This window comes from Micromonospora sp. NPDC048894 (assembly GCF_040649765.1).
Classification (GTDB): domain Bacteria; phylum Actinomycetota; class Actinomycetes; order Mycobacteriales; family Micromonosporaceae; genus Micromonospora; species Micromonospora antibiotica.
On the sequence record NZ_JBEZFY010000006.1, the window covers coordinates 202,468 to 259,859 of the forward strand.

The following is a 57,392-nucleotide window of genomic DNA, read 5'->3' on the forward strand; positions in this document are numbered from 1 at the left end:
GGCGCAGCGGGCCAGCACCGCCCGCAGGTCCGCCGACGCCCCGGACAGCGGCAACTCCCCCCGGTCGACGCGGCGCACCTCGCTGTCCTCGGCGTAGGTGGTGAACCGGGCGTCGACCTCGCGCAGCCAGTGGAACGTGTCGTCGGCCAACTCGCGCAGGGTGGCGGCGGGCAGGTCGTCGGCGAGGTCCAGGCTGATCGCCGTACCCATCACCTGCTCGACCCGGCGCAGGCCGGGCCGGGTCACCGGCGCGGTCATCAGCGCACCTGGTCGAGGGCGGCCTGCAACGACTGCCGGTAACCGTTGCTGGTGGCGGTCGCCTGGGAGACGGTGTCCAGGTTGGCGTCCTGCTGGCGTACCACGGTGCCGGAGGTGCCGCTGTAGGTGTCGTCGACCCGGTTGCTGCGCAGGTCGGACTGGCCGCCCTGGGGCAGTTCCAGGGCCACCGCGTTGACGATCTTCGTGCCGGTGACGGTGATCTGCACCTGCACGTTGCCGAACTCCGTGACGACCACCGGCCCGGTGACCTTGCGGGTGGTCGACTTCGGCGCGGCGGCGCTGGTCCTCGGGGCGGCCGGGGTGCTGCGTGGGCCGGCTCCGGTGCCGGTCCGGCCCGCCCCCGGGGTGCGGGCCGCGGTGGTGTCGGGTCGGCCGGTCGGTCGGGGTTTCGCGGCGGCCCGCTCCGGAGCCGCGCCGGGTGTGGCCGCAGTGGTGCCGCCCGGCGCACCGGCCGGCAGGTCCTGGGCGACCTGGCGGGCGTCCGGTGCGCCCTTGAGCACCACCAGGGCGGTGGTGCCGGCGGCAAGCCCGGTGATCGCGAGCAGCGCGCGACGCATGTCAGGTGCCTTCCTACAGCTCGAACGGGGCGAGGTGGATCTGCCGGCGGGGCACACCGGCCTGGCGGAGCACCCGCATCGACGACTCGACCAGCCCCTCCGGCCCGCACAGGTACACGTCGCGGCGGATCAGGTCGGGCACCAGCCGGCGCAGCCCGTCCGGGCTCATCACCTGGCGGGGGCCGGGGTCGTCCCGGGAGCCGATGACATACCAGACCGACGTCTGCCGGGCCTGGGCCAACCAGTCCAGCTCGTGGTGCAGCAGCACGTCGGCCGGGGTGCGGGCCCGGTAGATCAGGGCCGCGCCGGGTGGCAACTCCTCAAGCATCGCCCGCAGCGGTCCGATGCCGCTGCCACCGGCGATCAGCAGGGCCCGGTCCCGGGTCCGGTGCGCGGCGGTGAACGTGCCGGACGGGCCCTCCACCCAGACCCGGGTGCCGGGGTCGAGGTCGCGCAGGTCGGCGGTGTGCCCGCCGACCACCTTGACGGTCAGCCGCAGCCAGCGGCCGTTCGCGGCGGCGGAGAGCGAGAACGGGTGTGACTGCCACCAGCAGCCCCGGGTCAGGAACCGCCAGCGCAGGTACTGCCCGCCGAGCAGGTCGAGTTGCTGGAGCCGACGACCGGTCAGATAGAGCGACACCGTGTCGGGGCTCTCCGCCACCACGTCGGCCACCCGCAGCCGGTGCCGCAGGTTGAGCAGCAGCGGCGCGACCAGCCGGCCCCACACCAGGGCGGCGGCGACCAGCAGGTAGCCGGTGATCCAGCCGGTGCGTACCGGGCCGGGTGGGAAGAGCTGCGCACCGTTGCTGAACTGGTGGCCGAAACCGAGCAGCAGCGCCAGGTAGCTGGTCAGGTGCAGGTGGTACCAGAGTTCGTAGGGCACCGCCCGGCGGACCGCCCGGATGCCGGTGCAGCCGACCAGCACCAGGATGCCGGCCGCGACGAACGCGGACACCATGTCGTCGAAGTCACGCAGCAGCACCCCCACCTGGGCGGTGACCGGGTTGCCCTGGGTGCGCGCGTAGCCGACCACCAGCAGCGACAGGTGGGCCAGCACCGCCACCAGCAGCGTCGCGCCCAGGTCCCGGTGCACCCGGGACAGCCGCTCGCCGCCGACCCCGCGTTCCAGCACCCCGAGCCGGCTCATCATCAGCACCTGCACCAGCAGCAGGTAGCCGGCGACCAGGCCGGTGACCCGACCGGCGGCGGTGAGCACGTCGGCGGTGCCGGCCAGCGAACCGGCCGGGGTGTCGAGCCACCACGGCAGCACCGCGGCCACCAGGCCCACCCAGAACAGCCCGGACACCACCCGCCGACCGGCCGACCCCCGTCGTGGCAGGGCGGGCGGCGGGCGTACGGACGCAGCCGACCGGCCGCCGGACCGGGACGGGTCCCCGGTGCGACGGCCGGCGGCGTGCATGTCCTGATAGGTCACGCGTAGAGCTTCATCGGGGTGTACTTCTTCCTTGGGAAGATCTTGTCGACCTGGGCGGTGGTCAGCCCGAACCGGCCCTGCGCCACCGCACCGTAGACGTCGAACATGTTGTTGTACTCAGGTACGTCTCCCGAGTCCAGATCGCTCAATCCGTCCCACCTGCCGAGCAGCGAGCCGGCGAGCCGACGCCCGGACAGGATGGTGACCACCCCGCCGTGGCCGTGGTCGGTGCCGCCGCCGTTGGAGGCGACCCGACGGCCGAACTCGCTGGACACCATGATCGTGACGTCGGCGGCCCGGTCGCCCAGGTCGGTGAAGAACGCCGCCATCGCGCCGGCCAGTTCGCCGAGCCGACGGTGCAGCTGACCGCCGGGGCGGGTGCCCTGGTTCTCGTGGGTGTCGTAGCCGCCCATCCCGACCGTGGCGACCCGGACGTTCGCCCCGCCCTTGATCAGCTGGGCGAGCTGCTGGAAGGCGTACCCGACGCCCTGGTAGGTCACGCCCTCCGCCGGCTGGTACGGCTTGGCGGCGAGCTGCTGGGCGGTCGCCAACGCGCCCATCCCCTCGATCACCGCCTCCTCGACGGGGTGGTTGATCCCGGTGAACAGGCCCCGGATCGCCTTCTCGGTGGCCGCCCGGTAGCGGTCGTCGCCGTTGAGCCGCAGCGAGCCGACGCTGTTGAGCGACAACGCGCCGTTGGTGCCGACCAGCGAGCGGGGCAGCGTGCTGCCGATGCCGACGCTGCGGAACGCGGTGCCCTTGCCGAGGGCGTCGACGAGGCTGTCCAGCCAGCCCCGGCCGCCGGTCTCGCTGGGCAGACCACCCAGGTTGCAGGCGTCGGCGGCCTGGAAGTGGCTGCGCGACAACCGCTCGTCGGAGACCGCCGGGACGAAACCGAGCTGACCGGCCCTGAGCCACTTCTCCAACGGGGCGAACGCGCTGGTCAGCGTGAAGCCCCGGCCCAGGGCCAGCGAGTCGCCGCCGAGCAGCAGGTCGGGGCGGGCCTTGGCGAGCACCGGGTCGTCGGCGGGGGCGACCAGGCTGAGCCCGTCGAGCCCGCCGTAGAGGAAGACGTGGATCAGGGTGCCGGTCCTCGTCGCCGCGAACGAGGCGGAGGTGGTGACGAACTGGGCGGTGGCCAGCGTGGTGGCGGTGGCGGCGGCCCCGGCGACGAACGTCCGCCGGGTCACCCCGCGCCCGTCCTGCTGGGCCTCCTCCAGGTCCTCCAGCCGGCGGTAGCGGTCGGCCTCGGCGGCGTTCTCGGCGGCGACGACGTCGGCCTCGGCCCGCAGCAGCGCCTCGGTCGGGTCGTCGGCGAGGCGGCGCAGGTCGGGGCACTCGGGGTGCAGGGGGAACGCGGGCACGGTCTTCTCCCTCGGGTGCGTCACCGGCTTGTCCATCGTCTGCCTCACCGCAGGTGGTGCTGGGGGGACGCGAGGATCGCCCGCGCGACGGCGGCGATCGCCCCGTTGAACGTGGCGTCGACCCGTGCGGTGGCGGACACCCCGGCCACCCCGAGGATCAGGGTGCGCTCCCGCGCCGACAGCTTCTGGTGCACCAGCCGCAGGGCCAACGCGTCCACGTACGCCCCGGCGGTCGTCGGCGGCTTCGCCACCAGCTTCTCCGGCCGGGTGTACGTGAACTGGGTGCGACGGCCGGCGATCAGCTCCGCGGCCTCGTTCCAGCCGTTGACCATCGTGCCGGCCGACGTCCAGGCGACGTAGACGTCCGGGTAGCCGTCGGGGGTGGGTTGGCCCATCGGGTACTGGCCCAGCTCGCGCAGCTTGTCGTGGATCTGGCGCAGCCCCTGGGCGAAGGCGGTGCGTTTGCTGTCGCCCTGCCGGAAGCCCGGCCCGGCCTGCGGCCCGACGCCCAGCGTCCGGTACGTGGCGACCAGGTACTCCATCGGTCGGCGCACCTTCTGCCCGACCGCCGCCCAGAACTCCGACGAGCTGAACAGCGACATCAGCAGCGGCTTCACCGAGCCCCTGTTGACCGTGTAGATGTTGGCGAGCCGGTCCACCAGGGACTTCGGCGGGGTGTCCGAGACGAACCGGGTGGCCAGGCTGCGGGCCACGTACCTGGCGGTCGACGGGTGCAGCGCGAGGTACGTGAGGTACGCGTCGATGACCTGGTCGGCCTTCTTCGGGTCGGTCGAGTCGTTGGGGTGGCTGAAGCCGAGGATCTTCACCTTGCCCCGGTAGTGCCGCTCGGGACGGAAGACGTACCGCCCGTCGTCGACGCCCCGGCCGGTCTGCAGCAGGGCGGCCTGCCGGACGTCCTTCTCGGTGTAGCCGCCGTCGACCCCGACCGAGTACAGCTCCAGGTTCTCCCGGGCCAGGTTCTCGTTGACCGCGTCGGCCCGGGAGTCGTTCTGGTTGAGGTAGAGCAGCAACGCCGGGTGCCTGTTGGCCGCCACCAGCATGTCCGGATAGCTGCCCATGGCGTGCTTGCGGACCACGTCCCGATCGAACGAGTTCCGGTACGCCTCACCGCCGTCGAAGTCCGCCGCGACGTGCAGGAAGTCGTTCCAGAAGTCGACCATCACCTCGTACAGCTGCCGTTCCGACCAGATCTGCCGGGCCAGCGTCCCGTCGACCATCTCCCGCTCCGGCTGCGCGCCCCGCGCGTTGAGCTGTTCCCGCTGGTCGCGTAGCTGCTGGCTGGTCAGTTTGAGGGTGGGCAGCTCGGCGAGCTTCAGCTCGGCGGCGCTCGGCGCGATCTTCTCCGGGTCGAGCTGCTGGCGTACCCAGGCGTCGATGCCCATCCGCCTGATGTCGGCGAGCACCTTCGGGGTGGCCCCGAAGGTGGCCCGGCCGGCCAGGTGCCGCACCGGGTCCTTGGCCAGCACGGTCTGCACCGTCACCCGGGTCTGCGCCGCCGCGTCGGCCGGGCCGGAGAAGGTACGCCCCCCGCTGGGCGAGTTCTTCTTCAGCGCCGCACCGGCCCGGGAGCCCATGTAGCTCTCGTTCTGCTCGGTGTAGGTGCGTACCGTGCTGGGCTGCTGGCCGCTCGGGCGGGCCGGGGTGCCGTCGGTGGCGGTGACGCCGGTGGCGTCCCCGGCGGCGTCGTCGCCGAACAGGCCGCGCACCTGGGGGCTCATCGCCAGCGCCGCGCCGCCGGCCACCACGGCGGCGGTGCCGCCCAGCGCGACCAGTGCGCGCCGCCGGCCGACCCGGTCGCGGGCGTCGCCGTCGTCGTCCAGGTGCGGTAGTCCGGTGCCGGCCGGCTGGTGGAACGCCTGCCGACCCAACCCCTCGGGCCCCACCCACTGTGGTCCCCGGGACACCGGCGGGGGTCCGGCGGTCGGCTCGCCGTAGGGTGCGCCGGAACGCCTCTCGTCGGTGGCGTGCGGTCGGCGCGGTGGCACCTTCTGGTCGGCCATGTACCGGTCCCGTTTTCTTTCGATGCGTCGTACCACTGCGGCCAGGGGCGGGCAGGGGTGCGGCGGCGGCTGCCGGAGGAGTCGTTGCGGGGAAGGTAGCCAAGGGTTGCGGCGCCTTCAAGGCGGGTCGCGGCGGCCCCGGCGGGCACTTAAGCCGCAGCTCAGCACCCCGATCAGCCGGGCTGCCACACCCCGGTCGGCCGGCGGCGTCCCCAGCAGGGACGACGTGTCCGTCGGCAGCCCTGCCGTCACGACGCAGCGGTACGCGTCACCGCATCCGACGTTCACCGGCACAGCGAAACTTAAGCCACCGGTAAGCCTGGGCGAAGAGTCACCGCACGCCCCCGCAGCCCGGTTTCACCCGGCCCGCCCACCCTCAGGCCGGGCCGGGCCACCCGCAGCCTCGCCGCGCCCGTCCGCCAGCCGGGCCCGGTGTCGGCCGGTCTGTCGCGGTGCCGTCGACCGCTCTGCGTCGTTCGGTCGGCCGGGTGCGCCTTCGGTCGGCCTGTCCCCTTCGGCTGGTGGGTGGGACCGAAAGTAGCAGCAGCAGGAGGGCGTGACCCGCAGCCGGAGCGGGTAAGCCGCCGAACCGCTGACAAGCCGCCGAACCGCTGACAGCCGTGAGGGGAAGGCACCGCCATGCTCAGCAAAGAGGATCAGCGCAGATTCGAACAGATCACCCGGCAGCTCCGGGAGAGCGACCCGAAGTTCTTCGCGAGACTCGACCATCGGGTCCGGGCCCGGCGCGGACGCTGGCTGATGTTGCTGACCGTCATCCTGTGGGCGTCGCTGCCCGCGATGACCGTCGTGGCCGGACGGACGGCCGGTGCCGCGTGCGTCGTGCTCGTGGCAGCCAACACCGGCCTGATGTGGCATTTCCGGCACCGCTGGCGTTGACCCGCGTCATGGTCGACACCAGGGTGGCGATGGTGCGGGGTCGACGCGACGGGGACACCCCGACATCGCCCCACTGGTGTCGACCATGAACCGTCACGGGTCGGGGCGGACCACTGGTCAGGACGGGCCGAGGGCCTGGTAGGCCCGGCGCAGGCGTTCCAGCAGGCCGGGGCCGCCGATCGTCGCAGCGGGCGAGCCGAGTTGCCGCAGCAGCAGTTCCGGACCGGTGGCCAGGATGGGCGGCCGGTCCGGCAACGGCACCGGCGGCAGCCAGAACCGGTCCACCGCCTCGGTGAGCGGCGCGTCGGGCAGGTCGGCGAGCACCCGGGCCGCCCCCGCCACAGCGCTCGGTGGCCCGGATGCCACCCCTTCCACCACCGACGACCCGGGCCCCGACGTCCGATCGGGCGTACCGGCGTCCGGCCCACCGTCCGGTACGCGCGACACCGGAACACCGGCCGGCCCGCTCGCCGATCCGACCCCCTGCCGCCCGGCGGCAGGGTCGACGACGGCGGGCGGAGACGACCCGACCGCCCCGGCAGGCAGCGGCCGGCCGACCGCCTCGGCGCGCAGGGAGCGGAGCCGGCCCAGCAGGGCGTCGCGACTGCGGCCCCGCCAGTGCAACAGTTGGAACGGGTCGGCGTCGAACGCCTCGGCGAGCAGATAGAACGTCGCCGCGAGATGCTTGCACGGCACCGCGAAGTCGGGGCACCCGCAGCGTTGGGTCAGCTCCCCCACCGAGTCGGGGAACAACGGCGCACCGGCACCGGCGAACAGCTCCTCCAACTCGGCCGGTAGGTCACCGGCGAGCAGCCGGGCGCTGAAGAACGCCTGACCGGCCAGCTCGCGTTCGACCCGGGCCCAGAGCGCCTCCGGAAACGGCGGCAGGGTGATGACCACCGGGTAGGGCCGGGGGCGGGAACCCTGCACACTCGCCTCGACCCGCCCGGGTGACACGTCGAGCCGGAGCACCTGCCCCCGGCGGGCGTACGCCCGGCCCCGGGTGAGTCGAGTGCCGAGCGCGAACGACTCCAGCACCTCCAGGAACCGCCGGGACCACCAGGAGACCCCGATCGCCCCCCGGGTGCTGCGCGCCCGCAATCCGCCGTCGACCCGACGCGGCGGGCCGAAGTCGGCGAACGCGCCCCCCACCCCGGAGCCCTCCGCCGCCGGACCAGTCGGCCCCGACCCGACCGGGTCAGGATCAGCCGTGCCGGGGCCGTCGGCGGGGGGTCCGGCACGCCGGGGGGTCATTCGACCACCGCCCCGGCGTCCAGCGTGAACAGTTCCCGCAGCTGCCCGGTGGACAGCTCGGTGACCCACTGTTCGCCGCTGCCCACGACCGATGAGGCCAGGGCCCGCTTGTCGGCGATCATCGCGGCCACCTTCTCCTCGACGGTGCCGGCACACACGAACTTGCGGACCTGCACCCGTCGCCGTTGGCCGATCCGGAACGCCCGGTCGGTGGCCTGGTCCTCCACCGCCGGGTTCCACCACCGGTCGACGTGTACGACGTGGTTGGCGGCGGTCAGGGTGAGCCCGGTACCGCCGGCCTTGAGGGAGAGTACGAACAGGGCCGGTCCGTCCGGGGACTGGAAGCGGGTGACCAGGTCGTCCCGGTCGGCCTTGCCCACCCCGCCGTGCAGGTAGAGCACCTCGCGACCGAAGCGGGCCGACAGGTGGCCGCGCAACAGCGCGCCGAACTCGGCGTACTGGGTGAACAGCAGGGCTTTCTCGCCGGCCGCGAGCACCTCGTCGACGATCTCCTCCAACCGTTGCAGTTTGCCCGAGCGGGCGGCCAGCGGTGAACCGTCGCGCAGCAGTTGGGCGGGGTGGTTGCAGACCTGTTTGAGCCGGGTCATGGTGGCCAGCACCAGGCCCCGCCGTTCCATCCCGTCGCTGGACTCGATCTTCGCGAGCATCTCGTCGACGATCGCCCGGTAGAGCGACGCCTGCTCGGCGGTGAGGTTGCAGACCACCTCCATCTCCAGCTTCTCCGGCAGGTCGGAGATGATCGAGGAGTCGGTCTTGAGCCGGCGCAGCACGAACGGGCCGGTGATCCGGCGCAGCCGGGCCGCCGCGTCGGCGTCCCCGTGCCGCTCGATCGGCACCGCGTAGGACTGTCGGAAGCTGCTGGCCGGGCCGAGCAGGCCGGGGTTGGCGAACTGCATGATCGACCAGAGGTCGGCCAGCCGGTTCTCCACCGGCGTACCGGTGACGGCGACCCGGTGCCGGGCGGGCAGCGCCCGGACCGCCTCGGCCTGCCGGGTGGCGGCGTTCTTGATCGCCTGGGCCTCGTCGACAACCAGCCGGTGCCAGCCCACCGACGCCAACGCGACCGCGTCCCGGGCCGCCACCGAGTACGTGGTGAGCACCAGGTCGGCGGCGTGCACCGCAGCTTCGAACTCCGCTCCCCGGGCCCGGTCCGCGCCGTGGTGCACGTGCACCCGCAACCCGGGGGTGAACCGGGCCGCCTCCCGCTGCCAGTTGCCGACCAGCGACATCGGGCACACCAGCAGGGTCGGCCCGGCGTCCGGTCGGTCCCCGGCGAGCAGGGCGAGCAGCTGCACGGTTTTGCCCAACCCCATGTCGTCGGCGAGCACCCCGCCGAGCCCCAACGACTGGAGGAAGGCCAGCCAGGCCAACCCGCGCCGCTGGTAGGGCCGCAGGGTTCCCTGAAAGGTGGGCGGCGGGTCCAGCGGGACGAGCCGCCGTTCGGCCTGCCCGGCCAGCAGGTCACCGAGCGGCCCGTCGGCGGTCACCTGAAGCACCGGCAGCGCCTCCGGGTCGTCCGCCCCGGTCAGACCCATCTTGAGCAGGTCGGCGACGGTCAGCTCGCCGGGGGAACGCAGCAGCCGCAGGCCGGCGGCCAGCCGCTTCGGGTCCAGCTCCACCCACCGGCCCCGCAGCCGCACCAGCGGGGTCTTCATCGCGGCCAGGGCGGCCAACTCGTCGGCGTCGACCGTCTCGTCACCGAGCGCCACCTCCCATCGGTAGTCGACGAGCGCGTCCAGCCCGAGCCCCCCGGAGGTGGCGGCGACGGTGCCCGGGGCGGTCCGGCTGCTGGCCCGCAACCGGGTGCCGAGCCGCGCCGACGGCCGCCGCCACCACGACGGCAGCAGCACCCCGAAGCCGGCGGCGTGCAGCACCGGTGCGCCGTCACGCAGGAACCGGTGCGCACCCTCGACGTCCAACTCCAACTGCTCCGGGGTGGGGCTGCGCAACGCCTCGTCCAGCTCCGGCCAGAGCCGCCCGGCCCGGCCCAGCTCGGCCAGCAGGGTCTCCTGCGGGTCGTTCCACCGGCCGGCGAGCGCCGGCAACCGCTCCGGCGTCCGCCAGATGTCACCGGCGGCCACGTGCAGGCCCGGCTCGTCGGCGGCCTGGAGGCCGAACTCGATCCGCCACCGTCCACCCTGCCCGATGACGGTCGACGGGTCGGCCGGCACCACGGTCAGGGTTTCGACGATCTCGTCGTCGGCCGGCTCGACCAGCCGGAAACTGGCCCGGACCGGGCCGCCCACCGCGTCGCGCTGCCAGGCGTCCAGCTCGGTGCGGAGGGTGGCCAACGCGGTGGGCTCGGCGGTGAAACGCCGCTGCGGGCCGGTCAGGGCCGCCAGCCAACCGGCCGTCGCGCCGTCGCGCCGACCGCCCCGGACCAGGTCGGTGTCGGCCAGCACCCGGCGGGCGGCGGCATCCGTGAGCAGGTCCACCGCGTCGGCGACCAGACCTGCCGACCCGACCACGGCAATACCGGACCGCGCGCCCGCCACCGCGTCGGAACCGGACCAGGCCCCGGCCGGCACGTCGACACCGGGTCGGGCCGCCGTGGTGGTGCCGGAACCGGGCGACACCTCCCCGGGTTCGGACCGCAGGCCGGTCGGCCGGCGTGACCCGGAACGGGAGCGGGAAGTGGGCGTGGGGGTGTCGACGGCGGCCCGGGTGGCCGGCGGCAGGGCCAGGGCCAACGACCGGGCCCAGGCGGCGTCCGCGCCGGTGAGCAGGGGTCGCCACACCGCCCATCCGACCGCCGCTCCCGCCGACGGCACCGACCGGCCGCCCGCCCGCCGGCCCGCCGGTGACCGGGGCACCTCCCCCGGCGGGCGGTCGGCCACACCGGGCAGCAACCGGCCGCGGGCCACCAGGTCGGCGGCGAAGTCGGCAAGCTCCGCGAGGTGCCGCAGGCCCGCCCCGACCACGGCGTCGAGCCCGTCGAGGGTACGCAGCAGGGCGAACGCGTCGTCCGGGGCGTACCGGAGGGCGGGGGTCCGCCAGGCGGCGAGGGTGACCGGGCCGCGGACCGGTTCCCCGACGGTGGTCGGGACCAGCTCCGGGGAGTGCAGCGGCGCACCGGCCCGGGTGGGGAGGGTGAGCAGCACGGCGTCGGCCGGGCGGTCACCGAACAACGCGCCCAGGGCGGCCGGTTCGGCGGCGAAGGGGTGGGGGCGTTCGCGCGGGGCCCGGCCGGGGCGGCGCGGCACCTGCGTCGGGCGGGTGGAATCCTCCGCCCACACCGCCAGACCGGCCCCGACCAGCCACACCCCGTGGATGACCAGCACAGTTTCCCCCTCGTCGACGCCCGGGGGCCAGGATAGGCGGCGGCGCCCGGTTACCGTCGACGCCATGGTGGACCTGCTCGTCGTCGGTGGGCTGGGCGTCGACATCCGCACCCGGGTGCCCGCGCTGCCGCTGCCCCTCGCCGATTCCGTCACCGTTCCCGGGATCGAGCTGCGGGTCGGCAACACCGGGTCGGGGGTGGCGCTGGCCGCCGCAGCGCTCGGACTGGCGGTGACCGTGGTCGACGTGCTGGGGGTCGACCCGGCCGGCGACGTGGTCCGCGCCGCGCTGGCCCGCACCGGCATCCGGTCGGTGTTGGCCGACGATCCCGGGGGCACCCGCCGGTCGGTCAACCTGGTCGACCCGGCCGGCCGCCGGATGGCGCTCTACGACCCCCGACCGTGGCGTGGGGAGCCGCCGTTCCCGCGCGCCGAACTGGCCGCGCTGGCCGGCGGCGCGGCCCACGTCCACGTTTCGATCATGGACTGGGTCCGGGGCCGGTTGCCCACGCTGCGCGCCGCGCTGGCCCCGGGCGTGCTGCTCTCCACCGACCTGCACGACTGGGACGGCGACGACCCGTACCACCGGCCCTTCGCCGAGGCGGCGGACCTGGTCTTCGTCAGCGGCGTCCGGCTGGGCGACCGGGCCCCGGCGGTCGCCGCGGCGCTCGCCCCCCGGACGGTGGTGGTGACCCGGGGAGCGGACGGCGCGGACGTCCACCCGGGCGACCGGCCCCCGGTGCGGGTGCCGACGACGACACCGCCCGGTGCGGTGGTCGACACCAACGGGGCCGGCGACGCCTTCGCCGCCGGCCTGATCGCCGCCCGGCTGCGCGGGGCGGCGCTGCTGCCGGCCACCGGGTACGCCGCCAGGGTCGCTGCGGCTGCCTGCACCCACGACGGGATGGAGTATCCGACCGGGCTGTTCCCCGCCACGCCCGGCCCACGCCGGCCCGGCTGACGTCGTGCTCCGGCAGGGGGTCAGACCGCGCCGGTGCTGCCGTCGGTCAGCTCACGGAGGATGTCGGCGTGCCCGGCGTGCCGGGCCGTCTCCTCGATCATGTGCACCATGATCCAACGCAGCGACACCTCACCGAGCTGCGGCTGCGCGACCACATGGTCCAGGGGGAACCGGGCGGCCAACTCTCGGGACCGGGCACACGCCCGCTCGTAGCCGTCGGTGAGCTGGTCGAGGGTCTCCCCCGGCATCAGGGCGAAGCTGGCCGCCGCGTCCTCCTCGGAGGTGGGGAAGACGTCGCCGGGGGCCGGGGCGAGCAGGAACGGGAACCAGTTCCGCTCGACCAGGGTGAGGTGCCGCAGGATGCCGGCCAGGGTGGTCGCCGACGGCACCAGCCGACGGGACGCCTCGGCGTCGGTCAAGCCCCGTGCCTTGCGCAGCACGGTCGCACGGTGGAAGTCGAGGAACGCGTCGAGCACCGCCCGCTCGTCACCGGTGCGGGCCAGTACCGGAGCGAGCGTCGGGTCGATCTGGATCTCCGCCATCAGCGGACGATACCCGCACCCCGACCCTGCCGGCCGACCGGCGCGGCCCGGACCGTCGGAGCCGTCCCGCTGTCCCGGCAAACCCTGCGGCCCGGCGGCCGGCTTGGCAGGATGGGCGCATGTCTTCGACGGTACGGATTCCCCTGGCGGACGGCCCGGCTGACGGCGAGGCGGTCGACGTCGAGCTGGACAGCAACGACCGGCCCCCGCTGACCCATCACCACCTCGGCCCGCAGGGGCTGGCCGACGCCCACATCTACGAGCTGGAGTCGGCCGGCGACCAGTGGCGCTACCGCTGGCGCGGCCCGGTGCTCTGACCCCGCCCCGGTTGCCGGGAACCGACCTGCCCGCCGATCAGGCAACCATCCGGGCCGCCTGCCCGCCGATCACACAACCATCCGGGCCGCGTGCCCGCCGATCACACAACCATCCGGGCCGCGTGCCCGCCGATCAGGCGGCCATCCGGGCCAGGGTGCGTGAACGCAGGCCGTCCAGCACCGCCCGGGTGACCTGGGAGGTGCCTCGGGCCTGGTCGCACACCTCGGCGACGCGGCGGGCGGTGGCCTCGCGGCGGGAGTCCCGTTCGTCCCAGAGCCGGTCGACCTCCGCCAGCAGCGGACCCTCCACCTCACGTTCCACGCCGCGCAGCGCCGGCACGCCGAGCCGCTGGGCCAGGTCGAAGACCTTCCCCGCGTACGGCAGGGGCAGGAACGGGGTGCCGACCATCGCCGCGAAGATCAGGAAGTGCAGCCGCATGCCGACCGCCAGGTCAAAGTGCTTCATCAGGCCGAGCACCTGCCGGGGCGAGTAGTCACCGTGCAGGATGCGCCCCCGGTCGGCGGCGATCATGTGGGACAGCACCCCGTGCGAGTGCCGGATGTCGTCGCGTTCCATCGGTACGAACAGCACGTGCGCGTCGATCCGTTGCACCAGGAAGTCGCCGATCTGGGCGAGCAACCGGTGGTACCCGTCGACGTCGAGTCGTTCCGCGGCCCGCCCCGGCTCCCGGACGCTCAGCCCGACCAGCCGCTTGCCGGCGGGCACCCCCTCCTCGCGCAGCAGCCGGGCCGGAAAGTCCTCCGGCTCCAACAGGAACGCCGGGTCGGCGGTGACGGTGATCGGGTTGAGCAACCCGGCCTCCTCCAGCACCATCCGGGACTCCTGATCCCGGACGGTCACCTCGGTCGCCCCGGCCAGCGTCTCCCGGACCATGCCGGTGTCCACCCCGTCGCTGAGCGGCCCGACCCCCACCGCGTACGTCAGCAGGGGCAGCCCACGTTCCTGGGCGACCCGCACGACGCGCAGGTAGCGGCGGGCCTCCTTGTCGTACAGGATGCCGCCCCCGCCGAGGATGAGCAGGTCGAGCTGGGCCAGCACCTCGGCCGAGTCGACCCGGCTCACGCCCTCCCAGGGCACCGCCTCGACGTCGGGGTGGGCCAGCGCGGTGTGCGCCGGATTACGGGAGAACACGATGATCCGGGCGTTCGGCTCCTGTTCCCGCAGGTCAGCCAGCAGACCGGTGAGGATCGCCTCGTCACCGAGGTTCCGACCGCCGTACGAGCCGAGCACACCGATGGTCAATCCGGTGGGACCCCTCATCCGTCACTCCTCCCCAGAACCGTCCCGCCCGCATTCCCCCCCAACCCCAACCCATGCCCCAGCCGAGCCCCCGCCCCTCCCCCGTCCCCGCCCTCCCCCGTCCCCGCCCCGGTGATCAAGAGGTTTACGTCAACCCACCCGGGCGGAATGACGTAAACCTCTTGATCACCGAAAACAGCGGTGGGGGTGGGCGGGTGATCAAGAGGTTTGCGTCAGGTCGGGCCGGTGGGGTGACGCAAACTTCTTGATCACCGGGGCGCGGGAGGGGACGGGACGAGGGCGGGGACGGGGCGGGGACGGGGACGGGGACGGGACGAGGGCGGGGACGGGGGCGGGGACGGGGCGGGGACGGGGACGGGACGAGGGCGGGGACGAGGGCGGGGTGGGGCGGTACGTGGGGTGGGTGGGGTAATCGGGTTGCCTGGGGTGTGGGGTGCTCGCCAGGGTGGGGGGATGGCGGATGCGAGCGCGGGTGGGGGCAGGATCGGGTGGGATGAGCTGCCCGGGCATGTCCGGCAGGCGGTGGAACGGATCATCGGTGACCGGGTGGTCGAAGCGGTCTCCCAGCCCGGTGGATACTCCCCCGGCACGGCCGACCGGGTGCTGACGGCCGACGGGCGACGGGCGTTCGTCAAGGCGGTCAGCTCGGCGCAGAACCCGGACACCCCCCGGATGCACCGCGCCGAGGCCCGGCACACGGCCGCACTGCCCCGGTGCGCCCCGACGCCCCGGCTGCTCGGCTGTCACGACGACGGTGAGTGGGTGGCGCTCGTACTCACCGATGTCGACGGCCGGCACCCGCACACGCCGTGGCGGCCCGCGGACCTCGACCCGGTGCTGCGCGCGTTGGAGGCGCTGGCCGACACGCTCACCCCGAGCCCGGTGCCGGACGTGCCGACCGCCGCCGAGCGGCTGGCCCACGATTTCGCCGGCTGGCGGCGGATCGTCGCCGACCCGCCGCCCCGGCTCGACCCGTGGGTCGCCGCGCACCTGGTCGAGTTGTGCGCGGCGGCCGACCGGGGGCTGGCCGGGCTGACCGGAGACACCCTGTGCCACCTGGACGTGCGGGCCGACAACCTGTTGATCGACGCGGACGGTGCGGTCACCGTGGTGGACTGGCCGTGGGCCTGCCGGGGGCCCACCTGGTTGGACACGGCGCTGCTGCTGGTCAACGTGCGGCTGCACGGCGGGCACGACACCGAGGCGCTGCTGCGCCGGTTGCCACTCACCGCCGATGTCGACCCCGCCACCCTGACCGGCTTCTATGCCGGCCTGGCCGGTTTCTTCACCGACAGCGCCCGCCGCCCGCCACCGGCCGGCATCCCCACCGTCCGTGCCTTCCAACAGGCCCAGGCCACCGCCCTCGTCCCCTGGCTCCGCCACCGCCTCGAAACCCCCGGAGCAGTCCGGTGATCAAGAGGTTCACGTCAGCCTGCACCGCTTTTCTGACGAATACCTCTTGATCACCGCACCGGTGGTGGGGTGACCTCGGCGGGTCGGGGTCAGCGGAGCTGGTGGGCGAGGAAGGGGACGACCAGTTGGGGCAGGAGGGGGGTGGTGAGGATGTCGTGATGGGTGAGGCCGGGGAGTACCGCCAGGCGGGAGGTGGGGCGGCCGGTGCCGTCTGCGCCCGGGTGCCGGTGGCCACCGCCGAGCAGCCGGTAGAACTCGGCCATGTGGGTGACCGGGATCGAGTCGGCGTCGGCGAAGACCAGCAGGGTCGGTACGGCGAGGGCGGCCACCTCCGGCGACCAGTCGTACTCGTGGCGCAGCAGGGCACCGGACTTGGCCCACAGCTGCGGCCAGTCCTGGGGCCGGGGGGCGATCCGTTGGTAGAGCTGGTGCGGGGGCGTACCACGCATCTGCTCGCCCGCCCGTTCGTCCTGGCCGGCCATCATGGTCAGCACCTCGGGATACCAGCCCCGCCGCCGGCACGGGGTGGAGATGAGCACCAGCCGACGCACCAGTTCCGGGTGTTGGATCGCGGTACGCAGCGCCACCCCGCCACCGAGGGAGTAGCCGAGCACCTCCGCCCCGGGCAGGTCGAGGTGGCGTAGCAGCGCGGCGACGTCGTAGGCCATCGACTCGTACCGCAGGGGTCGGTCCACGTCGGCGGTCCGGCCGTGGCCCTGGAGATCCACCGCGATCACCCGGCGACGCTCGGCCAACGCCGGCAGGATCGGGGCGAACGTCTCCGTCGAGCCGTAACCACCGTGCAACAGCACCAGCGGCGGTCCGTCGCCGTGCTCCTCGTACCAGAGGCGCAACCCGTTGACGTCCGCGTAGCTCACCGGTGTCTCCCCGCCTCGGGCCCGGGGGCGTCGCCCGGGCCACCACGACGGCAGCGCCTCACGCCTCGGGCCGGGCGGGGGCAGCCTGCGGCTTCGCCGACAGGCCCCACAGCTCCACGATCCGGTCGTCGCGGAAGGTGAACATCTCCAGCATCGTCGCCGTCGAGCCGTCGGCGAGGCCGACCATCTCGGTCCGGGTCGCCACGCGCTCTCCGTCCGCGACCAGATCCTTCAGGGTCACCCTCAGGTCGGGATGCTGCGCCCACATCTGCTGCCAGGCCTGCTGCACGCGCCCCCGGCCGGTGGCCCGCAACGGATGGCTGTAGAAGGTGCCGGCGAAGATGGTCTCGATGGCCGCCACGTCCCGACGGTTGAACGCGTCGTACATGCGCTCGGCGATCCGGCGTCCCTGATCCACCAGGCGAGTATGCCCGATGTACGTCTCCACGGGAGGCCGGTCGGGACCGTCGCTGCGGTCAGCCGCCGGATCCCCGCTCTACGGGATCGCCACGGTGCCTGTGGTGCGGGGTGGGCGCGGCAGGTTTCGAACCTGCGACCCCTCGCTTGTAAGGCGAGTGCTCTCCCACTGAGCTACGCGCCCGGAACGCCCGTGCGGGCGGGCCGGTGGCTGGCAAGCTTACCTGCCGGCCGCCGGCCCGTCGCAACGGTGTGCCGATCGAGCGGTGTGCCGCCGCACCGACGGAACCGGTACGACGGCACGCGCGGTCGCCGCGGGAACGTCAGGCGGCGACCGTGTCGGCGAGCGCCTTGCGCCAGCTCTGCTGGTCACGCGCCTCACCCGGCATGTTCATCTCGGCGAACCGGACGATGCCCGCCTTGTCGATGACGAAGGTGCCCCGGTTGGCGATGCCGGCGAGGTCGTTGAAGACGCCGTACGCCTGGGCGACCGCCCCGTGCGGCCAGAAGTCGGCCAGCAGCGGGAACTGGTAGCCCTCCTTCTCGGCCCAGATCTTGTGGGCGTAGATCGAGTCGACGCTGACGGTGAGCACCTGCACGTCGTCGTTGACGTAGTCGTTGAGGTTGTCCCGCACCTCGCACAGCTCACCCTGGCAGATGCCGGTGAAGGCGAGCGGGTAGAAGACCAGCAGCACGGTGCGGTTGCCCCGGTAGTCCGAGAGCCGTACCTCCTGGTTGTTCTGGTCCTTCAACAGGAAGTCGGGCGCCTCGGCACCAACCTCGATCGGCATGCGAACTCCTTGGGTCGACTCTGAGGTGGGTCCAGCCTGCCACACCCGGCGCGGACGCCCCGGGTGCGGGATTGCTCAGTTGGGCCACGGCCCGGCCGGGGAGCCTACTTACGCCCCTTGGACCCCCGGCGCAGCACGAGCCGGGCGGCGCTCCAGTCCAGGCCGGCGTTGAGGGTCGAGGTCTGCTGGAGCCCGGCGGTCTGCGCCGACTCGGCGACCTCGCTCGGCTCGACGTGCCCGTCCCGGCCGGCCTTCGGGGTCAACAGCCACACGACTCCGGCGTCGGCCAACGGACCGAGGGCGTCGACGAGAAGCTCGAAGAGGTCACCGTCTCCGTCGCGGTACCAGACGAGCACCGCGTCGACCACCTCGTCGGTGTCCTCGTCGACCAGTTCTCCACAGCGGTCGGTCAGGGCGTCCCGGAGATCCTGGTCGACGTCCTCGTCGTACCCCATCTCCATGACGACCATGCCCGGTTCGATCCCGAACCGGTCCGCCAGGAGACGTACCCCGTCGGCGGCCTGACCAGCGGTCGCGCTCACTGTCGCGTGCCTCCTCATCTCGTCCCTGCCCAGCGGCGTCGCGGTGACGCCGTCAGGCAGAGTCCACACAGTTGTGGTCCGTCGCGCAAGTGGCGCACCGGGTGGAACGGAATTTACCGTGCCAGCAGCGTACGGGCACCCTGGGTAATGGCATCCTCGGAGACCAGCACCTGACGGGCAGCCGGACCTAATGGTACAAACGAGTCGACTGCGGCCACCCGCCGCGCCGCTCCCACAAATCCGGCGTCGACAAGCGTCGCGAGGATCCCCTCACCGACCCCGCCGGACCGCCGGGTCTCATCCACCACCAGCACCCGACCGGTCGCGGACGCCTCCCGGATCAGGTCCGCCACCGGCAGCGGTGCCAGCCACCGCAGGTCCACCACCCGGCAGCCGATCCCCTCGTCGGCCAGGGTCGACGCCGCCCGCAGCGACATCCGCACCCCGTTACCGAACGTGACGATGGTGACGTCCTCGGCCGAGCCGACGCCGTACACCCGGGCCCGGCCGATCGGCGCGTGACCGGCCGCCCAGTCGGCCGGCTCGGCGTAGGACCCCAGCCACTCGCCGTCACCCGGCTCGTACAGGTCCCGGGTGTGGTAGAGCGCGATCGGCTCCAGGAACACCGAGACGGTGCCGTCCACCACGGCGGCGGCCAGGCAGGTCCGCAGCAGCGGACCGGCGTCGTCCGGCCGCGCCGGCACCGCGACCACCAGACCAGGCACGTCCCGCAGTACGGCCACCGAGTTGTCGTTGTGGAAGTGCCCGCCGAACCCCTCCTGGTAGGCCAGCCCCGGCACCCGAACCACCATCGGGTTGCGGAACGCCCCCTGCGAGAAGAACTGCAACGTGGCCGCCTCGCCCCGCAGCTGGTCCTCGGCGTTGTGCAGGTACGCCAGGTACTGGATCTCCGGCACCGGCAGCATCCCGGCCAGCCCGGCGCCCAGCCCCAACCCCAGCACCGACGTCTCGTCCAGCAGGGTGTCGAAGACCCGGGCCGCCCCGAACCGCTCCCGCAGCCCCTTGGTGACCCCGTACACCCCGCCCTTGGCCGCGACGTCCTCCCCGAAGACCGCCAACTGCGGGTGGCTGAGCATCCCGTCGGCGAGCGCGGCGTTGATGCTCTGCGCCAGGGTCAGCGGGCCGGCCAACTCCGGGGGCTTGCCACCGAACGCCGCCACCCGGTCGGCCGCATCCGGCCCGGCCGCCCGCTGCGCCGCCTGCGCCACCGTCGTGGCGACCCGCTTGGGCCGGCGGGGCGACAGCGGGGCCACCACGTCGACCGGGGCAGCCAGCTTCGGCTCGTCGAGCACCTCCTCGGCGGTCCGCCGCACCTGCCAGCCCCGCTCGTCGTAGCGGGCCAGCAGTTCCTCGCCGGTGGCCACCCCCGCCTCGACGAGCAGCCGGGCGGTGGCCAGCACCGGATCGCGCGCCTCGTCGGCGGCGATCTCGGCGGTGCTGCGGTACGCCCGCTCGGCGTCCGCCCCGGCGTGCCCCAGCAGCCGTACCGTCCGCAGGTGCAGCACCGCCGGCCGCCGGTGCCGCCGCACCCAGCCGGCGGCCTCGGCGGCCACCGCGTGCACGGCCACCGGGTCGGTGCCGTCGGCGGTGAAGTAGCGCACCCCGGGCCGGGCCCGCAGGACCCGCTCCACCCAGCCGTCCGGCGACCGGACGCTGATGCCCAGGCCGTTGTCCTCGCAGACGAAGAGCACCGGGATCCGCAGGCCGGTGTGGTCGTACCAGCCGGCGGTGTTGAACGCGGCGGTGGCGCTGGCGTGGTTGACCGAGGCGTCGCCGAACGAACAGACCACGATGGCGTCGCGGGGCCACGGCGAGCGCGGCGGACCGGCCGGGTCGTCGCGCCGGCCGGCGGTGTCGATCCGGCGCAGCCGTTCCAGGGCCAGGCCCAGGCCGACCGCCCGGGGCAGGTGCGAGGCGATGGTGGAGGTCGTCGGCACCACCGCCAGGTCGGCCCGGCCGAAGACCTTGTGCCGGCCCCCGGCGATCGGGTCGAGGGTCGAGGCGACCATCCCGCGCAGCACGTCCCGGGCCGCCCCGGCGTACGCCTCCTGCCACCCGTCGTCCCCGCCCGGTCCCGGGTCGACCGCCGTTGCCGGGGACGTCCCGGTCACCGGGAGCCCGGGGCCGGCCGGACCGGGACCGGCGGAGACGGGACCCACGGCGGCGGAGACGGCATCGGCGGCGGTGGGACTGCCCGGGGCGGGGTCCGGGGCGGCGGTCACCGGGGCGGCGGCGGGGGCGGCGGGCTCGGCGGGGGTGCCCTCCGGGGCGGCGGGCCGCTGCCAGGGCACCGGCTCGGTGGTGCCGTCGCTGCCCACCCGGTAGGCCACCGGGCCGACCGGGGCGGGCTGGCCGACCGGGCCGGCGTCACCGTCGAGGGGGTCGGTCGTGCCCACCGGCGCGGGGCGTTCGTCCCCGGCGTCGGCCGCTGGACCGGCTGCCGGCGACGATCCGGCGGGGCCGCTCCCGGCGGCCGACGACGCACCTGTGCGGTCCGGTGCCCCGACCGGGTGGAGGGATTCCGGCTCACCGGCCCCCGGGGCGGTGCCGTCGTCGGGGTCACCGCCGGCGGGCGGGGAACCGATCGCCGCCACGCCGTCCCCGCCGGTGCGGTCGACGGCCGGACCGTCGCCGTCCGGGAAGCCGACAGCCACGGCGTCGCCGCCCGGGAAGCTGCCGGCCGGGCCGTCGCCATCCGGGAAGCTGCCGGCCGGACCTTCGCCGCCCGGGGAGCCGACAGCCACGGCGTCACCGTCCGGGAAGCTGCCGGCCGAGGCGTCGCCGCCCGGGAAGCTGCCGGCCGCCTGGGCAGCGCGCAGACAGTAGAAGGCGCCCGAGCGGTAGTGCAGCAGGGCCGGGTCGGTGGGGCGCAGCGCCGCGGCCACCGCCGCGTTGGCCTCGTGCCCGGCGGAGCCGATCGTGTAGAAGCCCTCGTCGAAGCTGCGCAGCCAGCGGCCGGCCAGGTCGAGCTGACGGCTGGTCACCTGCGCGTCGAAGAGGGCGAGCAACTGCCGGCCGGTCAGCGCGGCGGCCGGCCGTAGCGGTTGCCCGGGGTCACGCCGCCGCTCGGGCTCGGGTAACGCGCCCAGGGTCTCCCGGAACCGGTCGTCGAGATCTTGCGGGGTGGTCACGCGATCAGCATTACCGACGGAGGCCACGGTCGCCCACTCAGACACGACCCGACCGGGGTGAGTCAGTCCACCGCGCACCGCTGCGGGCAGTCCCCGTCGGACACCTTCTCCACCAGTTCCCGCAGCGTGGACAGCTCCTCGACGGTCAATCCGACGAGCAGCCGGGAACCCGACAGCGCCTCGCGCACCCGTTCCCGCACCCGGCGGCCCTCGTCGGTGACCAGCAGTGTCTTCTGCCGCCGGTCGATCGGGTCGACCCGGCGGGTGACCAGCCCGGCCTGTTCCAGCCGGTCGACCAGGGCGGTCACGTTGGACCGGTCGCACGCCAACCGGACGGCGAGGTCACGCGCCGGCGACGGCCGGTCCGGGTCCAATTCGCACAGTGCGGCCGCCGCCGGGGTGAGTCCCAGCGCACCGAGAGCGGCCTCCTGGTCGTGCCGGATCGCGTCGGCGACGTGCAGGAACCGGCGTACCGTCTCGCCCGTCAACCCGGCGCGGTCGCCCCGGTCGGCCTGCGTGCGGCCGGCCTCCTGCGTCATCCCCCGACTGTACGGCCGCGCCTACCGCCCACCGCACCACCGGGCCGATCGACACCGCTGCCCGCCGGATGCCGACGTCGGGCTGCGCCGCCCGACCAACGGCCGCCCGACACGCCGCCCGGGGCGGTCGCCGGCCGCTGTTCGGCTGGCGGAGACGACGACGGTCTCCAGTCGTCACCTGACGGTCACCGTGGGTCGCGACGCTGCCGGGGTCAGGTACGCACCACATCCCGGGAGGTTCCCATGGCACTGTCCCGCCGTACCGTCCTGCTCTCCGGCGCGGCGCTCGGCGCGGCCGGCGCGACCGCCGGTCTGCCGACGTCCGCCGACGCCGCCGACGGGCGTCCCGCCCGCCCGGTGGGCACCGCCCGCCACCGACCGTTGATCTGGCCGTTCACCCTCGGGGTGGCCTCCGGCGACCCGGACCACGAGGGGGTGGTGCTGTGGACCCGGCTGGCCCCGCAGCCGCTGGCCGAGGACGGGTTGGGCGGCATGCCCGACCGGACGGTCGAGGTGCAGTGGGAGGTGGCCGCCGACGAGCTGTTCCGGCACGTCGTCCAGCGGGGTACGGCGATCGCCCGGCCCGAGTCGGCGCACAGCGTGCACGTCGAGCTGACCGGGCTGCTGCCGGGGCGGGAGTACTTCTACCGGTTCCGGGCCGAGGGGCACCTCTCCCCCACCGCCCGGACCCGCACCGCGCCCGACCCGGCGTCCCTGCCCGCCGCGCTGGCGATGGGTTTCGTCTCCTGCTCCCACTACGAGCAGGGGTACTTCACCGCCTACCGGCGGCTGGCCGAGAGCGCGCCGGAGCTGATCCTGCACCTCGGCGACTACCAGTACGAGTACGCCCGGGAGTACGGCCCGGACCGGCCGCGCGGGCACGAGGGGCCGGAGACCCGGACACTGGCCGGCTACCGGCAGCGGCACGCCCAGTACAAGACCGACCCGGATCTGCAGACGGCGCACGCGGTGGCCCCCTGGGCGGTGGTCTTCGACGACCACGAGGTGGAGAACAACTGGGCCGGCGCGGTGCCGGAGGAGCCGGACCCGAACTTCCTGGCCCGGCGGGCCGCCGCCTTCCAGGCGTACCACGAGAACATGCCGCTGCGGCGGTCCTCGGTGCCGCGCGGTCCGGACATCGCGCTGCACCGGCGGTTGCGCTGGGGGCGGCTGGCCACCTTCCACCTGCTCGACACGCGGCAGTTCCGGGACGACCAGGCGTGCGGGGACGGCTACCGGGACTGCCCGGCGGCGGCCGACCCGGGCCGCACCATCACCGGGACGGCACAGGAGCAGTGGCTGCTGGACGGGTTCCGCCGCTCCGACACCCGCTGGGACCTCCTCGCCCAGCAGGTGTTCTTCGCCGCCCGGGACCGCGACCCCGGGCCGACCCGGCTGACCAGCATGGACGCCTGGGACGGCTACCTGGCCTCCCGGGACCGGATCACCCGGGGCTGGGTGACCGCCGGGGTACGCAACCCGGTGGTGCTCACCGGGGACGTGCACGCGCACTGGGCGGCCGACCTGAAGCTGGACTACACCGACCCGGGCGCGCGGACGGTCGGCACCGAGCTGGTCTGCTCCTCGGTCACCTCGGGCGGGGACGGCTTCGACTCGGCCAGCGGCTCGCACCCCTGGTTGCGCACCAATCCCCACCTGCGGTTCCAGAACGACCTGCGCGGTTTCGTCCGGACCACGATCACCCCGGCGCAGCTCAGTGCGGACTTCATGGTGCTGCCGTACGTGAGCCGGGCGGGCGCCCCGGCGTACCCACGGGCGTCGTTCGTGGTCGAGGACCGGGTGCCCGGCCTGCACCAGACGGGCGACCGGCCGCCGACGACGGCCCGCGCGCTGCCGCCGGGCGTGGACCGGGACCGGTACACCGTCGAGACGGAGACCGGGCTGCGCTGAGCCGCCCCGGGGCGGCGGCCGGGACGTGCCGGGGGCCGGTGCGGCCGGGCGACGGGACTCGGCGCCCGGGTGGCCGGCGGCGAGGGCGGGCGGGGCGGGGTCAGCCGGGGAGGAAGGAGAAACGGAGCTGGCGCGACGGGTTGTCACCGTTGGGGTCGACCAGGCAGACCGACTGCCAGGTGCCGAGCTGGAGTCGCCCGCCGAGCACCGGCAGGGTCGCGTACGGCGGCACGAAGGCGGGCAGCACGTGGTCGCGGCCGTGGCCGGGCGAGCCGTGCCGGTGCCGCCAGCGGTCGTCGGTGGGCAGCAGGTCGTCGAGGGCCCGCAGCAGGTCGTCGTCGGAGCCGGCGCCGGTCTCGATGATCGCCACCCCGGCGGTGGCGTGCGGCACGAAGACGTGCAGCAGGCCGTCGCCCTGCCCGGCGACGAATCGCTCGGCCTCGGCCGTGACGTCGACGACGGTGGGTCGGGAACCGGTCCGGACGGTGATCACCTCGCTGCGCATACGGCGCATTCTGCCGCATCCGACCCGTTACCGCCGCCGTCCCCGGCCGCCGGGGCCGGGCCCCCGGTGGGCCGACCCCGGCGGGGCGACGGCGGCCGGCCCCGACGCGGCCGACCGGGCAAAGTTACCGGTGGGTACCTGTGTTCAGCGTCGCGTCTGGGGGAGCTAGAGGTGACGACGGGTGCCACCAGAGGGCAGGATGGCGCTAGAGACCTATCCCACACACAACCGAGGGAACGCCTGTGGCTACGGAACGCAAGCGCCCGGTGATCACCGCTGGTCTGCCGAGCCAGCTTCCGGACATCGACCCCGAAGAAACCAGCGAGTGGGTCGAGTCGCTCGACGGTGTCATCGACGAGCGCGGAACCAAACGCGCCCGGTACGTCATGCTGAGCCTGCTGGAGCGGGCCCGCGAGCGGCAGGTCGGGGTGCCGTCCCTGACCACCACCGACTACATCAACACCATCACCCCGGAGCAGGAACCCTGGTTCCCGGGTGACGAGCACATCGAGCGGCGGATCCGGGCGTACGTCCGGTGGAACGCGGCGATGCTGGTGCACCGGGCGCAGCGGCCGGAGATCGGCGTCGGTGGGCACATCTCCACCTTCGCCAGCTCCGCCTCCCTCTACGAGGTGGGCTTCAACCACTTCTTCAAGGGCAAGAACCACCCGGGCGGCGGCGACCACATCTTCTACCAGGGGCACGCCTCCCCCGGCATGTACGGGCGGGCGTTCCTGGAGGGTCGGCTCTCGGAGGACCAGCTCGACGGGTTCCGGCAGGAGCTGTCCCACCCGGGCGGCGGACTGCCGTCCTACCCGCACCCTCGGCTGATGCCCGACTTCTGGGAGTTCCCCACGGTCTCCATGGGTCTGGGCCCGCTGAACGCGATCTACCAGGCCCGGTTCAACCGCTACCTGCAGCACCGGGGCATCAAGGACACCTCCCAGCAGCACGTCTGGGCCTTCCTCGGCGACGGCGAGATGGACGAGGTCGAGTCGCTCGGCGCGATCGGCGTGGCCGCCCGCGAGGAGCTGGACAACCTCACCTTCGTGATCAACTGCAACCTTCAGCGGCTGGACGGCCCGGTCCGGGGCAACGGCAAGGTGATGCAGGAGCTGGAGGCGTTCTTCCGGGGCGCCGGGTGGAACGTGATCAAGGTGGTCTGGGGCCGGGAGTGGGACCCGCTGCTCGCCGCGGACACCGACGGCGCGCTGGTCAACCTGATGAACACCACCCCCGACGGCGACTACCAGACCTACAAGGCGGAGTCCGGGGCGTACGTGCGGGAGCACTTCTTCGGCCGGGACCAGCGGACCCGCAAGATGGTCGAGCACCTGTCCGACGACGAGATCTGGAACCTCAAGCGGGGCGGGCACGACTACCGCAAGCTCTACGCGGCATACAAGGCGGCCACCGAGCACACCGGGCAGCCGACCGTCATCCTGGCCAAGACCATCAAGGGCTGGACGCTGGGCTCGCACTTCGAGGGCCGCAACGCCACGCACCAGATGAAGAAGCTGACGCTTGACGACCTCAAGCTGTTCCGCGACCGGCTCTACCTGGACATCCCGGACAAGGCGCTGGAGGACAACCCCTACCTGCCGCCGTACTACACCCCGGGTGAGTCCTCGGACGAGATGGCCTACCTGCGGGAGCGGCGCGAGCAGCTCGGCGGTTACCTGCCGTCCCGGCGGACCAGCCACAAGAAGCTGGCGATCCCGGGGCCGGAGCGGTTCGCCGACGTCAAGCGCGGCTCGGGCAAGCAGAAGGTGGCCACCACGATGGCCTTCGTCCGCCTGCTCAAGGACATCATGAAGGACAAGGAGTTCGGCAAGCGCTGGGTGCCGATCATCCCGGACGAGGCGCGTACCTTCGGCCTCGACTCGATCTTCCCGACCGCGAAGATCTACTCCCCGCACGGCCAGCGGTACACCTCGGTCGACCGGGACCTGTTCCTGTCCTACAAGGAGTCGACGACCGGGCAGATCCTGCACGAGGGGATCAACGAGGCCGGTTCGGTCGCCTCGTTCACCGCCGCCGGCACCGCGTACGCCACCCACGACGAGCCGATGATCCCGATGTACATCTTCTACTCGATGTTCGGGTTCCAGCGCACCGGTGACGGCTTCTGGGCGGCGGCCGACCAGATGGCCCGGGGCTTCGTCCTCGGCGCGACCGCCGGGCGGACCACGCTCAACGGTGAGGGCCTCCAGCACGAGGACGGCCACTCGCTGCTGCTGGCCGCGACCAACCCGGCGGTGGTCGCCTACGACGCGGCGTTCGGGTTCGAGCTGGCGCACATCGTGGAGCGCGGCCTGCACCGGATGTACGGCGAGGACCAGGAGAACATCTTCTACTACCTCACCGTCTACAACGAGCCGATCCACCAGCCGGTCGAGCCGTCCGAGCTGGACGTCGAGGGGCTGCTCAAGGGCATCTACCGCTATGCGCCGGCCCCGCAGGTCGACGGGCCGCGGGCCAGCATCCTGGCCTCCGGCACCGGCATGCAGTGGGCGCTCAAGGCGCAGCAGCTGCTCGCCCAGGACTGGGGGGTGGCCGCCGACGTCTGGTCGGTGACCTCGTGGTCGGAGCTGCGCCGCGACGCGGTGCTCTGTGAGGAGCACAACCTGCTCAACCCGGGCGCGGAGCAGCGGGTGCCGTACATCCAGGAGAAGCTGGCCGAGGCCGACGGGCCGAAGGTCGCGGTCAGCGACTGGATGCGCGCGGTACCGGACCTGATCGCCCGCTGGGTACCTGGTGACTACACCTCGCTCGGCACCGACGGCTTCGGCATGTCGGACACCCGGCACGCGCTGCGTCGGCACTTCCACGTCGACGCCGAGTCGGTTGCGGTGGCGACGCTGCGGCAGCTCGCCCTGCGCGGGACGATCCCGGCCGGTGTCCCGGCCGAGGCGGCCAAGAAGTACGCGATCGACGACGTCAACGCCGCCCCGGTCGGTGAGACCGGCGGCGACAGCTAGTTCCCGGGTACGACGAAGGGCCCGGCGCCTCGCGCCGGGCCCTTCTCGTGTCCTCCGCCCGCTCCGCCCCTGCGTGATCGAGCGTGATCTTGACCGGATCCGCAGGTGGTGCCGACGGGGTGTCGGGTCAGCCGACGACGGCCAGGTCGGTCAGCCGGGCCAACGAGTCCTCCAGGTCGGCGCCGACCCGACGCAGCCCGAGGCGCAGCAGGGCGCCCTTGACCGGGCCGGCCGGCCAGCGGACCACGATCAGTCGGACGATCGTGCCGCCCTCCTCCTCGTCGGCGGTGAGCTGCACGTAGATCTCGGTGCGTGCCTCGGCTCGGGCACCGGCCCCCCGGGCGCGTTCCCGCCAGCCGATCAGGTTGGGCTCCTGGTAGGCGATCACCTCGGCCTCGTGCGCCGAGCCGCGCCCGGCCTGGACGAGTTGTCGACGGCCGAAGCCCTCCCCCGAGAGGACCTCGGCGGCCCGGACCCCGGCCAGCCAGGCGGGCAACTGCTCGGCCCGCTGGACGACTTCCCAGACCGCTTCCACCGGCGCCGTCACGTGCGCACTGCGTTCGACGAGGATCATTCTGTTTCTTCCCCCACTGAGGACATCCGCGATATTCCGCACTCTATGCGCTAAATCGGACTTACTGGGACGTGTTCGGAAAAAGACACGCCGGAAGCCCTTGCGCCCGCATTGCCCCGCACCTATGGCGCTCCCGGGCTTCGCGCCCTAGAGTGCGAACACGTTTCGCGTTCTGGGAGGGTGGATGACGACCGCACCGATCCCCGGTTTCCCCGCCGGCTTCCGTTGGGGGGTGTCCACCTCCGCGTACCAGATCGAGGGAGGCGCCACCGCCGACGGCCGGGGAGCGTCCATCTGGGACACCTTCGCGCACACCCCCGGCCGGATCATCGACGGCAGCACCGGCGACGTGGCCTGCGACCACTACCACCGGCACCGGGAGGACGTCGCGCTGCTGGCCGGGCTCGGGGTGTCGGCGTACCGGTTCTCGATCGCCTGGCCCCGGGTCCGCCCCGGCGGCGCCGGCCCGGTCAACGCCGCCGGCCTGGACTTCTACGACCGGCTCGTCGACGACCTGCTGGCCGCCGGCATCGACCCGGTCGCCACCCTGTTCCACTGGGACCTGCCGCAGCCGCTCCAGGACGCCGGCGGCTGGCTGAACCGGGACACCGCCGCCCACTTCGCCGAGTACGCCGACGTGACCGCCGAACGCCTCGGCGACCGGGTGAAACTCTGGATCACCCTCAACGAGCCGTTCATCCACCTGAGCCTCGGCCACGGCACCGGCGAACACGCCCCCGGCCAGACCCTGCTCTTCGACTCCTTCCCCGCCGCCCACCACCAACTGCTCGGGCACGGGCTGGCGGTGACCGCGCTGCGCGCCCACAGCACCGCCCCGGTGGCCATCGCCAACAACTACTCGCCTGTCGTCCGCCACGGCGACACCGACGCCGACCACGCCGCCGCGGCGGCGTACGACGCCCTGCACAACCACCTGTTCACCGACCCGCTGCTGGGCCGGGGCTACCCCGACGGCTTCGACCCGGGCGTGGTACGCGACGGCGACCTGGCGGTGATCGCCGCGCCGCTGGACGTGCTGGGGGTCAACTACTACAACCCCACCGGGGTACGCGCCCCCGAGGAGGGCTCGCCGCTGCCGTTCGAGCTGGTCCCGCTGGAGGGCTACCCGCGTACCGCGTTCGACTGGCCGGTGGTCCCGGACGGGCTGCGTACCCTGCTCGTCGGCCTGCGCGACCGGTACGGCGACGCGCTGCCGCCGATCCAGGTCACCGAGGGCGGCTGCGCCTACGACGACGTCCCGGACGCCGACGGTCAGGTGCCCGACCCGGACCGGATCGCCTACCTCGACGGGCACCTGCGCGCCGTCCTCGCCGCCATCGACGAGGGTGTCGACGTGACCGGGTACTTCGTCTGGTCGCTGCTGGACAACTGGGAGTGGGCGGAGGGCTTCACCAAGCGCTTCGGTCTGGTGCACGTCGACTTCGCCACCGGCACCCGGACCCCGAAGTCCTCGTACGCCTGGTACCGGTCCCAGGTCGGCCGGGGGTGACCACCGTCGACCCGACGCCGGCCTCGCTGCCGGCGGCGCTCGCCGACCCGGTCGTCCCGGTCCGGCGCAACTGGATCGCGTTGATCTTCGCGGCCAACCTCGGGGTGTGGATGGCCTTCTTCACCCCCATCCAGGTGCTGCTGCCCCAGCAGGTGGAACGGATCTCGCCGGACCACAAGGAGGCGATGCTGGCCGTCGTCACCGGGCTGGGCGCGCTCGCGGCGGTGCTGGCCAACCCGCTCGCCGGGGCGCTGTCGGACCGCACCTGCCTACGCATCGGCGGGCGGGAGTTCGGCCGCCGGCACGTCTGGACCGCCGGCGGCGCGGTGCTCGGCGCGCTGGCGCTGGTGCTGCTGGCCCGGCAGCAGACCATCGCCGGGGTGGCGCTGGGCTGGGTCGCCGCCCAGGTCTGCTTCAACGCGATGCTGGCCAGCCTCACCGCCGGCATCCCCGACCGGGTGCCGGTGGTGCAGCGCGGCGGGGTCTCCGGGTGGGTGGGCATCCCGCAGGCGCTCGGCCTGGTGCTCGGCGCGGTGCTGGTCACCGCCCTGGTCAGCGGCACCGTCCCCGGCTACACGGCGATGGCGTTGGCGGTGCTGCTGCTGTCGCTGCCGTTCGCGTTCCTCACCCCCGACGACCCGCTGCCCCGGGAACACCGCCCACCGCTGCGGCTGCGCGCGCTGGTCGCCTCGATGTGGATCGACCCACGCCGGCACCCCGACTTCGCCTGGGCCTGGATCACCCGGTTCCTGGTGCAGATCGGCAACGCCCTGGGCACCCTCTACCTGCTGTACTTCCTCACCGACGGGGTGCGCTACCCCGATCCCGAGGGCGGGCTGCTGGTGCTGATCCTGCTCTACACCCTGGGCATGATGCTCACCGCCGTGGTCTCCGGGATGCTGTCCGACCGCTCCGGCCGGCGCAAGGTCTACGTGATCGTCTCCGGGGTGGTGATGGCGGTGGCCGCGCTGCTGCTGGCGGTCGCGCCGACCTGGTCGATGGCGCTGGTCGCGGCCGTGCTGCTCGGTGCCGGCTACGGCGTCTACCTCTCGGTCGACGCGGCGCTGATCACCGAGGTGCTACCGCGCGCCACCGACCGGGCCAAGGACCTCGGCGTGATCAACATCGCGAACTCGGCACCCCAGGTGCTCGGCCCGGCGCTGTCCGCCCCGATCGTGGTCCACCTGGGCGGCTACCCCACGCTCTACGCCGTGACCGCCGTGGTCACCCTGCTCGGCAGCGCCCTGGTCCTCAAGATCCGGGGCGTGCGCTGACCCCCGGCGGCGACCCGGCCGGTCCGGGCCGGGTCGCCGCCGCCCGCAGGTCGGGAACGCCCGTCGGCGGCCGGCCCGGCAACGGCGTCCGGCCCCCTGGGGAAACCGGGTCGCGGCCGGCCGTAGGCTGGACGGCGTGACGGTACGTGTGCGCTTCGCCCCTTCCCCGACCGGTATGTTCCACGTCGGCGGCGCCCGCTCGGCGCTGCAGAACTGGATCTACGCCAAGCAGCAGGGCGGGGTGTTCGTGCTGCGCGTCGAGGACACCGACGCCGCCCGCAACAGGCCCGAGTGGACCGAGGGCATCCTGTCCGCGCTGGACTGGATCGGCATCGCCCGCGACACCTACGAGGGCCCCTACTTCCAGTCCGCGTACGCCGGTGAGCACCGGGCCGCCGCCCAGCGGCTGCACGACGCCGGGCGGGCCTACTACTGCGACTGCACCCGGGAGGCCGTGCAGGCGCGTACCGGCTCGCAGTACCAGGGCTACGACGGCTTCTGCCGGGACCGGGGCCTGCCGCCGGGCGAGGGGCGGGCGTTGCGCTTCCGGACCCCCGACGAGGGCACGACCGTGGTGGTCGACCTGATCCGGGGCGAGCCGACGTTCGAGAACAAGCTGATCGAGGACTTCGTCATCGCCCGCGGCGACGGCTCCCCGGTGTTCCTGCTCGCCAACGTCGTGGACGACATGACGATGGGGATCACCCACGTGATCCGGGCCGAGGAGCACCTGCCGAACACCCCGAAGCAGCAGCTGCTCTGGGACGCGCTGGGCGTCAAGCCGCCGATCTGGGCGCACGTGCCGGTGGTGGTCAACGAGAAGCGGCAGAAGCTGTCCAAGCGGCGCGACAAGGTGGCCCTGGAGGCGTACCGGGACGAGGGTTATCTCGCCGCCGCGATGCGCAACTACCTGATGCTGCTCGGCTGGGCGCCGTCGGGCGACCGGGAGATCGTGCCCTGGTCGGTGATCGAGGAGGAGTTCCGGTTGACCGAGGTCAACCCCTCCCCTGCCTTCTTCGACGAGAAGAAGCTGCGCGCGTTCAACGGCGAGTACATCCGGGCGCTGCCGGTCGACGAGTTCGTGGTCGCCTGCCAGCCCTGGCTGACCGGCACCGGCACCATCGCGCCGCCGCCGTGGCAGCCGGCGGAGTTCGACGCCGGCGCCTTCGCGGCGGTGGCCCCGCTGGCGCAGACCCGGATCGCGGTGCTCAGCGAGATCGTGCCGAACGTCGACTTCCTCTTCCTCGCCGAGCCGCTGATCGACGAGGCGGCCTGGGCCAAGGCGATGAAGGAGGGTGCGGCCGAGCTGCTCGACGCGGCCGTCGCCGGCTACACGGAGCTGGCGTCCTGGGACGCGGCGTCGCTGAAGTCGACGTTGGAGGCGGTCGGCGCGGAGCGTGGCCTCAAGCTGGGTAAGGCGCAGGCCCCGGTCCGGGTGGCGGTCACCGGCCGCACCGTCGGGCTGCCGCTGTTCGAGTCGCTGGAGGTGCTCGGTCGGGAACGCACCCTGACCCGGCTGCGCGCCGCCCGACTCCGCCTGGTCTGACCACCACGGCACCCGTCAGGGCCCGCCGTTTCCCGGCGGGCCCTCGCCGCACCCGGTCAGGGGCGGGCCGATCGGTCAGCGGCGGGGCCGGTCAGGGGCGGGCGGAGCGGCGTCGGCGCAGGAACAGGCCGGCGGCGAGCACGGCCAGCAGCACCAGGCCGCCGGCCGCCCAGAGCCAGCCCCGACCGGTGTCGTCGGTGCCGGCAGCGGCGACCGGGGTGGTCGACGGGGAGGCGGGGGCGGGGCTGCTGCTCGGCGTCGGGGTGGTGCCGGCCGTCGGGGTGACCGACGGGGGTGCGGCGGCGGTGCCGGTGGTGAGGGTGAACCGCACCTCCCCCTTGACCGGGTGCCCGTCGTTGGAGGGCAGTTGGTATCCGACGATGTAGAGACCGGCCGCCCCGGGGGAGAACGGCACGCTGACCCGGCTGCCGGAGAAGGCCGGTGCGCCACCGGCGGCCGGGACGTTGTCCGGTCCGACCACTGTGATCTTCGTCCGTTCGGGGTCCAGTTTGGCCAGAAAGCGCAGCTCGACCTTGGCCGGCGCGGTGGCCACCTTGGCACCGTTGACGGGATTGCTCCCGGTAAGCGAGTTATGCGCGAACGCCGGCGTCGCCGGCAGCAACGCCACGCCGAGCGCCACGCCGACGAGCACTGGCACCGCCCGCGTCAACCGTGGGACCCTGCCCCCCATGAAGCCCTCCGCAAAGGTACGATCCGCCCGCTGATCACGCGGCTTCCCATTGGTCGTTCCAGGATCACAGATAGTTCCACATATTGTTCCCAGAGCTGCATCCGCGCGATGTTCCATGAAGTCTATGAGGTGGGCCGGTGTCGTCCGGTCGATCACCGACGTCGACCGACCCGCACGTGACCCGCAGCACAGCCATCCATCGAACGGGGCGAGGAGGCGGCTATGGTCGACAGGGTGAGGCGGCTACTCTCAGTGGTCACCACGGTCGTGACGGCGGCGGTGCTGGCCACCGGCGTGTCCGCGCAGCCGGCCGGGGCACACCGGGCGGCGCCGAAGACGCCACCCGCCGGGGTGGACATCACCGGCGTCGGGTTGACCGAGCCGTTGCGCCTGCGCACCGACACCGCTGCGACCCAGGTGGTCGCGGTCATCGACCAGGTCAGCTGGTTCGGCCGCACCGGCGAGGCCAAGGGGCCCAAGCCGGCCGACCTCGGTCCGAAGTACACCATCGTGGTGCTCGCCGGAGACGTCCCCAAGCAGACGTACGACCTCTATCCGCTGGCCAAGGGCGGCCCCCGGGCCTTCCGGCCGGCCAAGCAGCCCGACGCGCGCAAGACCACCGCCGGGTGGTTCCTGGGCCGGCTCAACATGTCCGAGACGCTGCGCGCCGCCGGGGTGCCGCTGGAGCGGCGACCCGACACGGTCACCGGTGGCGTCGGTGGCGGCGAGCGGACGCTCCCGGAGGAGGCCCTGAACCCGGGCCGGGGTTTCGACGACGCGATCGACGAACTCCAGCGGCTGCTGCTGCTCAACGTCGGCGTGATGCTGGTGATCACCGTCGGCCTGGCGGGCATCGCCCTGCTGGTCCGCCGCCGCACCCGCTGATCCACACCGCCGACCTCCGCACCCTCGGGGGTCGGCGGTTGCGTGCCCGCTCGGCACGGCGGTCGGCGAGACGCCCCTCGGCACCGACGGTCGGCGAGACACCCGCTCAGCGTGGCGACCGGCGGCGACGCAGGTCGCGCCGGACGCCGCGTCAACACCAGCGGCGGCAGTCAGCACCAGCGTTGTGGCGGGCGGTCAACGGCAGCGGCGAGCGGTCAGCACCAGCGTTGTGGCGGGCGTTGGAGACGCTGCGGACGCCGGCCCGGCCGCACCGGCCCGTGCCGGTGGGCACCGGCCCATCCGGCCAGGTCGCTGCGGCAGTGCCGGGTCGGCGCGTCGGGCTGACCCGGCGGACCGGGTTCCACCGCCGCCGGTCGGGACACCGGCGCGTCGGCCGGCTCGGTGCCCCGCTGGCGGGGCAGCGCCACCTCGTCGTCGGCCCGCTCAGCCACCCGACAGACCTGTTCCGTCGCCAGCCGGCGGTGCGGTCGGGCCGCCCCCGGCTGGTCGTGGTGGCCCGGCCGGCAGGGCTCGCCCTGGGCGCAGCCGTGTTCGGCCTCCCCGTGCGCCATCCCGGTCTCCTCACGTTCGCGTCGCGCGCCGCGACGACACCCCGGCGCGGCAGTGCCACCGTACTGGCCGGCACCGACGCGTCGTGCAGCGCGTACCCCGGTGTCAGGACTTGGGTCGACGCGGGAAGATCGTCTCCCAGACCGGGAACGCGACCAGCCAGATCAGCAGCCCGACGGTGAGGTTACGGATCCAGTCCGACAGCTCCCGGGTGCGCTCGTCGTCACCGACGATCACGATCGCGGTGACGAGCAGGGCACACGCGACGGCCCAACCGAGCAGCGCCTTCCCCCACTCCCGCCACTCGTACCGGGTCCGCGCCCAGCCGTACCGGGGCGGCTTCACCGGCGGCGGGCCGCCCGCGAACCGGTGGGCGAAGCGCTGGTCCGCCCAGCGGATCAGGGAGTGCCCGAACGCCACCGAGAAGCCGAGGTAGATGGCGGCCAGCCCGTGGGTGGCGTCCGCGGTGGCGCCCCGGCGCAGGTCCACCGCCGCCGCCACCAGCAGCACCAGGTCGACCAGCGGGACGCAGACCAGCAGCGCCGCCCCGAGTCGGGGTCGACGCAGCGGGTACCGGGCGATCAGCCCGGCGACGAGCAGCACCCAGAATCCGATCTCGCAGCCGATGATGATCGCCAGCAGCATGCACACCTCCCCGTTCGGTTCCAGCGTGCCGGGGCGGTCCGGCACCCACCTCACCGGCGGGGACGAGTTGCGGGTCCATCGTTCGACGGACCGGCGGCCCGGCGTACCTCCTTCGACGGACGGCCGGGCGCGCGGTGTCCTGCCCAGGTCGGAGGGGACCGGGCCGGAGGTGTGATGGGATCGGGAGCATGCGGATGCCGGGCTGGGCCGGCTCCGGCCGGCCGGGACGCGACCTGGCCCTGGCCGGGGCCTCCCTGATCGGCGGCCTGGCGGTGTGGGGTGCCGGCCTGCAACCCCAGTTCCCCTGGGCGCCGGACGTGCCGAGGGCGTGTTTCCTGCTGCCGCTGCTGGCGGTGAGCGTGGCCGTCGGGCTGCGCCGGGTGGCGACCCGGACCGGTCTGGCGGTGGGCACCGGGGCGGTGCTGGCCGACGCCGCGCTCGGCGTCTCGGTCGGCAGCACCGTGATCTACACCCAGGTGTTGTACGACACGTGCGTGTACGGCCCGCCCCCGTTGCGGCGCTGGCTGCTGCGGGTCACCGTCGGGCTCAGTGTCGGCAGCACCGCCCTCGGCCTGCTGGTCTGGGGTTTTCGGGGTGCCGCCGTCGGGGTGCCGTTCGCGCTGCTCGGGGTCCTGCCGGTGGTCACCGGGGTCAGCGTGCGGCAGTACCGGGACCAGGCGTCGGCCGAACGGGCCCGCGCCGAGCAGACCGCCCGGCTGGTCGAGCTGGACCGGCGGCAGGCGGTGCTGGCCGAGCGGGCCCGGATGGCCCGCGAGCTGCACGACGTGGTGGCCAACCACCTCAGCGCGGTGGCCCTGCACGCCACCGCCGTGCTCGCCGCGCCCGGGCTGGACCGGCCCCGGGTCGACGCAGCGCTGCGGGTGATCCGGGAGAGCAGCGTGCAGGGGATGGCCGAGATGCGGCAGGTCATCGGGTTTCTGCGGGAGCCGTCCGTCGATGCGGCGCAGGAGGCCACCCGGGTCCGCCTGGACGAGTTGGACCAGCTGCTGGACCGGATGGCTGCGGCCGGTCTGCGGGTCCGGACGACGGTCGAGGGTCGGTCCCGGGAGCTGCCGGTCGGGGTCGACCTGGCGGCGTACCGGATCGTGCAGGAGTCGTTGACCAATGCGCTGCGCCACGGCAGGGGCACGGCGGAGCTGACCGTGGCGTACCGGCCGACGGAGGTGGTGGTGACGGTGGAGAACCCGGTCGGTTCCGGCGGGGCCGGTGCCTCGGCGGCGGTCGGTGCGGGGCTGCCGGGTGGCGGCGCGGGGCTGATCGGGATGCGGGAGCGGGCCACCCTGCTCGACGGGCAGTTCACCGGTGGCCTGCGGGACGGGTGTTGGCGGGTCCGGGCGGCGTTGCCCACCGGGGCGTCGGGGTGACCGCCCCGGTGCGGGTCGTGCTGGCCGACGACCAGGCGGCGGTGCGGGCCGGTCTGGTGTTGATCCTGGCCGGTGCGCCGGAGATCGAGGTGGTGGGCGAGGCGGCCGACGGGGAGGCGGCGGTCCGGCTCTGCCGGGAGCTGCGCCCCGACGTGGCGGTGCTCGACGTCCGGATGCCCCGGTTGGACGGGGTGTCGGCGACCCGGGAGATCGTCGCCGCCGGCACCGCCGAGGTGCTGGTCCTGACCACCTTCGACCTCGACGAGTACGTCTTCGGCGCGCTGCGGGCCGGGGCGGCCGGTTTCCTGCTCAAGGACACCGACGCGGCCGGGCTGGTGGCGGCGGTGCGTACGGTCGCCCGGGGTGAGGGGGTGATCGCCCCGACCCTGACCCGGCGTCTGATCGCGGCCTTCGCGGCGACCGCGCCGGGCGTCGGTGGGGCGCAGCGGGCTGCCGTGGCCGCGTTGACCCCCCGGGAGCGGGACGTGCTGGCCTGTCTGGGTGTCGGCCTGTCCAACCAGCAGATCGCCGACCGGCTGGCGGTGGCGGAGAGCACCGCCAAGACCCATGTCAGCCGGATCCTGGCGAAGTTGGCGCTGCGCAGCCGGGTGCAGGCGGCGATCCTGGCCCAGGAGTTGGCCCTGCCGGTGCCGCCGCCGTGACCCGGGCGGCCCAGTCGACCTCCCCGACGACGTGGCACCCGGTCCGTCAGCGAGGGGCACGCAGGGAGCTTCACATGCATTGATGCAAATCTATTGACTGCTCTCCCGGGCGGTCATATGGTGCGTTACCAGGGGCTTGCCGGCCAGCACCTGCCGTCCGACGCCGCGCCCGGCCGGAGATCAGCCGGATCGGAGGAATGGCCATGATCGCTTCCAGGCGGTCCGTCCTGACGGCGGGCGGCATCCTCGCCGCCACCACCGTCGCCGCCCTCGGTATGACCACGATCGCCCGTGGCACGCCCGCCACCGCCACCCCGGCCGGCGGGTGCACCGCCACGGTCCGGGTCGACTCCCGCTGGGGCAGCGGCGAGAGTGGCGGCCAGATCGTCACCTTCACCGTCGCGAACACCTCGTCGACGACCGCCAACCGGTGGACGGTCACCTGGCCGCTCGCCGACGGCCAGCGGATCGTGTCGTCCTGGAACACCTCGATCGCCGCGACGGGCGGCACCGCGACCGCGACCAACGCTCCGTACAACGGGGTGCTGCCGTCGGGCGCGTCGACCACCTTCGGTGTCCAGCTCGCCGGCCCCACCACCGCACCCACGCCGAGCTGCACCAACGACGCCGTCCCGCCGACCACCACCAGCCCGCCGACCGGGGCCGACGTCACCGTCCGCGAGGTCGACAACCAGCGCACCGTCACCCTGTACGTCGGGCAGACGCTGGGCGTGACCCTGGCGGCCGACTACCTGCCGGTCACCACCACCGGCAGCGCGCTGACCCCCGTGTCGACCAGCGGCGGCTTCCCGACCGGGCAGCCCCTCGTGGCGACGTTGCGGGCCGTGACCCCGGGCACCGCCGAGTTGACCACCCGTACCGACCACGCCTGCCAGCACGCCACCCCGCCGTGCACCCTGCCGAGCGTGCTGTGGCGGGTGCAGGTCGCGGTCATCGAGCTGCCGCCGACCGACGCCGGGCGGACCGTCGTCGTCTCCGCGCCCGACAACCAGCGTGACCTCACGCTGCGCGTCGGTGACACGCTCGTGGTGAGCCTGGCCAGCAACTACCTGCCCCCGACGCTCTCCCCCGCCGGGGTCGTCGTGCCCGCCGAGGTGACCGGCGGCTACCCGAGCGGCCAGCCGCTCATCGCCCGCTACGTGGCGACCGCCCCCGGCCGGGTCGACGTCTCCACCATCACCGACAACCTCTGCCGGCACCAGCCGACCCCCTGCCCGTCCCCCCAGGTGCGCTGGGTGGTGCACCTGACCGTCACCAGCTGAACTCGGCACCGCCGACCTGCACCCCGACCCGCCGGTGGCCCGCCCCCGGCGGGTCGCCCCGGAGCCGGCGTCGAGTCCCTGCTCAGGGCATGTCACGCTGGAGCGGTGAGCGAGCCGGACGGGATGGAACTGACGGCCACCCTGCGCCGGATCGAACGGGCGGCGGGGGCGCTGGCCACGGCCAGCGTGGCCCGGATGGACGAGAGTCTGCCCTGGTTCCGTGAGCTGCCGGCCGAGCAGCGCTCCTGGGTGATGCTGGTGGCGCAGGCCGGGGCCCGGTCCCTGGTCGAGTGGCTGGGTTCCGGCGGTGGCACCACCGACAGCACCCAGGAGGTGTCCGACGAGGTCTTCGCCACCGCGCCGCTGGCCCTGGCCCGGTCGATCAGCCTCCAGCAGACGGTCGCGCTGATCAAGGTGACCATCGACGTGGTCGAGGAGCAGGTGTCGCACCTGGCCGCGCCCGGCGAGGAGCAGCAGCTACGCGAGGCGGTGCTGCGGTTCTCCCGGGAGATCGCCTTCGCCGCCGCCCGGGTGTACGCCCGCGCCGCCGAGTCCCGGGGCTCCTGGGACGCCCGGTTGCAGGCGCTGCTGGTCGACGCCCTGCTGCGCGGGGACTCCCCCGACGTGCTGGCCAGCCGGGCCGCCGCACTGGGCTGGGCGGACGCCCCACCGGTGGCGGTGGCCGTCGGGCGGTCCCCCGGCGGGGAGGTGTCCGCCGTGCTGCACACCGTCTACCGGTACGCCCGCCGGATCGGGGTGGAGGTGATCGGCGGTGTGCACGGCGACCGGCTGGTGATCGTGCTCGGTGGCGCGGCCGACCCGATGGCCGCCACCGAGAAGCTGCTCCCCGGGTTCGGTGACGGGCCGGTGGTGGTCGGTCCCGCCGTACCCAGTCTGGACGAGGCGACGGACTCGGCACGGGCCGCGTTGGCCGGCTACCGGGCGGCGCCGGCCTGGCCGACCGCGCCCCGGCCGGTGCCGGCGGCGGACCTGCTGCCCGAACGGGCCCTCGCCGGTGACGCCGAGGCCCGCCGCCGGCTGCGCCACGACGTGTACGCCGCCCTGGTGCGTGCCGGCGGCGAACTGCTGGAGACGTTGGACGCCTTCTTCGCCGCCGGTGGGACGCTGGAGAGCGCGGCCCGTGCCCTGTTCGTCCACCCCAACACCGTGCGTTACCGACTGCGTCGGATCGCCGAGGTGACCGGATTCTCGCCCCTGACCCCCCGGGACGCGTTCGCCCTCCAGGTCGCGCTGACGGTGGGCCGGCTGGATCCGATCGCGCCGGCCGGGATACCCGGACCGAGCCAGAAATGACCCCGGGTAGCCTGAGCAGCACCGCTGAACGACGATCACCACCGATGTTTGTAGGAAACCTCCAAGACTTCTAGTGCGGTTTGGTGTCAGCCCGCACAGCGCTTACCCGGGGGTATCGGGAAGAGTCATAGACGTGCTCGCCGTCCTCTCTCCCGGCCAGGGTTCCCAGAAGCCCGGCTTCCTGACGCCCTGGCTCGCCCTGCGTGGCGTCGAGTCACGGCTGCGTTGGTGGTCGGTGCCGGCCGGGGTCGACCTGGTCCGGCTCGGCACCGAGGCGGACGCCGACGAGATCCGCGACACCGCCCGCACCCAGCCGCTGCTGGTGGCCTCGGCCCTGCTGGCCGCCGAGCAGCTGCCGCTGCACGACGTGGACCTGGTCGCCGGGCACAGCGTCGGCGAGCTGGCCGCCGCCGCACTGGCCGGGGTGTTCTCCGCCGAGACGGCGATCACCCTCGCCGGGGTGCGCGGCCGGGAGATGGCCGCCGCCTGTTCCCTGGAATCGACCGGGATGGCCGCCGTCCTCGGCGGCGACCCCGACGAGGTGCTCGCCGCCCTGGCCACCCACGGGCTGCACCCGGCCAACCGCAACGGCGGTGGCCAGGTGGTGGCCGCCGGCACGCTCGACGCCCTGGACAAGCTCGCCGCCGAGCCCCCCGCGAAGGCCCGGATCATCCGGCTCCAGGTCGCCGGGGCGTTCCACACCCCCTACATGGCCCCCGCCGAGCAGGCGCTGGCCGTCGTCGCCGCCGGGATCACGCCGTCGGCCCCGGTCCGGATCCTGCTCTCCGACCTCGACGGCACTGCCGTCCCGCACGGCCGGGAACTGGTCCACCGGCTGGTCCGGCAGGTCACCGCGCCGGTGCGCTGGGACCTGTGCATGCGGACGCTGGCCGACCTGGGGGTCACCGGCGTGCTCGAACTCCCCCCGGCCGGCACCCTCGCCGGGCTGGTCAAGCGGGAGCTCAAGGCCACCGGCGCACCGGAGATCGTCACCCTGAACACCCCCGCCGACCTGCCCGCCGCCCGGGACCTGATCGCCCGGCACAGCGGTCCGCCCGGTCGCCGGCCGACGTCGCGCTCCCGGGTCGTCGTCGCCCCCGCCGTGGGCACCTTCGCCCCGGTGGAGGGTCTCACCGAGGGCGCCGAACTGAGCACCGGCCAGGTGCTCGGGCAGATCACCACCCGGCAGGGGCCGGTCGAGGTGACCGCCCACGACAGCGGCCCGCTCACCGAGTGGCTCGCCCACCAGGACGACCCGGTCGCGCCGGGCCGCCCCATCGCCCGCATCGGAGGCCAGGCATGAGCGGCAGTCGGATCGTCGCCCTCGGGCACTACCAGCCTTCCCGGGTGGTGACCAACAACGACATCGCCCAGTTCGTCGACACCAACGACGAGTGGATCCGGGACCGGGTCGGCATCGCCAGCCGGCGCATCGCCGACGGCGAGACGGTGGCCGACATGGCCACCGCCGCCGCCGACAAGGCGCTTGCCAACTCGGGTCTCACCGCCGCCGACATCGACCTGGTGGTCGTCGCCACCTGCACCTCGATCGACCGCAGCCCCAACGTGGCCTGCCGGGTCGCCGCCAAGCTGGGCATCACCGCCCCGGGCGCGTTCGACCTCAACACCGCCTGCTCCGGCTTCGCCTACGCGTTGGGCACCGTCGACCACGCCATCCGGGCCGGCGCGTCGCGCAACGCGCTGGTCATCGGCGCGGAGAAGCTCTCCGACTTCACCGACTGGACGGACCGCTCCACCTGCATCATCTTCGCCGACGGCGCGGGTGCCGCGGTGGTCACCGCCACCACCGGCGACGAGCCGGCCGGGATCGGCCCGGTGGTGTGGGGCTCCGCACCGGACAAGAGCGACGCGGTACGCATCGAGGGCTGGCGGCCGTACATCGCGCAGGAGGGGCAGTCGGTGTTCCGCTGGGCCACCACCGCGCTGGCCCCGCTGGCCCTGCAGGCGTGCGAGAAGGCCGGCGTCGACCCGTCCGAGCTGGCCGCGTTCGTGCCGCACCAGGCCAACTCGCGGATCATCGACGGCATCGCCAAGCGGCTGAACATCCCGCAGGCGATCATCGCCAAGGACATCGTCGAGTCCGGCAACACCTCGGCGGCGAGCGTGCCGCTGGCCCTGTCCAAGCTGGTCGAGCGCCGGGAGGTGCCCTCGGGCGCACCGGTGCTGCTGTTCGGCTTCGGCGGCGGTCTGACCTACGCCGGTCAGGTCGTCCGCTGCCCCTGAAGACCCGCCGTGGTCGGCGACCGCGGCGCACCGCCATCCGGCGGAGAACAAACCCCGATGAGAGGAACCCACCGCAATGACCCGTGACGAGATCACCTCCGGCCTCGCCGAGATCCTCGAAGAGGTTGCCGGGGTGAACCCGGACGACGTGGCCGAGGGGAAGTCCTTCACCGACGACCTCGACGTCGACTCGCTGTCGATGGTGGAGGTCGTGGTCGCCGCCGAGGAGAAGTTCGGCGTCAAGATCCCGGACAACGAGGTGCAGAACCTGAAGACCGTCGGGGACGCCGTCAGCTTCATCGAGGCGCAGTCCTGAGATGAGTCGCATCGACGTCGTCGTCACCGGGCTCGGCGCGACCACCCCGCTGGGCGGGGACGTCGCGTCGACCTGGGACGCCATGCTCGCCGGCCGCTCCGGGGTGGGTCCGCTCACCCAGGAGTGGGCCGGCCAGCTCCCGGTCCGGATCGCCGCCCAACTCGCGGTGGAACCGACCGAGGTGCTGGACCGGGTCAAGCTGCGCCGGTTGGACCGCTCCGAGGCGATCGCGCTCATCGCGGCGCAGCAGGCCTGGGCGGACTCCGGGCTCGCCGACTCCGGGCTCGACCCGGAGCGGTTGGGGGCCAGCGTCGGCTCGGGCATCGGGGGCGCCCTGACCCTGCTCGCGCAGGACGACATCCTGGAGGCGTCCGGCCCGCGCCGGGTCTCCCCGCACACCATCCCGATGCTGATGCCCAACGGTCCCGCCGCCTGGGTGGGGTTGGAGCTGGGCGCGCAGGCCGGGGTGCACTCGGTGGCGAGCGCCTGCGCGACCGGCGCGGAGGCGATCGCACTCGGCCTGGACATGATCAGGTCCGGTCGGGCCGACGTGGTGGTGGCCGGCGGCACCGAGGCGGTCATCCACCCACTGCCGATCGCCGGGTTCAGCTCCATGCGGGCCATGTCGACCCGTAACGACGAGCCGGAGCAGGCCTCCCGGCCGTGGGACAAGAGCCGCGACGGCTTCGTCCTCGGCGAGGGCGCCGGCATCCTGGTGTTGGAGCGCGCCGACCACGCCGCCGCCCGGGGCGCGCACGTCTACGCCCGGCTCGCCGGTGCGGGCATCACCTCCGACGGGTACGACATCGTCCAGCCGCACCCCGAGGGGGCCGGCGCGATCCGGGCCATCGCCAAGGCGATCGCCGACGCGGACGTGGCCAAGGCCGACATCGTGCACGTCAACGCGCACGCCACCTCGACGCCGGTGGGCGACCTGGCCGAGATCAAGGCGCTGCACCGGGCGCTCGGTGACCATCCGGTGCTGACCGCCACCAAGTCGATGACCGGGCACCTGCTCGGCGCGGCCGGCGCGTTGGAGTCGATCGCCACCATCCTGACCATCCGCGACGGCGTCATCCCGCCGACGATCAACCTGGACGACCCGGACGACGGCCTCGACATGGACGTCGCCGCGAACAAGGTCCGCCACCTGGACGTGCCGGCGGCGCTGAACAACTCGTTCGGCTTCGGCGGCCACAACGTCGCCCTGGTCTTCACCCGCCCCTGACGGCAGCAGCAGTCCGACGGCCCGGCCCCCTCGGGGTGCCGGGCCGTCGGCGTCCAGCGTGGTCGGACGGCGAGCGGTGGGGCGGATCTGCGGCAACCGCACAGTGATCATGGGCTTGGTCGCCGCAAACGGTCAGCAGGGCCAGCCATCCGTCGGCTAGCATCCGTCGGCCACCGCAACCGACGGCGGCAACTCCAACGGGGAAACGGGACGATGATCCGACGTACGACCGCACTTGCCGCGCTCACCCTCACCCTCACCGCCGGCTGCGCCGGTGACACCACGGAGCGGGCGACGACGCCCGCGCCGTCGACCAGCCCGACCGCCTCGCCGGTCGCCGCCGGTCCACCGTGGTACGACGACGTCGCCCCGGCCGCCGCCGCCACCACGGTCGGCCCGAAAGGCAGCGCCTGCACGCTGTCGATGACCTTCTCGGTGCCGGCGAAGTGGAAGGTCAAGGCGGTGAAGGGCGGGGCCGATCTCAAGCTCGGCCCGGCCGTGCCGCTGTGCGAGATCGACGCGAAGCCGGCCGGGAACATCGGTTTCCTGCGGGTCTGGCAGATCACCGGGGCCGCACCGCTGAACCCGCAGGTCACCGTGGACAAGTACCTCGCCGCGTTCAACAGCCCGAAGGAGCAGCAGTACCGGCGGACCAAGGCCGGCCCGCTGGACGCCTTCGAGGCCACCTGGACCGAGGACGGCGAACCCAACCGGGCGATCCTGGTGTCCACCCTGTACGGCACGCTGATGATCACCCTCGACGGCCTGGACACCGAGGAGTTCGAGGAGATGCTGCCGGCGTACCAGCTGGCGAAGTCGAGCGCCGACCTGCCGAAGTGACCGCGCCGTGCGTCCGGCCCGCCCGAGGGTGGGCCGGACGCACGGGCCGACCGGTCCGCCCCCTCGCGGCCGGACGCACAGGTGGCCGGTCAGCGGGGTGCCGGCACCGCCTCCCGGGCCAGGGTGACCGCGCCGAGCAGCGCCGCGTCGTCGGCGAACCGGGACAGCACCACGTCGGGGCGGTTCGGGAGCACCTCGGCCAGCCGGTCGACGAGCAGCCCCCGGATCAGCGCGCTGCCGGCCACCCCGCCGACCAGCACCACCCGCTGTGGATCGAGCAGCAGGCAGCAGGTGACCAGGTGCCGGGCCAGCTCGTCGACCCGGGCGGTGAGCGCGTCACGGGCCACGCCGGGCACTTCGGCGGCGGCGGCCAGCCCGGCCGCGTGCCCGGCCACCCCCAGCTCGTCGGCCAACCGGTCCAGCGCCCGGCCGGAGAAGTCCAGCTCCAGCATGGTGCCCGGCCAGGGGCCGCCGGCCACCGCGTACCCGATCTCGCCGGCCGCCCCCCGATGCCCGGCGAGGACCCGGCCGCCGACGGTGACCGCCGCCGCCACGCCGGTGCCGATCCCCACCACCAGCCCGGGGTCGGCGTCACGCAGCGCGCCGAGGCGCAGCTCGGCCAGGGCGGCGGCGTTCAGGTCGTTGTCCACCGCCACCCGGGCCACCCCGAGGGCGGCGGACACCGCGTCGGCCAGTCGCAACCGCTCCCAACCGGGCACGTTCGGGGCCAGGTCGATGCCGTCGGGGCGGACCACCCCCGGTGAGGCCACCCCGGCCGCCACCAGCGGCCCGCCGACCTCGGCGACCAGCGTGGCCGCCAACTCCAGCGCCCGGTCCAACGCCTGCGGGGCACCCCGCTCGGCGTGGGTGGCGATCCGCCGGTGGGCCAGCAGCCGACCGGTGCCGTCGGCCACCCCGACGGCCATCTTGGTGCCGCCGAAGTCGATGCCGAGCAGCCGCTCGTCGGTGCGGGTGCCGGCGGCGGCCCGGCCGGCCAGTCGCATGCTCACCTGGTCCACCGCCCGGTCACCACCGTCGACCGCGGTCGCGCCGGTGCCCCGCCGGACAGCCGGGCCGGACCGGAGCCGGATCGTCGGATCGACGCGCTCACCGGCCGGCCACCTCGGCGGCGACCGTGTCCAGCGCCTCGTCGGCGCGGGCCAGCCGGTCCCGGGTCGCGGCGAGCCGGTCGGCGACGGCGTCGAACGCGACCCGCAGGGTGCCGACCTGGGCGCGGACGGCGGCGGCACCCGGCCCGTCCACCTGCACCCGGTCCAGCACCAGGTCGGGCTGGACGGCGGCGGCGATCAGGTCGGCGACGGCGTCGTCGGTCAGCCCGGCGGTCAGCCCGGCGGCGGCGGCCCGGACCCCCTCGGCGGTCCAGGTGTCCGGCGCACCGGCCCGGACCAGCCGGCCGACGACCGAGTGGGCGGCCCGGAACGGCACCCCGTGCCGGGTCAACGCGTCGGCCGCCGCGGTGGTGGTGGCCCCGGACGCGACGATCTCCTCCCGGGTCGGCGGGTACAGCGGCTCCAGTTCGGCGAGGAAGCCGCCGACCAGGGCGAAGAACCGGTCCGCCCGGTCGTTGCTGTCCCAGAGCCGGACCTGCACGTCGGTGGTGGCGTTGTTGGAGTCCTCCCACCAGGCCGCCCCGACGTTGTTGAGCACCGACGCGGCGTCGGCGGCGCTCGCGCCGGCCATCGACACCAGGTGCTCCAGCACCACCGGGTTGCGTTTCTGCGGCATGATGCTGCTGCCCTGGGTGAAGTCGCCGGGGGTGGCCACCCACTGCCAGGTCAGCCAATCCATCAGGGTACGGGCCAGCCGGGCGCCGGTGGCCAGGGCCTGGGCGTTGAGGGTGCCCACCCGCACCAGGTGGTCGGCCCCGGCGACCGCCTCGTAGGAGTTGGTCACCAGCCCGTCGAAGCCGAGCAGCTCGGCCACCCGGGCCGGGGCGATGTCCAGGTCGGTGCCGGCGAACGCGCAGGACCCCAGCGGCGAGACGTTGAGCTGGTCGATCACGTCGGCGTACGCGGTGGCCTCACCGGCCAGCGCCTCGGCGTAACCGGCCAGCGCGTGCCCGATGGTGGTGGGCTGGGCGGGCCGGCGGTGGGTGTAACCGGTGATCACCACGTCGGCGTACCGGTCGGCGACCTCCAGGGCGGTCCGGCCGGTGGCCAGCACCCGGTCCAGCACGTCGAGGAGCTGGCCGCGCAGCAGCATCCGGAACACCCCGGCGTCGAGGTCGTTGCGGCTGCGGGCCATCTGCACGTCCAGTTCGGACGCCGGCACGCCGCACGCCTGCGCGAGCGTGGACTCCAGCAGGTAGTAGGTGTCCTCGAAGCTGCCGTCGAACGCCGGGGCCGGACTGTCGTCGGCGCGCAGCGTGGCCAGCCCGCGCAACAGTCGGGCGCCCCGCTCGGCCGGGACGAGGCCCTGCTCGGTCAGCATCACCACGTGCGCCTGGCTGGCGCGCACCATCGCCGGGTAGAGGCGCCCGACGTGGTGGTCGTAGGTCGGGGCCAGGTGGTGCCGCTGGTAGGTGGTCAGCTCGCTCATGGCGGTTCCTTACTTCCTTCCGGGCCGGGACGCGGCACGGGGGCCGGCTCCCGGGTTCTCGGCTGGTCGGTCGGTCAGGCCCAGCAGCCGTTCGGCGTTACCGGCGAAGATCGTCCGGAGGTGGTCGTCGGGCATCCCCAGCTCGCGGCAGACCCGCAACTGGTCGTCGAGGTAGCGGGTGACGTAGCCGCGCGGGAACCACGACGAGTCGCTGCCGTACACGATGCGCTGCGGGCCGATCGTCTCGTAGCAGCGGCGGAACAGGTCCTCCAACGTCAGCTTGTACGGCATCCAGCGCACCCACTGGTTGGAGCCGGACGTGTCGACGTGGATGTTGGGGCAGCCCCAGGCGGCGAAGAGCAGATCCTGCACGTGCTGGACGCCGAAGTGCGGCACCACCACGTTCAGCTCGGGGAAGCGGCGGGCCATCCGGGCCAGCTCGTCGGGGCCGCCGTACCGGCCGAAGGAGAGGCCACCGGCGCTGCCGTAGTGGCCGATGTGGATCAGCACCGGCACCCCGAGGCGCTGGGCGGTGGACCACAGCGGGTCCAGGTCGGCGTGGTCCAGCGGGCCGCGTAGCAGCGGGGCGAACAGCTTCAGCCCGCGCAGCCCCCGTTCGGTCACCGCGCGTTCCAGCTCGGCGGCGGCCCCCGGCGAGTACGGGTCGTGGTGGGCGAAGCCGAGCAGCAGGTCCGGGTGCCGGTCGACCACGTCGGCGACGGTGTCGTTGCCGCCGCCGGTGACGAAGACCGCCCGCCGTACCCCGACCGCACGCAGCTCGTCGGCCCACCGGTCGGCCTCGTCCTGCCAGCGTGGGGCGGGCGGCTCGGGGTCGGGGAAGCTCCACGCCTGCCGCCACGCCTTCGCGTACGGGGCGGAGCCGGCGGCCCGGACGGCCCGCTCGTGTTCCCCGCCGGGGTGCATCCCGGCGGCGTCCTCGCAGGCGTGGATCGTCTCGTCGGTGCCGATGCGGAAGTGCAGGTGGAAGTCGACGATGTCGAGTCCCCGGTCCACGCTCACCGCTCTCCCCCGGTCACCGTCGTAGGGTCACCGGCCGCCGGGGCCGGCCCGGCCGTCGGTGCCGGGCCGTCGGCCGCCGCGTCGGGTAGCGGGTCGGCGGTGGGTGGGGCGGGCGGTGGGGCGGCCACCCAGGCGGCGACGATCTCCCGCAGCCGCGCGCCGGCCGTGGCGCGGACCTGCCGGCCGGCCGCCTCGGAGGCCAGCGAGATGTGCCCGGACCAGCCCTGCCACGGGTCGGGACGGGACTCGACCAGCACGTAGGGATGGCCGACCGGCAGCTTCGGCTTCGGCGGCAGGTCGGTCACGGCGTCGAGGCGGACCGCGCCGGGATCGAACCCGAGCACCCCGGAGGTCTCGTACGCGCCGCCGTGCCCCCGGGCGGTCAGCGGCCCGTACAGCTCGGTGGTCTCCGCCGGGGTGACCAGTTGGAACCAGTTGACCAGCAGCAGGCTGGCGGTTCGCCGGCCGGAGACCCATTCCATCGCGGCCCGCACGGTGGACATGTTGGCGTCGTGGCCGTTGACGATCAGCAGCCGGGGGAAACCGGCGGCGACGATCCCCTCGATCACGTCGGCGAGGTAGCCGACGGCGATCTCCGGCCGGATCGACACCGTGCCCGGCCAGGGCCGGGTCTGCCCAGGGCAGGCCGCATAGGGCACCGCCGGGAAGAGCACCCCGCGCGGCCCGGGGGAGCCGGTGGTCGTATCCCCCGAGGAGCTGGCGGCCGACGCGGACCCGGCGGCCGACGCGACAGCGCCACCGGCCCCGGCGGCCGGGCTGGACGTGCCGCCGGCTTCGGCGGCGAAGCCTTCGGCGAGGATCAGGTCGGTGCCGAGCGGCAGGTGCGGGCCGTGCCACTCGACGGCGCCGACGGGCAGCACCGCGTAGTCGGCCGCCGCCGCGACGGCGGCCAGCTCGCCGCCGGGAATCCGGGTGGCGGGCAGCAGCCCGCCACCGGTCGGCCAGGTCACGCCGTCCACTTCGCCGCCTCCCGGGTGGCCCGGCCGCCGTTCTGCAGGCGGCCGGAGAACACCATCACCAAGAAGATCAACACCACCTGGAGCATGCCGTACGCGGCGGCGGTGCCGACCTCGAACGAGTACATCCGGTTGTTGATCTCGACCGAGATGGGTGCCGTCTCCGAGGTGTAGATCAGCACCGAGGCGACGAACTCGCCCACCCCGTTGACGAAGGCGAGCAGCGCGCCGGCCAGCACACCGGGCAGCATCAGCCGCAGGGTGACCGTGCCGAACGCCCGCCACCAGGGGGCGCCGAGGTTGCGGGCCGCCTCCTCCAACGACGGGTCGATCTGCGCCAGCGTCGCCGAACTCGACCGGAACACCAACGGCAGGAACCGCACGAAGTACGCCAACGGCATGATCCAGAAGGTGCCGATCAGCACCTGACCGAAGCTGAACGCGTTACCCGTGCTGAACGCGGAGATCAGGTTGATCGCCACCACCGTGCCGGGCAGCGCCCAGGCCAGCATGACCGCCACGTCGAGCAGCCCCCGGCCCCGGAAGTCGAGCCGGCGCACCGCGTACGCGATCAGCACGCCGACCAGCACGCAGCCGACCGTGGCGAGCACGCTCATCCGCAACGAGTTGAGGATCGGCCGGTACGCCCCCGGGTCGGAGAAGATCGTGACGAAGTTCTGCATCGTGTACTCCGACGGGATCACCTCCGTGGTCCACGAGCCGTCCCGGGAGAAGGCGACCAGGGCGATCGTCGCCACCGGGGCGAGCAGCACCATGGTCGCCAGCACCGAGGCGACCAGGGCCAGCCACTTGCCGAGCGGGTTGGTGATCTCCCGGCGGTGCGAGGCGACGCCCTTGGACTGGGAGCGGTAGCTGCGCCGCCCCTCGTACCAGCGCATCCCGAGCAGGAACAGCACCGAGGACACCGCCAGCACCGACGCGTAGGTCGAGGCCATCGGCAGGTCGCCGTTGGTGCGGTTGATGTAGATCTGCATGGTCATCGTGCGGTCCACGCCGAACAGCAACGGCGCGGTGTACGACGCCAGCGACGTCATGAAGACCAGTAGCGACGCGGAGACCAGCGCCGGGGTGAGCATCGGCAGCAGCACGGTGCGCCACACCCGGACCCGGCTCGCGCCCAGGTTGTAGGCCGCCTCCTCCACCGACGGGTCCATCCCGACCAGGGCGGCCGAGGCGGCGAGGTAGAAGAACGGGTACATGGTGAAGGTGTGCACCACCAGCACGCCGGCGATGCCGGTGAACGGCAGCACCGGGTTCTCCGTGCCGAGGAGCTGTTGCAGGCCGCGCGGCAGGATGCCGGTCTCGCTGTAGAGCAGCTGGAACGAGATCGCCCCGATCAGCGGCGGCAGCGCCGCCGGCACCAGGATGATCGCCTCGATCAGCCGCCGGCCGGGAAACGAGAAGCGCTTGAGCAGGAAGGCCATCGCCACCCCGACGATCCCGCAGAGCAGCACGCTGGCCGCCGAGATCATCAGCGAGGTGAGCAGCGCCGACCGGGCCACCCCGGAGCCGGTGACGAACTCCGTGTAGTTGGCCACCCCCTCCACCCCGACACTCTCGGCGAAGGTGGCGAACATCGGCTGCACCACGTAGCCGAAGAGGATCAGCGCCAGCGGGAAGACCAGCAGGTACGGAAACCAGGGCGAGTTGGCGTTGAGGCCGCGCCGGGGCCGGTCGGCACGCGGCGGGGCGGGGTCCTTGGTGACCGGCGGCACGGTGGCCGGACTCGGCGTGGCGGGAATGGTACTCACGGCGTCACCTCAGTTCGCGACTGCGGGGCTCGCAAAACCGGCTCACTCCTCGCGCTCACGGGCGCACCACCCACATGCGCTGGCGGTTCAGCCGCAGGCCGACCTGGTCGCCGACGGCGATGCCGGCCGGGACGTCGATCGCGGCGACCTGGACCGGCTCGCCGGCCACCTCGACCACGAGGTTGGTGGCCATGCCGGTGAACTCCACCTCGGTCACCCGGCCGGTGAGCGCGCCGGCCTCGGTGGCCGAGGTGAGCCCGAGGTGCTCGGGGCGTACCGAGACCAGGGCGGTGTCCCCGGCGCGCAGGCCGTGGTCGGCGGGGGCGGTGACGGCGGTCTCGCTGCCGTCGGGCAGGCCCACGGTGACCGTCTCGGCGGTGGCGGTGACCACCGGCAGGTCGAGCACGTTGCTGCGGCCGATGAACCGGGCCACGAAGGCGGTCGCCGGCCGGTGGTAGATCTCCTGCGGGGCGCCGATCTGCCGGACCCGGCCGGATTCCATGACGGCGATCCGGTCGGACATCGCCATCGCCTCGGCCTGGTCGTGGGTGACGTAGATGGCGGTGGTGCCGGCCTCCTGCTGGATCCGGCGGATCTCGACCCGGGTCTCCTCGCGCAGCTTGGCGTCGAGGTTGGACAGCGGCTCGTCGAGCAGCAGGGTACGCGGCCGGATGACCAGCGCGCGGGCCAGCGCCACCCGCTGCTGCTGGCCACCGGAGAGCTGGTCGATCCGGCGGTCGCCGTAGCCGGCGAGGTGGACCTGGCCGAGGGCCTCCTCGATCCGCCGGGCGGACTCGGCCCGCCCCACCTTGCGGATCTTCAGCCCGTACGCGACGTTCTGCGCGACGGACATGTGCGGGAAGAGGGCGTAGTTCTGGAACACCATGCCGGTGTCGCGCTTGTTCGGCGGCCGGTGGGTGACGTCCTCCGTGCCGAACCGGATCCGCCCCGAGGTGGGGAAGTAGAACCCGGCCACCATCCGCAGGGTGGTGGTCTTGCCGCAGCCGCTCGGCCCGAGCAGGGTGAAGAACTCCCCGGCGGCGATGCTGATGTCGACGTCGTCGACGGCAGCGGTGTCGCCGGCACGCGCGAAGCGCTTGCTCACCGACTCCAGCGTGACATCGATCATGATGTCCTCTCCTTCATGCGGTACCGGACCTGGCCGGGCGGGGTGGCGGGACCGGGCCCGTGGGCACGGGGAAACGGATGACGGTTGCGAAGACGGGCCGCCCGGGTGGGCGGCGCGACGGGCGGTGCCGGGGGCGGGACGGCCCCCGGCACCCGTACGGTCAGCCCTTGTTCTTGATCTGGCTGTTCCAGTGGTTGATCCACTCGGTCTCGTTCTTGCCGATGATGTCCCAGTTGACGTCGAGCGGCTTGAGGTTGAGCTGGGCCAGCCACTCCGGCTGCTGGGCGATCTCCACGGCCGGGATCTGGTAGTAGTCCTTGGCCAGGTCGGCGCGGAGCGTGTCGTCGAAGAGGAACTCGATGAACTTCTGCGCGCCGGCGCTGTTGCCGCCCTTGACCGCGGCGAGCCCGTCGACCAGCACCGGGGCGCCGGAGGCCGGCATCACGTAGCCGAACGGCATGTTGGACTGGTTGGCCTGGAGCAGGATGTCCTGCAGGTTCCAGGCGCTCAGCGTGCCCTGCTGGCGGGAGAGCTTGAGGTAGAGGTCGGCCGGGTTGGCCGCGTACGAGCCGGTGTTGGCGTCGAGCTTCTTGAGCCAGTCGTAGCCGGGCTGCGGGTTGCTGCCGTCCGGCGACTGCCGCATGATCATCGCGGCGTAGATCGACCGCATGGTGCCCGAGGCGGCCACGTCCCGGATGACGATCTTGTCTTTCCACTCCGGCTTCAGCAGGTCGTCCCAGTCCTTCGGGGCCTGCTCCGGGGTGAGCGCCTTGTTGTTGTACATGATGACCTCGGGCAGCAGGATCTCACCGAACCAGCGACCCTCGGCGTCCTTGTACTTCGCGTCCATCTTGCCGGCGAACGCGGGCTGCCAGGCGGTGAGCAGGTCCTCACCGGCACCGGCGGACAGCCCCTGCTGGGTGCCGCCCCACCAGACGTCGGCCTGCGGGTTGGCCTTCTCGGCCCGGACCCGCTCCAGGATCTCCTGGGCGCCCAGGTTGAGGATCTCCACCTTCCCCTTGTACTCGGGGTACTTGGCGGTGAACTTGTCCACCACGAAGGTGGAGACCTTCTTGTCGCGGGCGGTGTAGATCGTCAGCTTCTCCGTCTCACCCGCAGCGGTGTCGTCCGAGCCGCCGCCGCAGGCGGTGCCGGCGGCGAGGACGGTGGCGAGCGCTCCGGCGAGCAGAAGTCGACGTCTCATGGGATACCTCCGAGGGGTTGGGGAGAAGTGAGGCGGGGCAGGTCAGGGGGCCGGCAACAGGGTGGGCAACCCGGCTGCGGCGGCGGAGAGGGCGTAGCTGACCGCGCCGTGCAGCACGGCCCGGTCGCCGAGCACGGCCCGGCGCACCTCGGTGGTGCTGGGTGCGGCGGCGGTGACCAGGTCCTGGAGCCGGCCGACGGCGGCGTCGTCGAGGTCGGCGGCGGCACCGCTGAGCAGCACCCGCCCCGGGTCGATGACGCAGACGCAGGAGACGATCAGCCGGGACCAGGCGTGCAGCAGTTCGTCGAGGTAGCCGGCGGCGCGCGGATCGGTGACGGCCAGGGCGACCAGCGCGCGTACCGGCGAGTCGGGGCGGCGGCCCGGGGCCAGTGCGACGACCCGTTCGGCGATCGCGTTCTCCGACCAGCGGGCCTCGAACGGGCCGATCCCGTCGTGTCCCCGGCCGGCCGGGTCCAGCGGCAGGAAACCGACCTCGCCGGCCGCGCCCCGGGCCCCCCGCCGGACCTGGCCGTCGAGCACCAGGCCCGCGCCGATGCCGTCGGCGACGTGCAGCAGCAGCAGGTCGGCGACGTCGGTGCCGGCCCCGGCGGCGTGTTCGCCGGCCGCCATCAGGTTGACGTCGTTGTCCACCACCACCGGCACGCCCAGCGTTCGCTGGACCGACTCCCCTATCGGTCGGCCCTCGATCAGGCCGACCGAGGGGGCGAGTCGGACCGCGCCGCCGGAGATGACGCCGGGCGCGGCGATGGCCACCCCGCGCAGCGCCGGCAGGCCGTCCCCGGCCAGCTCGGGCACCGAGCGGCAGATGGTGTCGACGATGTCGCCGGTCAGCCGGATCGCGCGGTGGGCGACGACCGCGCCGTCGCTGTCGGCGATCTCGCAGCTGATCCGGGACGGTTCCAGCGAGACGGCGGCGACCAGCTCGGCGCGCGGGTTGAACTCCAGCATCGCCCGGGGGCGGCCGGCCCGGGAGGTGCCCGGCCCGCGTTCGATCAGGTAGCCCTCGGCGATCAGGTCACGCACGAGCGGGGTGAGCGTCGCGGGGCTCAGGCCGGTCAGCTCGGTCAGCTCGGCCCGGGAGAGCAGCCGGACCTGGCGGGCGGTGGAGATCACGGAAAGCCGCTTGATCTCCTTCGACCGCTCCCGGCTCACCGGGCTCGTTGGTGGCGTCACCACGTCTGTCACACTTCCTTCCTACGGCGAACGAATTAAAGAGTCAAGTAACAAGTCCGTCTCGACCAGCGCGCAGACAGCACCGGAGCAGCGACGACATCCGCGCCGGGGCCGACGCCCGGGACGGGCCGGCCGTGGCGGAATATCACCGGACATCCCGGACAGGGCGTACTTTATTTCTTCTGCAAAGAAAGAAATACCTTCCAGAACATTGACGTGCCGCCACGCTGGTCCCTAGCGTCACCGGGCGAAGGCCTTCCAGTGTGTACGGAACCCGTACCGCTGCCGTACCCGGTGCACCGCGTCCAACGACGCCCACCGTTCCCGTTCCCGCCGCCTCACCGTCCACCGACGACCGCTCGTCGGACGCCCCGCGTCCGACGAGGACCGTCGCTGCCCGGACATCGTGGTTCCGGAAGGATCTGCATGCGCATCAAGGGTTTCCTGCTACCCACCGCACTCGCCCTGGCCGTGGCCGGGGCGCCCGCCACCGCCGTCGCCGCCCCGGCCGACGTCCGCCCCGCCAAGGCCGTCGACCTCGACGTGCTCTTCGTCAGCGCCCACCCCGACGACGAGGCCGGCAGCCTCGCCACCCTCGGCCAGTGGAAGGAGAAGTACGGCGCCAAGGCCGGCGTCGTCACCATCACCCGCGGTGAGGGCGGCGGTAACGCCGTCGGCCTGGAAGAGGGGCCACCGCTGGGCATCATCCGTGAACGCGAGGAGCGCACCGCGATCGGCAAGGCCGGCGTGGAGAACCTCTACAACCTCGACCGGGTCGACTTCTGGTACACCGCGTCCGCCCCGCTGTCCGAGCAGATCTGGGGCCACGACGACACCCTGGGTCAGATCGTCCGGGTCATCCGGACCACCCGGCCCGAGATCATCATGACGATGAACCCGTCGCCGACCCCGGGCAACCACGGCAACCACCAGCAGGCCGCCCGGTTCGCCGCCGAGGCGTTCGCCGCCGCCGCCGACCCGAACGCCTTCCCCGAGCAGCTCAGCGCCGAGGGCCTCACCCCGTTCCGGGCCGCGAAGTTCCTGCGCAGCGGCGGCACCGGCAGCTCCGCCGCCGGGCCGCAGTGCGCGACCAGCTTCACCCCCACCGTCCCCACCGACCAGGTCTTCGGCGTCTGGGAGGGCACCGCGAGCGCCAGCGGGAAGACCTGGGCCGAGATCGAGGTCGACGCCCGCCGGGAGTACGTCACCCAGGGCTGGGCCGGCACCGCCGCCGCCCCCACCGACCCGACCAAGATCCGGTGTGACTTTTACACCCTGATCGACAGCCGCGTCCCGTACGACCCGGCGGACACCTCCCCGGAGGCGATCCTGCGCGGCTCGGTGCTGCCGCCGGTGACCGGTGGCCTGCCCAAGGGCACCGAGCTGTACCTCACCACCGACCGGTTCGACCTGGCCCCCGGCGCGACCGTCGAGGTCACCGCGCACCTGCGCGCCCCGCACAACCGTGCCCTGGTCAAGCCCCGGATCGACCTGCGGCTGCCGGCCGGCTGGAAGGTCAAGGGCTCCGGCGTGCTCAACAGTGACGTGCCGTCGGGCAAGGAGCGGACCCGGAAGTTCACCGTCACCGTTGCGGCCGACGCCGCCACCTTCCAGCAGCAGCTCATCGGGGCCACCCTGACCACCCGTCAGGGTGCCGGGCGCACCGACCGGGCCGTCCGGGTGGTCGCCGACGTCCGGGGCACCCTGGAGCCGCTGCCCGAGGTGGGCACGTTCCGCACCTGGGCCGGTGAGGGCGGATACCCGCAGCTGGACACCCTGATCAAGCCGGTGCTCACCATCGGCTCCGGTCAGCAGCGCACGGTCCGTATCGACCTGCGCAACCACGGCCGGGTCAGCCGCAGCGGCACCGTCACCCTCGGCCTGCCGGCCGGCTTCACCGCCGACGCGGCCACCAAGAGCTACCCCGCGCTGGCCCCCGGCGCGACCGGGGCGGTCACCTTCACCGTCACCAACACCGACGCCACCCTGCCGACCGCCAACGAGGGCGGCACGGACGGCGACTACGGCATCACCATCACCACCACCAGCGCCGCCGGCAGCACCGTGGAGACCGGCGCACTGGAGATCGTCCCGACCACCGAGGTCCCGGCCGCCGGGGCCGGCACCGTCGACGGGGTCGCCTCGCCCGGCGAGTACCCCGGCCCGGAGCTGGACTTCTCCCGCATCTGGGAGGGGCAGGCCACGACCCCGCAGGACGCCTCGGCGACCGGCCGGATCGCCTGGACCGCCGACGGGCTGAAGGTGATCGTCCAGGTCACCGACGACGTGCTGGGCAAGAAGGTCGTCCCGCAGGACTGCAAGCGGCAGCGCCGCACCGACAGTGTGGAGATCATCGTCGACCCGAAGGGGAACTCGACGGACACCTCCACCGTGTTCAAGGCCGGCATCTTCCCGATCACCGACGATCCGGCCAACGGCGACCCGCCGTGCTGGCAGCGCGACGCCGACAACCGGCAGGGCCCGGGGGCGACCACCGCACCCGGGATGACCGTGGTCAGCAAGGTCAGCTCCCCGTACACCGGGTACACCATCGAGACGATGATCCCGTTCGCGGTGCTGCCGGACGCCGTGGACCCGGCCCGGATGGGCTTCAACGTGCTGGTCTACGACTCGGACACCCAGGACCTCAGCTCGCAGTCCCGGCTGGGCTGGTCCACCTTCACCGGCGTCCGGGCCGACCCGTACCGCTACGGTCTGACCACCCTGCCCGGCTACCAGCCGGCGGCCCGGCAGCCCAGCACGCCGGTGTTCCCGGACACCTCGGCGCGCAGCGTGCACAGCCCGCAGACCATCGCCCAGTCGGCCGTGGACGGGGTCGCCCCGGCCGCCGTGCCGAGGCTGAAGAACTCGGCGCTGCGGCTGACCTCGGCCCACCGGGTCACCGACGGCGTGCAGGTCACCCTGCGTGCCGACCGGGCCGGAACCGCCTACCTGTACGCCTGGGACGGCGACACGGCCCAGGGCGAGCACACGGTACGGCTGGCCGCCGGTGACCGGGTCACCGTGACGGTCCCGACCAGCGGGGGCACCCCGACGTCGCTGCTGGCCGCCTTCGAGTCCGGTGGCGCGGCAGTGGCCCAGCAGGTCCCGCTGAACTGATCCACCACCGCACCGGCCGTGGCCGGTCGTCGACCTCCGTCGGCGACCGGCCACGTCGGCGTCGGACGCCGCGCGGCCCAGCTCCCTCGGGGGCGGGCCGGGCACCCGGACCG

48 protein-coding genes and 1 tRNA gene (1 of these 49 running past the window's edge) are annotated in these 57,392 nt (G+C 73.5%); 20 read left to right on the forward strand and 29 right to left on the reverse strand.

Annotated features, from left to right (window positions below):
- The 5 genes in view from AB0C22_RS15485 to AB0C22_RS15505 are tightly spaced (at most 47 nt apart) and all read right to left on the reverse strand, a layout consistent with a single transcriptional unit that may run on beyond the window.
- A protein-coding gene (locus tag AB0C22_RS15485) for an FAD:protein FMN transferase (RefSeq protein WP_357535753.1) crosses the window boundary here: on the reverse strand, nt 1-210 show its beginning. The gene continues 513 nt to the left of window position 1, outside the view; only the first 210 of its 723 coding nucleotides appear in the window; the start codon lies at nt 208-210; its stop codon lies beyond the left edge, outside the window.
- 47 nt (nt 211-257) lie between these two features.
- On the reverse strand, nt 258-836 hold the full coding sequence (locus tag AB0C22_RS15490; RefSeq protein WP_219464094.1) for an FMN-binding protein: 579 nt from the start codon (nt 834-836) through the stop codon (nt 258-260).
- 13 nt (nt 837-849) lie between these two features.
- A complete protein-coding gene (locus AB0C22_RS15495) occupies nt 850-2,271 on the reverse strand; it encodes a ferric reductase-like transmembrane domain-containing protein (protein ID WP_357535478.1) in 1,422 nt (473 codons plus the stop codon).
- A complete protein-coding gene (locus tag AB0C22_RS15500) occupies nt 2,268-3,635 on the reverse strand; it encodes a DUF1501 domain-containing protein (RefSeq protein ID WP_357535480.1) in 1,368 nt (455 codons plus the stop codon). Before AB0C22_RS15500 ends, AB0C22_RS15495 begins: the two co-directional genes overlap by 4 nt.
- 44 nt (nt 3,636-3,679) lie before the next feature.
- Complete coding sequence (locus AB0C22_RS15505; RefSeq protein WP_357535482.1) at nt 3,680-5,656, reverse strand: DUF1800 domain-containing protein; 1,977 nt, start codon at nt 5,654-5,656, stop codon at nt 3,680-3,682.
- Between the two features lie 639 nt (nt 5,657-6,295).
- On the opposite strand from AB0C22_RS15505, the gene AB0C22_RS15510 reads away from it, so the two are divergent.
- Nucleotides 6,296-6,553 carry a DUF3040 domain-containing protein gene (locus AB0C22_RS15510; RefSeq protein WP_208568800.1) on the forward strand — a complete coding sequence of 86 codons (258 nt, stop codon included), beginning with the start codon at nt 6,296-6,298 and terminating at the stop codon, nt 6,551-6,553.
- 117 nt (nt 6,554-6,670) lie between these two features.
- On the opposite strand, the gene AB0C22_RS15515 is transcribed toward AB0C22_RS15510, so the two are convergent.
- Both AB0C22_RS15515 and AB0C22_RS15520 read right to left on the reverse strand, forming a co-directional pair.
- On the reverse strand, nt 6,671-7,705 hold the full coding sequence (locus AB0C22_RS15515) for an SWIM zinc finger family protein (RefSeq protein WP_308290870.1): 1,035 nt from the start codon (nt 7,703-7,705) through the stop codon (nt 6,671-6,673).
- Nucleotides 7,706-7,803: 98 nt separating this feature from the next.
- Nucleotides 7,804-11,109, reverse strand: coding sequence for a DEAD/DEAH box helicase (locus AB0C22_RS15520; RefSeq protein WP_357535484.1), 3,306 nt, complete (start codon nt 11,107-11,109; stop codon nt 7,804-7,806).
- A gap of 64 nt (nt 11,110-11,173) precedes the next feature.
- Here AB0C22_RS15520 and AB0C22_RS15525 point away from each other — a divergent pair, with 64 nt between their 5' ends.
- On the forward strand, nt 11,174-12,067 hold the full coding sequence (locus AB0C22_RS15525; protein ID WP_357535486.1) for a carbohydrate kinase family protein: 894 nt from the start codon (nt 11,174-11,176) through the stop codon (nt 12,065-12,067).
- Between the two features lie 20 nt (nt 12,068-12,087).
- Here AB0C22_RS15525 and AB0C22_RS15530 read toward each other — a convergent pair whose 3' ends face one another.
- A complete protein-coding gene (locus AB0C22_RS15530) occupies nt 12,088-12,609 on the reverse strand; it encodes a DinB family protein (protein WP_219464105.1) in 522 nt (173 codons plus the stop codon).
- Nucleotides 12,610-12,728: 119 nt separating this feature from the next.
- Between AB0C22_RS15530 and AB0C22_RS15535 the strand changes: the two genes are divergently transcribed.
- Nucleotides 12,729-12,926, forward strand: coding sequence for a hypothetical protein (locus AB0C22_RS15535; protein WP_208568803.1), 198 nt, complete (start codon nt 12,729-12,731; stop codon nt 12,924-12,926).
- Between the two features lie 133 nt (nt 12,927-13,059).
- Here the strand turns inward: AB0C22_RS15535 and AB0C22_RS15540 are convergent, their stop codons facing one another.
- Nucleotides 13,060-14,208 (reverse strand): polysaccharide pyruvyl transferase family protein, encoded by a 1,149-nt coding sequence (locus AB0C22_RS15540; RefSeq protein WP_219464106.1) that lies wholly within the window; start codon nt 14,206-14,208, stop codon nt 13,060-13,062.
- A gap of 453 nt (nt 14,209-14,661) precedes the next feature.
- Here AB0C22_RS15540 and AB0C22_RS15545 point away from each other — a divergent pair, with 453 nt between their 5' ends.
- On the forward strand, nt 14,662-15,621 hold the full coding sequence (locus AB0C22_RS15545; protein ID WP_357535489.1) for a phosphotransferase: 960 nt from the start codon (nt 14,662-14,664) through the stop codon (nt 15,619-15,621).
- An 89-nt stretch (nt 15,622-15,710) separates the two neighbouring features.
- Here the strand turns inward: AB0C22_RS15545 and AB0C22_RS15550 are convergent, their stop codons facing one another.
- The 7 genes from AB0C22_RS15550 to AB0C22_RS15580 form a co-directional block, all read right to left on the reverse strand.
- Nucleotides 15,711-16,499: an alpha/beta hydrolase gene (locus AB0C22_RS15550; protein ID WP_357535491.1), complete on the reverse strand. Its 789-nt coding sequence runs from the start codon at nt 16,497-16,499 to the stop codon at nt 15,711-15,713.
- A gap of 58 nt (nt 16,500-16,557) precedes the next feature.
- Nucleotides 16,558-16,917 carry a nuclear transport factor 2 family protein gene (locus tag AB0C22_RS15555; RefSeq protein ID WP_357535493.1) on the reverse strand — a complete coding sequence of 120 codons (360 nt, stop codon included), beginning with the start codon at nt 16,915-16,917 and terminating at the stop codon, nt 16,558-16,560.
- A gap of 111 nt (nt 16,918-17,028) precedes the next feature.
- Nucleotides 17,029-17,100, reverse strand: a tRNA-Val gene (locus AB0C22_RS15560).
- 139 nt (nt 17,101-17,239) lie between these two features.
- Nucleotides 17,240-17,707 carry a peroxiredoxin gene (locus AB0C22_RS15565; protein WP_204959437.1) on the reverse strand — a complete coding sequence of 156 codons (468 nt, stop codon included), beginning with the start codon at nt 17,705-17,707 and terminating at the stop codon, nt 17,240-17,242.
- A gap of 104 nt (nt 17,708-17,811) precedes the next feature.
- The gene (locus AB0C22_RS15570; RefSeq protein WP_091238156.1) at nt 17,812-18,249 is read right to left on the reverse strand and encodes a DUF3052 domain-containing protein; all 438 of its coding nucleotides are present in this window, start codon (nt 18,247-18,249) and stop codon (nt 17,812-17,814) included.
- A gap of 113 nt (nt 18,250-18,362) precedes the next feature.
- Complete coding sequence (locus AB0C22_RS15575; protein ID WP_357535496.1) at nt 18,363-21,401, reverse strand: thiamine pyrophosphate-dependent enzyme; 3,039 nt, start codon at nt 21,399-21,401, stop codon at nt 18,363-18,365.
- 62 nt (nt 21,402-21,463) lie between these two features.
- Nucleotides 21,464-21,940: a MarR family transcriptional regulator gene (locus AB0C22_RS15580; protein WP_357535498.1), complete on the reverse strand. Its 477-nt coding sequence runs from the start codon at nt 21,938-21,940 to the stop codon at nt 21,464-21,466.
- Between the two features lie 243 nt (nt 21,941-22,183).
- Here AB0C22_RS15580 and AB0C22_RS15585 point away from each other — a divergent pair, with 243 nt between their 5' ends.
- Nucleotides 22,184-23,851, forward strand: coding sequence for an alkaline phosphatase D family protein (locus tag AB0C22_RS15585; protein WP_357535500.1), 1,668 nt, complete (start codon nt 22,184-22,186; stop codon nt 23,849-23,851).
- 100 nt (nt 23,852-23,951) lie between these two features.
- Here the strand turns inward: AB0C22_RS15585 and AB0C22_RS15590 are convergent, their stop codons facing one another.
- Nucleotides 23,952-24,356: a YjbQ family protein gene (locus tag AB0C22_RS15590; RefSeq protein WP_219464114.1), complete on the reverse strand. Its 405-nt coding sequence runs from the start codon at nt 24,354-24,356 to the stop codon at nt 23,952-23,954.
- A gap of 242 nt (nt 24,357-24,598) precedes the next feature.
- Between AB0C22_RS15590 and aceE the strand changes: the two genes are divergently transcribed.
- Complete coding sequence (gene aceE / locus AB0C22_RS15595; RefSeq protein WP_357535502.1) at nt 24,599-27,337, forward strand: pyruvate dehydrogenase (acetyl-transferring), homodimeric type; 2,739 nt, start codon at nt 24,599-24,601, stop codon at nt 27,335-27,337.
- Between the two features lie 127 nt (nt 27,338-27,464).
- On the opposite strand, the gene AB0C22_RS15600 is transcribed toward aceE, so the two are convergent.
- Nucleotides 27,465-27,911, reverse strand: a complete 447-nt coding sequence (locus AB0C22_RS15600) for an SRPBCC family protein (protein WP_357535504.1) — start codon at nt 27,909-27,911, stop codon at nt 27,465-27,467.
- Between the two features lie 184 nt (nt 27,912-28,095).
- On the opposite strand from AB0C22_RS15600, the gene AB0C22_RS15605 reads away from it, so the two are divergent.
- From AB0C22_RS15605 to gltX, 3 genes are all read left to right on the forward strand, one after another.
- Nucleotides 28,096-29,421 carry a GH1 family beta-glucosidase gene (locus tag AB0C22_RS15605; RefSeq protein ID WP_357535506.1) on the forward strand — a complete coding sequence of 442 codons (1,326 nt, stop codon included), beginning with the start codon at nt 28,096-28,098 and terminating at the stop codon, nt 29,419-29,421.
- Nucleotides 29,418-30,695 (forward strand): MFS transporter, encoded by a 1,278-nt coding sequence (locus AB0C22_RS15610; protein ID WP_357535508.1) that lies wholly within the window; start codon nt 29,418-29,420, stop codon nt 30,693-30,695. The genes AB0C22_RS15605 and AB0C22_RS15610 overlap by 4 nt, the downstream gene beginning before the upstream one ends.
- A 148-nt stretch (nt 30,696-30,843) precedes the next feature.
- Nucleotides 30,844-32,241, forward strand: a complete 1,398-nt coding sequence (gene gltX, locus AB0C22_RS15615) for a glutamate--tRNA ligase (protein WP_357535755.1) — start codon at nt 30,844-30,846, stop codon at nt 32,239-32,241.
- Nucleotides 32,242-32,332: 91 nt separating this feature from the next.
- Here gltX and AB0C22_RS15620 read toward each other — a convergent pair whose 3' ends face one another.
- On the reverse strand, nt 32,333-32,899 hold the full coding sequence (locus AB0C22_RS15620; RefSeq protein ID WP_357535510.1) for a copper resistance CopC family protein: 567 nt from the start codon (nt 32,897-32,899) through the stop codon (nt 32,333-32,335).
- Nucleotides 32,900-33,154: 255 nt separating this feature from the next.
- Here AB0C22_RS15620 and AB0C22_RS15625 point away from each other — a divergent pair, with 255 nt between their 5' ends.
- The gene (locus tag AB0C22_RS15625; protein WP_208568929.1) at nt 33,155-33,817 is read left to right on the forward strand and encodes a hypothetical protein; all 663 of its coding nucleotides are present in this window, start codon (nt 33,155-33,157) and stop codon (nt 33,815-33,817) included.
- 215 nt (nt 33,818-34,032) lie between these two features.
- Here the strand turns inward: AB0C22_RS15625 and AB0C22_RS15630 are convergent, their stop codons facing one another.
- Both AB0C22_RS15630 and AB0C22_RS15635 read right to left on the reverse strand, forming a co-directional pair.
- Nucleotides 34,033-34,389: a hypothetical protein gene (locus AB0C22_RS15630; protein WP_219464122.1), complete on the reverse strand. Its 357-nt coding sequence runs from the start codon at nt 34,387-34,389 to the stop codon at nt 34,033-34,035.
- Between the two features lie 103 nt (nt 34,390-34,492).
- A complete protein-coding gene (locus AB0C22_RS15635; RefSeq protein WP_219464123.1) occupies nt 34,493-35,032 on the reverse strand; it encodes a hypothetical protein in 540 nt (179 codons plus the stop codon).
- A 188-nt stretch (nt 35,033-35,220) separates the two neighbouring features.
- Here AB0C22_RS15635 and AB0C22_RS15640 point away from each other — a divergent pair, with 188 nt between their 5' ends.
- The 9 genes from AB0C22_RS15640 (at nt 35,221) to AB0C22_RS15680 (ending at nt 44,304) form a co-directional block, all read left to right on the forward strand.
- Complete coding sequence (locus AB0C22_RS15640) at nt 35,221-36,417, forward strand: histidine kinase (RefSeq protein ID WP_357535513.1); 1,197 nt, start codon at nt 35,221-35,223, stop codon at nt 36,415-36,417.
- Nucleotides 36,414-37,079, forward strand: coding sequence for a response regulator transcription factor (locus AB0C22_RS15645; RefSeq protein ID WP_357535515.1), 666 nt, complete (start codon nt 36,414-36,416; stop codon nt 37,077-37,079). The genes AB0C22_RS15640 and AB0C22_RS15645 overlap by 4 nt, the downstream gene beginning before the upstream one ends.
- A gap of 203 nt (nt 37,080-37,282) precedes the next feature.
- Complete coding sequence (locus AB0C22_RS15650) at nt 37,283-38,362, forward strand: cellulose binding domain-containing protein (protein ID WP_357535517.1); 1,080 nt, start codon at nt 37,283-37,285, stop codon at nt 38,360-38,362.
- A 123-nt stretch (nt 38,363-38,485) separates the two neighbouring features.
- Nucleotides 38,486-39,676 (forward strand): helix-turn-helix domain-containing protein, encoded by a 1,191-nt coding sequence (locus AB0C22_RS15655; protein WP_208568955.1) that lies wholly within the window; start codon nt 38,486-38,488, stop codon nt 39,674-39,676.
- 133 nt (nt 39,677-39,809) lie between these two features.
- On the forward strand, nt 39,810-40,979 hold the full coding sequence (locus AB0C22_RS15660; RefSeq protein WP_219464128.1) for an acyltransferase domain-containing protein: 1,170 nt from the start codon (nt 39,810-39,812) through the stop codon (nt 40,977-40,979).
- A complete protein-coding gene (locus AB0C22_RS15665; RefSeq protein ID WP_208568922.1) occupies nt 40,976-41,920 on the forward strand; it encodes a beta-ketoacyl-ACP synthase III in 945 nt (314 codons plus the stop codon). Before AB0C22_RS15660 ends, AB0C22_RS15665 begins: the two co-directional genes overlap by 4 nt.
- Before the next feature lie 76 nt (nt 41,921-41,996).
- Complete coding sequence (locus AB0C22_RS15670) at nt 41,997-42,236, forward strand: acyl carrier protein (protein ID WP_067313076.1); 240 nt, start codon at nt 41,997-41,999, stop codon at nt 42,234-42,236.
- 1 nt (nt 42,237) lies between these two features.
- Entirely contained in the window at nt 42,238-43,464 is a 1,227-nt protein-coding gene (gene fabF / locus AB0C22_RS15675) for a beta-ketoacyl-ACP synthase II (protein ID WP_208568921.1), read from the forward strand.
- A 213-nt stretch (nt 43,465-43,677) separates the two neighbouring features.
- Nucleotides 43,678-44,304, forward strand: coding sequence for a lipoprotein (locus AB0C22_RS15680; protein WP_219464129.1), 627 nt, complete (start codon nt 43,678-43,680; stop codon nt 44,302-44,304).
- 89 nt (nt 44,305-44,393) lie between these two features.
- On the opposite strand, the gene AB0C22_RS15685 is transcribed toward AB0C22_RS15680, so the two are convergent.
- The 8 genes from AB0C22_RS15685 to AB0C22_RS15720 all read right to left on the reverse strand — a co-directional run bounded on the left by AB0C22_RS15685 (nt 44,394) and on the right by AB0C22_RS15720 (nt 54,171).
- Entirely contained in the window at nt 44,394-45,308 is a 915-nt protein-coding gene (locus tag AB0C22_RS15685; RefSeq protein ID WP_357535757.1) for an ROK family protein, read from the reverse strand.
- A 103-nt stretch (nt 45,309-45,411) separates the two neighbouring features.
- Nucleotides 45,412-46,863, reverse strand: a complete 1,452-nt coding sequence (locus AB0C22_RS15690; protein ID WP_357535520.1) for a lyase family protein — start codon at nt 46,861-46,863, stop codon at nt 45,412-45,414.
- 9 nt (nt 46,864-46,872) lie between these two features.
- On the reverse strand, nt 46,873-47,883 hold the full coding sequence (locus AB0C22_RS15695; protein ID WP_208568918.1) for an amidohydrolase family protein: 1,011 nt from the start codon (nt 47,881-47,883) through the stop codon (nt 46,873-46,875).
- Complete coding sequence (locus tag AB0C22_RS15700) at nt 47,880-48,854, reverse strand: creatininase family protein (protein ID WP_357535522.1); 975 nt, start codon at nt 48,852-48,854, stop codon at nt 47,880-47,882. Before AB0C22_RS15700 ends, AB0C22_RS15695 begins: the two co-directional genes overlap by 4 nt.
- On the reverse strand, nt 48,851-50,632 hold the full coding sequence (locus AB0C22_RS15705) for an iron ABC transporter permease (protein WP_357535524.1): 1,782 nt from the start codon (nt 50,630-50,632) through the stop codon (nt 48,851-48,853). The genes AB0C22_RS15700 and AB0C22_RS15705 overlap by 4 nt, the downstream gene beginning before the upstream one ends.
- 55 nt (nt 50,633-50,687) lie before the next feature.
- Nucleotides 50,688-51,761, reverse strand: coding sequence for an ABC transporter ATP-binding protein (locus AB0C22_RS15710; RefSeq protein WP_219464132.1), 1,074 nt, complete (start codon nt 51,759-51,761; stop codon nt 50,688-50,690).
- A gap of 160 nt (nt 51,762-51,921) precedes the next feature.
- Nucleotides 51,922-52,965, reverse strand: a complete 1,044-nt coding sequence (locus AB0C22_RS15715) for an extracellular solute-binding protein (protein ID WP_219464133.1) — start codon at nt 52,963-52,965, stop codon at nt 51,922-51,924.
- A 42-nt stretch (nt 52,966-53,007) separates the two neighbouring features.
- A complete protein-coding gene (locus tag AB0C22_RS15720; RefSeq protein ID WP_219464134.1) occupies nt 53,008-54,171 on the reverse strand; it encodes an ROK family protein in 1,164 nt (387 codons plus the stop codon).
- Nucleotides 54,172-54,585: 414 nt separating this feature from the next.
- On the opposite strand from AB0C22_RS15720, the gene AB0C22_RS15725 reads away from it, so the two are divergent.
- Nucleotides 54,586-57,279, forward strand: a complete 2,694-nt coding sequence (locus tag AB0C22_RS15725; RefSeq protein ID WP_357535527.1) for a sugar-binding protein — start codon at nt 54,586-54,588, stop codon at nt 57,277-57,279.
- The last annotated feature ends 113 nt before the right edge of the window (nt 57,280-57,392 follow it).

Bases quoted from the DNA above. Each gene is read 5' to 3' on its own strand.
- AB0C22_RS15490 (WP_219464094.1), bottom strand. From the start codon at position 836: ATGCGTCGCGCGCTGCTCGCGATCACCGGGCTTGCCGCCGGCACCACC.
- AB0C22_RS15505 (WP_357535482.1), bottom strand. From the start codon at position 5,656: ATGGCCGACCAGAAGGTGCCACCGCGCCGACCGCACGCCACCGACGAG.
- AB0C22_RS15510 (WP_208568800.1), top strand. From the start codon at position 6,296: ATGCTCAGCAAAGAGGATCAGCGCAGATTCGAACAGATCACCCGGCAG.
- AB0C22_RS15525 (WP_357535486.1), top strand. From the start codon at position 11,174: ATGGTGGACCTGCTCGTCGTCGGTGGGCTGGGCGTCGACATCCGCACC.
- AB0C22_RS15530 (WP_219464105.1), bottom strand. From the start codon at position 12,609: ATGGCGGAGATCCAGATCGACCCGACGCTCGCTCCGGTACTGGCCCGC.
- AB0C22_RS15535 (WP_208568803.1), top strand. From the start codon at position 12,729: ATGTCTTCGACGGTACGGATTCCCCTGGCGGACGGCCCGGCTGACGGC.
- AB0C22_RS15540 (WP_219464106.1), bottom strand. From the start codon at position 14,208: ATGAGGGGTCCCACCGGATTGACCATCGGTGTGCTCGGCTCGTACGGC.
- AB0C22_RS15545 (WP_357535489.1), top strand. From the start codon at position 14,662: ATGGCGGATGCGAGCGCGGGTGGGGGCAGGATCGGGTGGGATGAGCTG.
- AB0C22_RS15565 (WP_204959437.1), bottom strand. From the start codon at position 17,707: ATGCCGATCGAGGTTGGTGCCGAGGCGCCCGACTTCCTGTTGAAGGAC.
- AB0C22_RS15580 (WP_357535498.1), bottom strand. From the start codon at position 21,940: ATGACGCAGGAGGCCGGCCGCACGCAGGCCGACCGGGGCGACCGCGCC.
- AB0C22_RS15585 (WP_357535500.1), top strand. From the start codon at position 22,184: ATGGCACTGTCCCGCCGTACCGTCCTGCTCTCCGGCGCGGCGCTCGGC.
- AB0C22_RS15590 (WP_219464114.1), bottom strand. From the start codon at position 24,356: ATGCGCAGCGAGGTGATCACCGTCCGGACCGGTTCCCGACCCACCGTC.
- AB0C22_RS15600 (WP_357535504.1), bottom strand. From the start codon at position 27,911: ATGATCCTCGTCGAACGCAGTGCGCACGTGACGGCGCCGGTGGAAGCG.
- AB0C22_RS15605 (WP_357535506.1), top strand. From the start codon at position 28,096: ATGACGACCGCACCGATCCCCGGTTTCCCCGCCGGCTTCCGTTGGGGG.
- AB0C22_RS15625 (WP_208568929.1), top strand. From the start codon at position 33,155: ATGGTCGACAGGGTGAGGCGGCTACTCTCAGTGGTCACCACGGTCGTG.
- AB0C22_RS15630 (WP_219464122.1), bottom strand. From the start codon at position 34,389: ATGGCGCACGGGGAGGCCGAACACGGCTGCGCCCAGGGCGAGCCCTGC.
- AB0C22_RS15635 (WP_219464123.1), bottom strand. From the start codon at position 35,032: ATGCTGCTGGCGATCATCATCGGCTGCGAGATCGGATTCTGGGTGCTG.
- AB0C22_RS15640 (WP_357535513.1), top strand. From the start codon at position 35,221: ATGCGGATGCCGGGCTGGGCCGGCTCCGGCCGGCCGGGACGCGACCTG.
- AB0C22_RS15650 (WP_357535517.1), top strand. From the start codon at position 37,283: ATGATCGCTTCCAGGCGGTCCGTCCTGACGGCGGGCGGCATCCTCGCC.
- AB0C22_RS15655 (WP_208568955.1), top strand. From the start codon at position 38,486: ATGGAACTGACGGCCACCCTGCGCCGGATCGAACGGGCGGCGGGGGCG.
- AB0C22_RS15665 (WP_208568922.1), top strand. From the start codon at position 40,976: ATGAGCGGCAGTCGGATCGTCGCCCTCGGGCACTACCAGCCTTCCCGG.
- AB0C22_RS15670 (WP_067313076.1), top strand. From the start codon at position 41,997: ATGACCCGTGACGAGATCACCTCCGGCCTCGCCGAGATCCTCGAAGAG.
- fabF (WP_208568921.1), top strand. From the start codon at position 42,238: ATGAGTCGCATCGACGTCGTCGTCACCGGGCTCGGCGCGACCACCCCG.
- AB0C22_RS15680 (WP_219464129.1), top strand. From the start codon at position 43,678: ATGATCCGACGTACGACCGCACTTGCCGCGCTCACCCTCACCCTCACC.
- AB0C22_RS15685 (WP_357535757.1), bottom strand. From the start codon at position 45,308: ATGCGACTGGCCGGCCGGGCCGCCGCCGGCACCCGCACCGACGAGCGG.
- AB0C22_RS15690 (WP_357535520.1), bottom strand. From the start codon at position 46,863: ATGAGCGAGCTGACCACCTACCAGCGGCACCACCTGGCCCCGACCTAC.
- AB0C22_RS15710 (WP_219464132.1), bottom strand. From the start codon at position 51,761: ATGATCGATGTCACGCTGGAGTCGGTGAGCAAGCGCTTCGCGCGTGCC.
- AB0C22_RS15715 (WP_219464133.1), bottom strand. From the start codon at position 52,965: ATGAGACGTCGACTTCTGCTCGCCGGAGCGCTCGCCACCGTCCTCGCC.
- AB0C22_RS15725 (WP_357535527.1), top strand. From the start codon at position 54,586: ATGCGCATCAAGGGTTTCCTGCTACCCACCGCACTCGCCCTGGCCGTG.